Here is a 57,671-nt window from a genome sequence, read left to right as displayed (position 1 = left end):
CCTGGTGCTGCCGGGGGCACTCCAGGCGGGGCTGGACCGGCTGGCGGAACTGGAGGCGAAGGGCGAGCGGGTAGGGGGGCTGGCCTTCCCGTTCCGCAACTGGCCGGACGATGGCCGCTTCTTCGTGGGCAGGACGCTGGGCGGGCGGATGATGGTGAACCATGGCTTCCTCCTGCGCCGTGCCATGGCGGATGTCGGCTGGATCGATGCCGAGGCGTACCGGTTCTACAAGGCCGACAGCGACCTCTGCCTGAAGATGTGGGACAAGGGCTGGACGATCCACGACGTGCCGGACGCCCATGTCGAGCACTATGTCGATCCCGGCGAGGCGCTGAGGGTGCAGAACAACGCGACCATGGCGGCGGACCGGGACGTGTACGTGCAGCGCTGGAAGGAACTGGCGAAGCAGGAGCTGCCCTCCCGGCAGGAATATGACTGGCAGGATCCGGAGAGGACGGCGGACCAGGTGTTCGGGCCGATCCGGCAGCAGAGCCTGGAGGCGAGTGCGTCGTGAGGATCGGGCTGCGCGTCCTGAGCAATCCCCTGTGGACCGGCGGCATCCACTATGTGCTGGCCTGGGCCACCGCCTTGTCCCGCCTGCCCTCTACTGAGCGGCCCGAGGTCGTGCTGCTGGTGGCGGACGAGCGCGGCCAGCCGATCGCGGAGGCCAACCGGCACCTGGCGGCGGCGGTCGAGCCGTTCGACCGGACGGCCTTCCTCGACCTGGACCTGGTCTATCCCGCCACCCAGCTCTTCGAGGCGCCAATCGGGGCACCCTGGGCCGGCTGGATCCCGGACTGGCAGTGCCGCTACCTGCCCGAGCTGTTCGACCAGGCGGAATATGCAAGGCGTGACCTGCATTTTCGGCTGCTCGCGACCCGCACCCCGGCGCTGGCCGTCTCCTCCGCGATGGCGGAGGCGGACACGCGCCGGATCGTCGGCGACGCCATGGTGCCGACCGTGCGCCTGCCCTTCCCGGCCCTGGTCGATCCGGGCGAGGTGGCGGCCATGCCGCGTGCCGAGGAGGCGCCGGAGCGCTACCTGCTGATCTGCAATCAGTGGTGGCGGCACAAGAACCTGGAGCTGCCGGTGGAAGCCCTGGCGCGCTGCCGGGATCGCAGCATCCAGCTCGTGTTCACCGGCGAGACCAAGGACCCGCGCTGGCCGGACAACGAGGCACGCATCCGTGGGCTGATCGAGCACCACGGCCTGACAGAGCGCTGCCACGTGCTGGGCCGCATCCCACGCGTCACCCAGTTGGCCCTGCTGCGCGACTGCACGGCGGTGATCCAGCCGTCGCGGTTCGAGGGCTGGAGCTCGGTGGTGGAGGAGGCGAAGGTCCTCGGCCGCCCGCTGCTGCTGGCGGAGTTCCCGGTCCATCGCGAGCAGGCGCCCGACGCCCGCTTCTTCGGCACGAACGACCCGGATGCGCTGGCCGAAGCGATGGACGATGCCTGGGCCGGTCGGATCGAACCGGTCCCGTTCGATGCCGAGGCCAACGTGCTGGCCTGTGCCCGGCGGCTGGTCGATCTCGCCGGCATCACCCGCCAGCGCTACGACCCGCGCCTTCACGACCCGGGCGTGCTGCTGGCCGGTTTCGAGCAGGAACTGGAGCGGCTCGCCGCCGACCCGGCCATGGCCGAGCTGGTCAAGCGGCAGCAGGGCGCGGTCCACGCCCTGCGCCGGCGGGAGTCGGCCCTGGACGCCGAGCGTGCGATGCGGGTGGAGGCGGCGCCGGCGGCCTCCCTGCTCGGGCGGCTGAAGGGCTGGCTGTCAGGCCGCGGCTGACGCCGGCTCGGCGTCGTGCAGGCCTAGAAGCTCGGCGGGATAGATGAACGGCGACCCGTTCAGGATGCCGTCGCAGATCACGTCCAGGCCCGGATGGTGGCCGGGCATCAGCTCCTCCAGGCTGGTGATGCCCAGGTCGTACATGGCCTTGGACTTGGACGGCACCAGGAAGGGCAGCGGCAGCATCCGCCGGAAGAAGAAGTGGTAGGCGTACATTCGGGCCCGGCGGACTGTCGCCGCGTCCAGCCGGCGGCCGAACGGCAGCCCGCCCAGGATCTCGCGATAATGCTCGACCGAGCGGGCGTCGGTGGTGAGGCCCTTGTTGCGGATCCAGGCCTCGCCGGCGACGATCACCGGGATGCCCAGCGAGGTCAGCTCCACGCCGGTCTTGGTGCCGTACACGATCGCGGAATCGCACAGCAGCATGGCCGCATAGGTGCTGACCTGCTCCTCCGGCCCGATCACGTGGACGTTGGGCGGCAGCACCGGGAAGACCTTGGCGATCTCGTCCACCGCCTTCTGCCGGGCCGGCACCGTGCCCCGGATCTCGGCCGGGTGGACCCGGATCAGGAGCTGCAGCTCCGGGTGGTCGGCGAACCAGCGCACCGTCTCGATCAGCCAGGCGCCCATGTTGGGGAAGGCGTTGGCCGGATAGTGGAGCTGGGCGTCCCAGAACACGTTGGTGAGGCAGCCGATGATCGGCCTGTTCCGGTCGATCTTCCGCTCGTTGATGAGCTTCTCGACGTCCTCGTCAGGCTTCTCATGGAACCAGATCCAGTCGCGCGTGCCCGACCAGCGGCTCTTGAGATAGTCGACGATCAGCTGCTCCTGCGCGTCGTCGAACGGCAGGTTCTCCCACTCGGACACCGGCTCGTCCATGAGCGTATGGTGGTAGGTGTCGTGGTGGCTGAAGATGAAGCAGTTCTTGCGGTACGCCGCGACCCAGTTGGCGACGTGGACGCCCTGCCTGCGGCAGGCCTCGCCGACGATGCCCTGCGGCACGTAGATGCCGTGGTGGAACGCGGCGGCGTCGATCCGCTCCTTGGCGAACAGCGCCTGCATCGCAAACGCAGTGATCAGCGACGCCTCGAAATAGCGGCGCAGCACCGGCTCGCCCAAAGGCTCGTTCTCGAGCGTGCCGCGGGCGAAGAAGCGCAAGGCACCGGCCTTGGCATGGTCGCCCACCGCCATGCCGTCCAGCACATAGGTCGGGATCTGGTCGGCCGGGAGGGTCTCGGCGAGGCGGCGCGCCTCGGCCTTGGCCCGGTCATCGCACAGCGTGCCGAGCGTGTGGTGCTCGATCGGCAGCTGCTCGAACACCATCGAGCCGGTCTTGAAGCAGTGCTTGCACAGCCGCTCGGCCAGGCGCCGGTCGACCAGGTCCTCCGGCCCCTTGAGGTTGGTCCACATCGCCTGCAGGCAACCAGGCAGGGCAGCATCACACAGGAGATGGTGGACTTTCGCGCCACGCAGTGCCAGGGAGACCGCGAGCACGCTCTCCAGCAGGGTCACCAGGGCGTGGCCGCCGGTGTTGGTGGCGATCAGGACCGACTTGCCCTTGTGCGACCGGCGCGTGGCCCGCTCCCACAGGGCGCGGTCCTTCTCGATCAGGCTGGCCCAATCGACCAGGGCACCCTGGGCGGCGGCACGGATAGGGGCCGCCTCGGCCTTGAGCCGGCGGAACAGGCGCTGCAGCAAGGACGGAAACTCCTGGCGCCCGTGACCCGGACGCGCGGGGGGAATTGATGTCCGCCTAGGATCATGCGATAGGCGCGCTGTCAATCGCGCCGGACACGCCCAGGTAGAATTGCCGCTCCGGGTGCCTTGCGGCCGGTGCGCGTGACCTGATCAGAGACCGAGAGTCCCCCGTCCATGGCAGTCATCCAGTCGCCGCGTCAGGACCAGACGCAGCCGACTCTCGTGATCGAGCACAAGAGCGTGGCCGATCTCGCCACGATGTGGCGGGATCTGTGGGCGTACCGGCACCTGATCCGCTACCTGGCCGGGCGCGAGCTCAAGGGCCGCTACCGCGCCTTCACGCTCGGGCGCGCCTGGTTCCTGATCAAGCCGCTCTCGGAGATGCTGGTCTACGTGCTGATCTTCGGGCTGGTCCTGAAGCTGCACCGCGGCAGCCTGCCCTATCCGCTGCACGTCTATACCGGCCTGATCGCTTGGCTGTTCTTCGCCGGTGCCGCCACCCGCGTGTCGTCCAGTTTCACCAGCTATCGCGGGATGATGACCAAGGTCTACTTCCCGCGCCTGGTCCCGCCGATCGTGGCGCTGGTGGTGGAGTTCGCCGACATGGCGGCGGCCTTCGCCTTCGGCGTGCTGATGATGGCGACCTACATCCTGGTGCCGGGCCTGCTGGGTGAGGGCGAGAGCGCCGCGCCGGGCATCGGCCTCGTCACCCTGCCCCTCTGGCTGCTCCTGCTGGTGATCTGGACCGCGGGCGTCGGCCTGTTCGCGGCGTCCCGGAGCGTCAAGCACCGCGACGTCGGCATGATCCTGGCCATCTTCATGCGGGTCTGGATGTACACCGCGCCGGTGATCTACCCGATCAGCTTCATCCCCGAGAACTATCTCTGGCTCTACCGGATGAACCCGATCGCGGTGATCATCGAGGGCTTCCGCGCGTCGCTGACCGGCCAGGCCCTGCCGCCGCTCACGGCGATCCTATGGACCTTCATCACCGGAATGTGCCTCCTGGCCTACGCCCTGTTCCTGTATCGCCGCACCGAACGCGACATCGTCGACCACTTCTGATGACCCTGCCCGCCATCGAGGTCCAGAACCTCGGCAAGAGCTATGTCCTCAACCGCAAGAGCGGCGAGGCTGCCAGCCGCACCGTGTGGGTCCTGGACGACATCTCGTTCAGGGCCGATCCCGGCGACGTGATCGGCATCATCGGCAAGAACGGGGCCGGCAAGTCGACCCTGCTCAAGATCCTGGCCAGGATCACCGAGCCCACCCGCGGCCGGGCGATCATCCGCGGCCGAGTCGCCAGCCTGCTGGAGGTCGGCACCGGCTTCCACGACGAGTTGTCGGGCCGCGAGAACGTGTTCATGAACGGCACGCTGCTCGGCATGACGCCCACCGAGGTGCGCAAGCGCTTCGACGAGATCGTCGCGTTCTCCGGGGTCGAGCGCTACATCGACCAGCCGGTCAAGCACTACAGCTCGGGCATGCGGGTGCGCCTGGCCTTCTCGGTCGCGGCCCATCTCGACCCGGAAGTCATGTTCATCGACGAGGTGCTCTCGGTCGGCGACATGGAGTTCCAGGACCGCTGCCTGAAGCGGATGAACCAGCTCACCACCGAGTTCGGCCGCACCGTCCTGTTCGTCAGCCACAACATGAACGCGGTGGCGACCTTATGCCCCCGCGCCCTGCTCCTGAACCAGGGCAAGTGCGTGGCGCTGGGCCCGACCGGCGAGGTCATCAAGCAGTATCACGGGCTGGTCCACGGCATCAAAGAGAAGCGGGGGCTGGCCGAGCGCGAGGACCGCACCGGTGCCGGCGGCGTGCGCTTCCTGGAGGTCCAGATCCAGGACGGCAGCGGCAAGCCGGTCGAGTTCGCCCGTTCCGGCACGCCGCTGCGCCTGGCGCTGCGCTACCGCTTCGACGCCGATACCCCCTTGAGCGACCGGGTGACGCTCAACGTCGCCTTCAACAATGCCCGCGGCCAGCGGCTGTTCGCGACGCCCTCGGACCTGATGGGCAAGGTGGACGGCAAGGTCGCGCGCGAGGGCTGGTGCTTCGTCGAGATCCCGAAGCTGCCGCTGATGCCGGGCCGCTACGAGATCGACATCGCCTTCCAGATCGACCGGCTGACCCTGGACAAGGTCGCGGGTGCCGCGGTGGTGCCGGTGGTGGAGGGGCCGTTCTACCCGACCAACCGGCTGCCCAACAGCCTCTCGGGCGACCTGCTGGTGGACTATGAGTGGTCCATGTCGACCGGAGCCAGCCTGCCGGCCAAGCTCAAACCGGCCCCAGCCCGTGTGGAGGTCGGCAAGGAGCCGATAGCCGGGCAGCTGATGGCGATGGCGGCACCGGCCAACGCCCTGGAAGGGCGTGCCCGGGAGCTGCTGAACCAGCCAATACCCGATGCGGCGGAGCATGCGGCGCTCAGCAGCGAGGTCGCGACGGGCAGGGCCCGGGTCACCGCACTCCGCTCCCTCCTGCCGCAGGACGACCAGACCAGCGCAGAGGTTGCAGAGCGGCTCGATGCCACGTTCGGCCGCATAGCGCGCCATCTGGCCGAGGCGGAGCTTCCAGCGCTGCTGGGCGTGCCGCTACCGGCGAACGTGCGCGAGCGCGGCCTGCCGGTCGACGACCCGCGGATCCCCCCACGCGACCAACCCGGGCCGGCCATCGCCGAGTTCGCCAGGCCGGTCCTGGGCCTGGCCGGCTTCATCGACCAGGTGCTGAGCGGCTGGCAGGGGCTGGAGCACCAGCGCCAGGCGGTCGAGGTCATCGCCGCTCGTGCCCAGGCCTATCTCGAGCGTACTGATGCCATTCTCGCCGGCGCACCGGAGGATTCGGCGGGGCGCAACACCCACCGGCAGATCGCCGGGCGGCTGCACGAGATCCTGGACGAGGCCGACTTCCTCCGCGGGGCGCCGGCCGGTGCTAGTGCCGAGGAGCTCCGGCGTGCGTGGCTCAAGGCCAAGGCCGAGCGGGCGCAGGTCCTGCGCGGCCCGCACGAGGTGCCGGATCCGGTCGGCCAGCCGGTCCAGACCCGGCTTGCCCGGCTGGCGCCCGCGGTGAATGCCCTGGAGAAGGCGACGGCGGCACTGGTGACCCAGGCGGAGGCGATCGATCCGGCACAGTACCGCCGGCTGCAGGATTGGGCGGCGGGCTTTGCAGCACGGGTCGGCGGCCTGCAGGATGACATCGGCGGCGACGCCCAGGCGAGCCGCATGGCCGGCGAGCTGACCGCTGCACTCGATCGGGCGCGGCAGAATCTCGCCGATGTCGAGCTGGCGATGCTGCTGGGCGTGCCGGTGCCGGATGGCGGCCTGGGCCGCGATCTCGCAGCGGACGATCCGCGCCTTGCCGAACGCGCCACCGCCGACGCCTCGCTCGCCGAGCTGTCCCGCCCGGCCGTGCTGCTGGCGGGCCATGTCGATCATGCGCTGGAGCATTGGCAGGGCAGCGACGCCCAGCGCCAGGCGATGGCGCTGGTGGCAGCGCGGTCGGAGGGCTTCCTGCGCCGGGCCGATGCGCTGCTCGCCAGCGCATCGGGCAATCCCGCCGCCATCGACGTCCACAACCAGGTGACGCTGCGGCTCAAGGACGTGCTCGACTGGGCGGAGTATCTACGGCAGGCACCTGTCGGCGCAGGTGCCGGCGCGGACGCGCTGTTCGCCGCCTGGCAGGCGGCCTCGCGGGTGCGCGAGTTGCACCTCTCGCAGATCTTCCAGGGCATCGAGGCGGTGAGCGTCCCGATCGGCGCCATCAATCAGGAAAGCGCCCACGAGAACCAGGTCGACCTGCTCTATGTCTCGGCGATCGCCAAGGCGATCGGGGCCAGGCGGATGTTCGAGGTCGGCACCTATATGGGCCGGACCACTTGGCATCTGGCGGCGCTCGCCCCCGACGCGCAGGTATGGACCCTGAACCTGCCGCCGGAGGCCGATCCGCGTATCGCGCCGGTGCTGGGCTCCTATTACCGCGGCAGGCCGGAGGCGGCCCGCATCCACGAGCTGTGGACCGACAGCAAGACCTTCGAGCCCGGCGAGCTGGCCGGGACGATGGACTTCGTGTTCGTCGATGCCGATCACAGCTACGACGCGGTCATGGCCGACACGGAGCGGGCCCTGAAGCTGGTGCGGCCCGGGGGCGTGGTGCTCTGGCACGACTATGCCGCGAAGTCGCCGGGCGTGGTGCGCTTCGCCCATGATTTTGCCAGGGAGCGGCCGCTGTTCCGGATCAAGCACACCTGCCTGCTCTGCCTGATCGAGGGCGTGGATGCGGAGAGCTTCCAGCCCAACCCGATGCGCCGCGGCCTGGGCGACTGAGCATGACGACAGCCGGTCTTCCTCGACAGGATCGTCCATGACAGTTGTTCGGGGCCTTCCAGGACGCTACCAGATCGCACCCGCGACGCGCCCAGATTTCGTGCAGACAGGAAGCCGCGACGCGGTTGCGCCGTTCGCCTTGCTTGGAGTGGTCGATGTCTCGTGAGCTCGTCATCGCCGGTCGGCGCATCGCCGATGATACCGATACCTATGTGATTGCCGAGGTGGGGCACAACCACCAGGGCAGCGTCGAGAAGTGCAAGGAAATGATCGACGCCGCGGTCGCATGCGGCTGCGATGCGGTGAAGCTGCAGAAGCGCGAGAACCGCGCGCTGTTCACCAAGTCGATGTACGAGAGCAGCTACAACTCCGAGAACGCCTTCGGCTCGACCTATGGCGAGCATCGCGAGGCGCTGGAGTTCGATGACCGGCAGTATGTCGAGCTGGCGAACTACTGCAAGCAGAAGGGCATCGCCTTCTTCTCGACCGCGTTCGACTTCGAGAGCGCCGACTTCCTCCACGCGCTGGACATGCCGGCCTTCAAGATCGCGTCCGGCGACATCATCAACACGCCGCTGCTCGAATATGTCGCGAAGCTCGGCAAGCCGATGATCGTGTCCACCGGTGGCGCCACCATGGACGACGTGAAGCGCGCCTACGAGACGATCATGCCGATCAACCGGCAGCTCGCGATCCTGCAGTGCACCGCGGGCTACCCGCCGGCCTGGGAAGAGCTGAACCTCCGGGTGATCGAGACCTATCGCAAGGCCTTCCCGGACATCGTGATCGGCTTCTCCAGCCATGATTCCGGCATCGCCATGCCGCTGCTGGGTTACGCCCTGGGCTCGCGGATGGTCGAGAAGCACTTCACCCTCGACCGCACCATGAAGGGCACCGACCATGCCTTCTCGCTGGAGCCGGTCGGCATGCGCAAGCTGGTGCGCGACCTGAAGCGCGCCCGGGTCGCCATGGGCGATGGGGTGAAGAAGCAGTACCCGTCGGAAGAGAAGCCGCTCTTCAAGATGGCGAAGAAGCTGGTCGCCGCCCGCGACCTGCCGGCCGGCCACGTGCTGACCCGCGAGGACATCGCGATCAAGTCGCCGAACGACGGCCTGCCGCCGCACCAGATGAACGTGGTGATCGGCCAGAAGCTGACGGCAGCACTGGCGGCGGACGACAACATCACGCTCGAAGGCCTCGCCCGTGCGTGATCCGCTGTTCGACCTGGTCGGGCGCGTCGTGATCGTCACCGGCGCGCTGGGCCAGCTCGGCAGCGCCTATGCGGCAGCATTGGTGGAGAGGGGGGCGAAGGTCGCCCTCCTCGACCGCCATGACGACATCTCCCGGTTGCCGGCGCCCCTGCAGGAAGCCTGTGCCGATGGCCGCGCCCTGGCGCTGGCGGCCGACGTCACCGACCGGGAGGCACTCCAGGCAGCGCTGCGGCGGATCGAGGCCCGGCTCGGCACGCCGTCCGGCCTGATCGCCAACGCGGCGCTGGACAGCCCCCCGAACGCGCCGGCGTCGGAGAACGGGCCGTTCGAGGACTACCCGGTCGACTCGTTCCGCAAGGTGCTGGACGTCAACGTCACCGGCGTCATGCTGTGCTGCCAGGTGTTCGGCGGCGCCATGGCGAAGGCCGGCCAGGGCTCGATCGTGCTGATCGGCTCGATCTACGGCGTGGTCTCGCCCGACCAGTCGATCTACGAGTACCGGCGCAGCGAGGCCGAGACCTTCTTCAAGCCGGTGGCCTATTCGGCCAGCAAGTCGGCGCTCTACAACCTGACCCGCTATCTCGCGACCTACTGGGCGGGCAGGGGCGTGCGGGTGAACAGCGTGACGCTCGCCGGGGTGTTCGCCAACCAGGACCCGCGTTTTCTCGAGGGCTACCTGAAGAAGATGCCGCTCGGCCGGATGGCGGAGCCCGACGACTATGTCGGGATCATGGTCTATCTGCTCTCCGATGCGTCGCGCTATGCAACCGGCGCCGAGTTCCGCATCGACGGGGGCTGGACCGCCTGGTGACGTGTCGGCCGACTTTGTGCTAGCATTCATGCTAGCAGCGGTCGGAGGTGACTCATGGCGACGATCCTGGTGCGCAATGTCGATGACGCGGTGGTCGAGCGCCTCAAGGCGCAGGCGAAGGAGCACGGCCGGTCGATGGAAGCCGAGGTCCGTGCGCTACTGACTGAGGCGGCAGGTCCACCAGGGGACCTCACTGGTGAGGCACTTTGGGAGTTTCTGCGCAGCGGTCCCAAGGTGACTGAGGACTTCGAACTGGACATCCCTGACGACTACTCGATCCCTCCGAACCCGTTCGAAGACGAATGAACTACATCCTCGACACCAACGTCGTGTCGGAGATGATGCGACCTCAGCCTGACGTCCGTGTGCATAGCTGGGTAACCCGAAAGGTACTCTCACAGCTTTTCATTACGGCGACGACGATCAACGAGATCACCTTCGGCCTTCAACGTCTGCCTGCGGGACGTCGTCGGCAGGAACTTCAGGTCCACCTGAATGATCTGGTCAATCGGCGCTTCGCGGGCAGGATATTGCCGTTCGACAAGGCAGCTGCTGTACGCTGTGGCGAGATCCGCGCTGCAGCAATGATGCGTGGCCGTCCCGCAGGATTTGCCGACGCGGAGATCGCCGCCGTCGCACTTACCCATTCCATGACCGTCGCCACCCGCGACCTGGGCGACTTCGCCGTGTTCGGCGTTCCCCTCGTCGACCCGTTCGATCCGAAGGCAGTAGCATGACGACCATCCCCGGCACCCTGGACAATCATATCGGCGGCCGCGAGGTCCCGGCGCGCAGCGGCGAGCGGATCGAGAAGTTCGACCCGTACACGGGGCAGCTGCAGTCACGGATCGCGCGCTCGTCGGTTGCCGATGTCGACGATGCGGTCCAGGTGGCGAAGGCGGCGCAGCCTGGCTGGGCGGCCGTGCCGGCGGTGCAGCGCGGGCAGATCCTGCACCGGATCGCCAACATCATGGAGGCCAAGGCCGACGAGCTGGGCGCGGTGGTGGCGGCCGAGACCGGCAAGTCGCTGAAGGAAGGCAAGGGCGAGGTCGGTGCGGCCGTGCAGTGCGCGCGGTTCTTCGCGGGTGAGGGGCAGCGCCTGTTCGGACGGACCATTCCCTCGGGCACGGCGGGCAAGCTCAACCTGACGGTGCGCACGCCGGCCGGTGTGGCCGGGCTGATCATCGCGGCCAACACGCCGGCGGCCAACGTCGCCTGGAAGGTCTTCCCGGCCCTGATCTGCGGCAACGGCGTGGTGCTCAAGGCGGCGGAGGACACGCCGTTCACGGCGGGCTGGATCGCCCGGGCGGCGGCCGAAGCCGGCCTGCCGGCGGGTGTGCTCAACGTCGTGCACGGCCTGGGGGCTGAGGCCGGCGAGCCGCTGGTGCTGCATGATGCGGTGGACGTGGTGAGCTTCACCGGCTCGACCCGGGTCGGCCGGCGTCTGGCGGAGCTGGCGGGTGCCCGGCTGAAGAAGATCAGCCTGGAGCTCGGCGGCAAGAACCCCTTCGTGGTGATGGACGACGCCGATCTCGACAAGGCGGTGCGCTGGGCGGTGCTCTCGGCCTTCAGCAATGCCGGCCAGCGCTGTGCTGCCGGCAGCCGGATCATCCTGCACGCGCCGATCTACGACGCGTTCACCGAGAAGTTCGTGACGGCCACCCGGGCGCTCAGGCTCGGCAACGGCGATAGCGACGATCTGGGCCCGGTCATCAACGCACGGCAGCTCGCCAACATGCAGGCAGCCGTGGAGCGGGCCAGGGCGCGGGGGGCCCGGGTGCTGGTCGGTGGCACCCGCGCCGATGCGCCGGAACTCGCGGCGGGCTTCTTCATGATGCCCACCATCCTGGAGGGAGTGGCCGCCGAGGACGAGATTACCCATTCCGAGCTGTTCGGGCCGATCACCTGCCTGTACCGGGCGGACAGTTTCGAGCATGCGCTGGAACTGGCCAACGGGACCGCCTATGGGCTGACGGCCTGCATCCATACCCGCTCCTTCGACCGCGCCTTCCTGTTCTGCGAACGGGTGCGCGCAGGGGTGGCGGTGATCAATGCCGGCACCCACGGCAGCGAGGCCCACATGCCGTTCGGTGGCCGTGGCTTATCCGGAAACGGCACGAGAGAACCCGGGACCGAGGCACTGGATATCTATAGCGAACTCAAGAACATCGCCATCAACACCGATTTTTCCGGAGCCTGATCGGCAGCATCCTGCGCGACACAGGCGGCTGTTCTTGCAGGGGTGCGGTGAATTCGCCTGATTGAAGGCTTCGGGGTAGCCAACTATCGTCCCGGTAGTTTCGGATCAGGGCTGTTCACCCAGCCCAGGGCGCCGGCCAAGCCGTTTGCGGGTTCGGCCGGGCGCGGTCCGTGACCCAGACGCCTGGCCCCCGGAAACCGACAGCATGCTGCGCGGCCGTCTCTTCAACCTGATCTTCCCCCTCGCCGGCCTCTCCTTCCTGGCCGCTGCCCTCCTGCTGCCCGGCATGGAACCGGCCGGGGAGCCGGCCGAGCTGGACGGCGCACCTCCGTCACACCTGTTCTTCTACCTGGCCCTGGGGGCAACCGGGTTGATCGGCGCGCTGCTCATGTTCCACCGCAGCAGCACCACGGCTCCGCCTGCCCCGCCCATGCAGCCGCCACGGCCGGTCACGGTCGGCACTGCATGGGACAACCATGTCGCAACCCTGCCGCTCGCCGTGATCCAGCTCGACTATCGCCATGGCCATCCGGGCCGGATCGCGGGCTGGAACCGGCAGGCCGAGCTGATCTTCGGCTGGCGGGCCGAGGAAGCGAACGGGCGGACCCTGGACGAGCTCGAGCTGATCCACGAGGCGGACCAGAGCCGGCGTCTGGCCATGTACGATGCGATCCGCGATCAGGCGGTGAGCTCCGCCCAGCTCACGCTTCGGGCACGCACCAGGGAGCGCCGGATCCTCCACTGCGCCGCGCATGTCTCGGTCGCGCGCCACCATGACGGATCGCTCGATTCGATCCTCATCATGGTCGACGACATCAGCAGCCAGATCGCCACCCAGGCGGAGATCACCCGGCTTGCCCATCACGACGCGCTCACCGGCCTGCCCAACCGGGCCCTGTTCAGCGACCGGCTGCGCCAGGCCTTGAGCCGGGCGCGCCGGGACGGCGACAAGGTGGCTCTCATGCTGATCGACCTGGACGACTTCAAGCGGGTCAATGACAGCCATGGCCATGCCTGCGGCGACGCCCTGCTCCAGAACGTGGCCAGGACCCTGTCCGGCATGGTGCGCGAGACGGATTCCCCGGCGAGGCTCGGCGGCGACGAGTTCGCGCTGGTGCAGGTCGGGGTGACGGACCTGCAGGCGGTCGAGGCCCTGGCCAGCCGGCTCACCGACAGCCTCGCCCGGCCGTTCCATTGGGAGGGCCGGTGCATCGAGACCTCGTGCAGCCTCGGCGTGGCGATCTTCCCGGACGACGGCACCAGCGACGAGGAGCTGCTGCGGGCGGCCGACGTCGCGCTCTACCAGGGCAAGGCTGCCGGCCGAAACCGGCAGATGCGCTACCGGCGGGAGATGGACGAGGAGCTCAGCCGCCGGCGCAGCATGCAGGCGAGGCTGCAGCAGGCACTCGATCAGGAGCGGCTCCAGCTCGTCTACCAGCCGATCCTGGCGCTGCCCGATCTGGCCCCGGTCGCGGCGGAGGCCTTGTGCCGGTGGCATGATCGCGGCCAGGCCATCCCGCCCTCGACCTTCGTGCCGCTTGCCGAAAGCTGCGGCCTGATCCGGCCGCTCGGCCGCTGGGTGCTGCGCAGTGCCTGCCGACAGGCCGCCCGCTGGGCGGAGCAGGGGCTGCATCTGCGGGTCGCGGTCAATCTCAGCATTCCGGAGCTGCTGCAGCCGGAGCTGGTTCCCATGATCGAGGCGGCGCTGCACGAGAGCCGGCTGCCGCCCTACCTTCTGCAGATCGAGATCAGCGAGGCGGCGGTGGGCGACCCCGGCCGGGAAGCCTTCATCGGCAACCTGCATGACCTCTCGGCCGCGGGCCTGAGCATCGCCATCAACGGGTTCGGGGCGGGCCGCGCACCGCTCGCCCGCTTGGCCGGCTTCCCGTTCGACACGCTCAAGCTGGACGGCTCCCTGGTCGGCCGGATCGCCCAGGATGTGCGCGCACTGGCGATCGCGCGGGCCATTGTCGGCATGGCGCACGAGCTCGGCCGGAGCGTCACTGCGGAGCGGGTGGAAACCGAGGAGCAGCTGGCCCGGCTGGCCGAGATCGGCTGCGACCAGGTCCAGGGGCACCTCCTGTCGCCGCCGCTGGCGGCAGCCGACGTGGCTGGCCGCCGCCTGCCGATCCTCAGACCGGGTCGGCGGTCAGCCCCGTAAGCCCGGCCGCCCGCATCGCCGTATCCTGGCGCCTGGCCAGCGCCGCCTCGTCGAAGTCGTCGATCAGGTCGACGAACAGCCGGTACCAGTTGATGTTGGCCTTGAGGTGCATGAACACCGAGCCCAGGCCGACTGCGGCGCGGTCCATGAACACGAACTCGCGCGGTGGCGTGACCCCGCCCAGCTCACGCAGCCTCTGGTGGACCTTCTGCGCCACCTCGCGGCCATACTGGCCGCTGTTGGTCTGCTGGATCAGGCGCGGCTCGTCCTTCATCAGCGGGCCATACAGGAAGCCCGCCCACTCGTTGAGCACGTCGATCATCTCGTTCGACAGGCCGCGGAAGCCCCAGCGCTCATAGGCAGAGACGGCGAGGTCGCGATCGCCCCTGGCCAGCGCCCAGTAGAGGTCGGTGACCCCCTTGACGAAGGAGGGTGGGAACACCCGGACGCAGCCGAAGTCGAGCAGGTTGACGCCCAGATCGCTCCGCACCGTGTAGTTGCCGGGATGCGGGTCGCCATGGATCACGCCCACCCGGTAGAACGGGATGTACCAGGCGCGGAACATCGCGATCGCGATCTGGTTGCGCGTCTCCTGGTCGGCCGAGCGGAACTCCATCAGGGGCCGGCCGGTCAGCCAGCCCATGGTCAGGAGCCGACGGGTCGAGAGCTCCGGCACCACCTCGGGCACCGAGACCTGCGCCTCGTCGGTCAGGATATGGTCGTAGAGCGCGATGTGGCGCGCTTCCCGCTCATAATCGACCTCCTCGCGCAGCCGCTCCGCGATCTCCTCGTAGATCCGGCTCGTGTCGATGGCCTTGTCCCAGCGCCGGTAGACCGCGAACAGGATCTTGAGCTGGGCGAGGTCGGCATCCACCGCCGATTCGATGTTCGGATACTGCAGCTTGCAGGCGACCAGCTTGCCATCGTGCAGGGTGGCCCGATGCACCTGGCCCAGCGAGGCGGCCGCGGCCGCCTCCAGGTCGAACTCGGCAAAGCGGCTGCGCCAGTCCGGCCCCAGTTCGCTGGCCATCCGCCGGCGCACGAACGGCTTGCCCATCGGCGGGGCCGACGCCTGCAGCTTGGCCAGTTCCTCGGCATATTCCGGGGGCAGGGCATCCGGAATGGTCGCCAGCATCTGCGCGACCTTCATGAGCGGGCCCTTCAGCCCGCCCAGCGCCTGGCGCAGGTCGTTGGCATGGGCTCCCCGGTCCGTCTGCCGGCTGAGGAAGCGGTTGCTGGCGATTCGGGCCGCCTGACCGGCCACCGAGCCGCCCACCTGGGCATAGCGGGCGACCCTGCCGGTCAGGCTGTTCTCGGAACGCGGGGCGGGCTTAAGCGGTCGACTCATCGGCGATACCCGCCTCCTTCAGTTCCACGGCAAGCTGGTCGATCAGCTTCTCCAGCACGCTCAGGCCCTTGCTCCAGAAATCGGGGTCCGTGGCATCAAGACCGAACGGCGCCAGCAGTTCCTTGTGACGCAGCGTCCCACCGGCGGAGAGCAGCTCAAGGTATTTCGGCTCGAAGCCGTCCGGGTTCTGCTGGTAGACCGCGTAGAGCGAGTTCACCATGCAGTCGCCGAACGCATAGGCATAGACATAGAACGGCACGTGGATGAAGTGCGGGATGTAGGACCAGAAGGTCTGGTAGTCCTCGCGGAAGCGGAAGACCGGCCCCAGGCTCTCGACCTGCACCTCCATCCAGATCTTGCACAGCTCCGGCGGCGTCAGCTCGGCCTCGCGTCTCGCATCATGCACGCGGCGCTCGAACTCGACGAAGGCGATCTGCCGGACGACCGTATTGATCATGTCCTCGATCTTGCCGGCCAGCAGCACGCGGCGCTCCGCCGGATCGGTCGTGCCGGCCAGCAGAGCCTGGAAGGTGAGCTGTTCGCCGAACACCGAGGCGGTCTCGGCCAAGGTGAGGGGCGTGCTCGCCATCAGCGGGCCGTGCTTGGCCGCCAGCACCTGATGGACGCCGTGGCCCAGCTCGTGCGCCAGCGTCATCACGTCCCGCGGCCGGCCCTGATAGTTCATCAGGACATAGGGATGCACCGAGGTCGTGGTCGGATGGCAGAAGGCGCCGCTGTCCTTGCCCGGGCGGAGCTGCGCGTCGATCCAGCCCTTCTCGAAGAAGTCGGTCACGATCCCGGCGAGCTTCGGTGAGAAGCGGCGATACGCATCGGTCACCAGCTCCTGTGCCTGCGTCCAGGGCAGCCGCGCATCGGACTCTTCCGGCAGGGGCGCGTTGCGGTCCCAGTATTCCAGATGTTCCAGGCCCAGCCACTTCGCCTTCAGCGCATAGTAGCGGTGCGAGAGCTTGGGATAGCTCGCCCGCACCGCGCCGATCAGCGCATCGACCACCTCGTCCTCGACATGGTTGGCGAGGTTGCGCGAGCTGATCGGGCGCGGGAACTTCCGCCAGCCGTCCTCGATCTGCTTGTCCTTGGCCAGCGTGTTGGTGATCCGGGCAAACAGCTTCTGGTTCTTCGCCAGCACCTGGCCGATCGAGGTTGCCGCCTTCTCCCGCACGTTGCGGTCCTTGGACGACAGCTTGTCGAAGATCTCCTGGCTGGTGAGATCCTGGCCGTCGAAGGGAAAGCGCAAGGCGGCCAGGGTCTCGTCGAACAGGCGCACCCAGGCCGAGCGGCCGGTGACGTGCTTTTCCAGGAGCACCTTCTCGACCGCGTCCTCGAGCTGGTGCTCGCGCCAGGCACGGGTGTCGCGCAGCCAGGGCCGGAAGCGCCCGAGACAGGCGGAACTCTCGAGCTTAGCCTGGAGGTCGGCCTCCTCGATCTTGTTGACCTCCAGGGTCACGAACAGGGTGGTCGACGAGACCGCCGTGATCTGCTCCTGGATGCCCTGGTAGAATCGCCCGATCTCGGCATCGTCACGGTCCGCGGCGAACAGGAGCGACGCGAACGAGGCGAGGCGACCCAACCGGTCGTCCAGCGCCTCGTAGGCCTCCAGCAGCTCCGCCAGCTCGTCGCCGCCGAGCTGTGCGACCTTGCCCTGCCAGCTCGCGGCGATCCGCTCGGCTTCCGCCTTGGCCGCCGCCAGGTCAGCCGCGATCCGGGGATCGGCACGGTCGATATAGAGGTCGGTCAGGTCCCAGGCCGGCCCCTGTTGCTCCCTGGGCAGGCCACCCGCCGCCACCTGCTCGCGATCCGTCAGCCGATCCACCCGAATAGACAGCACACCTGTTCTCCCTTACGCGCGTGAAGGAGATATGGGGATGGACCGGCGCAATGCACGGCCGGAGCCGGACGAGAACGGGAAGGGGGAGGCGCTTGACGGAGCTTGGCCGCAACCTGGTCGAGATGTTCCAGAGGACCGTCCGCCGCAAGGGCGACCGGCCCTTCCTCTGGGCCAAGCGGGAGGGCGTCTATCGGGCCCAGAGCTATGCCGCTGTCGCCGCCGACGTCCGGCATCTTGCGCAGGCACTGGTCCAGCTCGGCCTCGAGCGGGGTGACCGGGTGCTGCTCGTGTCGGAGAACCGCCCCGAATGGTGCATCGCCGACCTGGCGATCATCACCGCGGGCGGCATCACCGTGCCAGCCTACACCACCAACACGATCGACGATCACGCCTATCTGCTGGCGCATAGCGGCGCCCGTCTGGTGATCTGCTCCGGCCGCAGCCTGGCACAGCGACTGCTCCCGGCGATGGCCCAGGCCGAGGGTCAGGCCAGCACCGTCCTGTTCATGGAGCCCCTGGCCGGCGTCGATGCATTGCCGGTCACGGCGATCTCCTGGCAGGATGCGTTGGCGCTGGGCCGGCGCTCGCCGGCGCTGCCCGACGTGCCGGACCTGGACGAGGACGAGGTCGCCTGCCTGATCTACACGAGCGGCACGGGCGGCCGACCCAAGGGCGTCATGCTCACCCACCGCAACATTATGGCCAACGTCACCGGCGCCCACGACCTCCTGGTGCGTATCGGGCTGGGCGACGAGGTGTTCCTGTCCTTCCTGCCGCTCTCGCACAGTTACGAGCATACGGCCGGCCAGTTCCTGCCGATCGCGCTGGCGGCCGAGATCTACTACGCCGAGGGCACGGAAACGATCCGCACCAATCTCCTGGAAGCGCGGCCGACCATCATGACCTGCGTGCCCAGGCTCTACGAGGTCCTGCGCCAGCGGATCAGCATGGAGGTCCAGCGCCAGGGCGGGCTCAAGGCCTGGCTGTTCGGCAAGACCCTGGAGCTCGGCAGTAGGCGCTACCGGGATGGGCGGCTCAATCCGATCGAGCAGGTCCTGGACCGGATCCTCGACCGCCTGGTGCGCGACAAGATCCGCGCCCGGTTCGGCGGCCGGCTCAAGGCACTGGTGAGCGGCGGCGCACCCTTGAACCAGGAAGTCGGCCTGTTCTTCCAGTCGCTGGGCCTGCCGATCCTGCAGGGCTACGGGCAGACCGAGGCCTCGCCGGTGATCTCGGTGAACCCGCCGGGCGCAGTACGCCTGGATACAGTCGGCCCGCCGCTGAAGGGGGTGAATGTCAGGATCGCCGAGGACGGCGAGATCCTGGTCAGCGGCGACATGGTGATGAAGGGCTACTGGAAGGACGAGGAGGCGACCCGGCACGCCTTACGCGACGGCTGGCTGCACACCGGCGACATCGGCCAGCTCGAGCCGGACGGCTATCTCCGCATCACCGACCGCAAGAAGGACATCATCGTCGTTTCCGGCGGCGACAATGTCAGCCCGCAGCGGGTGGAGGGCATCCTCGGCCTGAGCCCGGAAATCGGCCAGGTCGTGATCTATGGCGACGGCAAGCCCTATCTGGTGGCGCTGGTCGTGCCGGACGCGGACTTCATGAAGCGCTTCGCCAAGGAGCACGACCAGAAGCTGGAGCCGGCAGCCCTGGTGCGCGACGACAAGTTCCGGCAGGCCATGGCCGAAGCGATGAAGCAGGCCAATGCCGGCCTGTCGCCCATCGAGCGGATCCGGCGCTGGCAGCTCCTGCACGAGCCGTTCACCACCGAGAACGGGCTGATGACCCCCAGCCTGAAGCTGCGCCGCTCGCTGATCTACGCCCGGTACGAGGCGCAGATCGCCGACCTCTACGACTGAGGCCCGAGCCTCGCACCATAGGTCTCCCACTCGACGAGGCGCGTCGAGCGGGCCAAGCCCAGATGCTGCAGTTCGACGAAGGCCAGCGCGATCCAGGCCTCGGCGCAGATCACGAGGGCACCGGCCAGGTTGGGCGTCAGCATGGCCAGGGCCAGCGGCAGGATGCTGATGAAGGCGAAGGCGGCGTTGCCGCCCATCAGCAGCCAGACCGCGGTCTCCGGGAGGCTGCCACGGCCGGCCAGCCACAGACCGAGCTCCGCCTGGCCCAGCAGGTAGAGGCCGGCAACGCTGATCGTCATGGCGGGAAGACCCAGCCCGTCGCCGAGCATGACGGGCAGCAGGGCAGCGATGCTGCCGGCCAGCAGGTTGCCGGCAGCACCCGCCACGAGAACACGGCGGAGGAAGCAGGACGGCACGATCCGGGTCATGGTGGCACTCCGGTGGATGGCCAGCCGAATCTGCACGCTCCCTGGCACCCGGTCGATTACCTCCGAGGTCATGGCAGCACGTCGCCGGCAGCGCTAGGACAGGACCATGACGAGCACCCAGAGCATCGGCGATCTCCTGCGCAACTGGCGCCAGCGCCGCCGGCTGAGTCAGCTCGAGCTGGCCCTGGAGGCGGAGGTCTCGGCACGGCACCTGAGCTTCCTGGAAACCGGCCGCGCCCAGCCCAGCCGCGAGATGATCCTGCAATTGGCCGAATCGCTGGAAGTACCGCTGCGCGAGCGCAACGTCATGCTGGTGGCGGCCGGCTTCGCCCCGATGTTCCCGGAGCGGCGGCTCGATGATCCGGGGCTGGCGGCGGCGCGCGAGGTGGTGGAGACCATCCTCGCCGGCCATGAGCCCCATCCGGCCCTGGCGGTGGATCGGCACTGGCAGATCCTGGCGCACAACCGGGCGATCCCGCACTTATTGGAGGGCGTCAGCCCGGCCCTGCTGGAGCCGCCGGTGAACGCCCTGCGTCTGGCGCTTCATCCGGAAGGACTGGCCCCGCGAACCGGCAACTTCCTGGAATGGCGCGCCCACCTGCTGTCGCGCCTGCACCGCCAGCTGGAGCTCACCGCCGACCCGGAACTCGGCCGGCTGTTCGAGGAGTTGGCCGCCTATCCCCATCAGGGCAGCGGGCCCCAGCGGGGCACCACCGCCGCCCACGAGCCGGGCATCGCGGTGGCGCTACATCTGGTGACCAGCCACGGCCCGCTCGCCTTCATCAGCACCACCACCGTGTTCGGCACGCCCCTGGACGTGACCCTGGCCGAGCTGGCACTGGAAACGTTCTTTCCGGCGGACGAGGCGACGGCCGCCGTCATGCGGCGGCTCATGGCCGGCTAGGTCGGCCTGGCCTTCAGCCAAAGGAACATCGGCACCCGGGCGGACTGAACGAGGCGCGGTGCCAGCGCGAGGTCGGGCAGCGGCTCGCGCAGGCTGATAATGGCCAGTCCGGCCTGCTCCAGGGCGGCGGCATAGGTCTCCAGCGGCTGCGACCAGCCAGCGAAATGCATCGACTTGCCGTCGCGCTCCTCGATCCCGTCGAAGCGCACCCGGCCGAAATAGCTGCCCTTCAGCACGAAATCCGCCTCCGGCTCCGGCCCGGCAAAGCGGCCGCGATCGCGAAATGGGTGCACGATCGAAGCGACCAGCTGCCCTGATGGCCGCAGCACACGTCGGACCTCGCGCAGCACCGCCGCCATGTCCGCTACGTCCATCAGCACGTTATAGGCCATTACCTGGTCGAAGCTCGCCGCGGCGAACGGCAGGGCAGTAGCATCGGCGACCAGATGGCGCTCCGCGGAGCGGGCGGTCGCCGCGGCCTCGACCATGGCCGGCACCGCATCCGTGGCGGTGACCCGATAGCCCAGCGCCGTCAGCGCACGGGCCACCCGTCCCTCACCACAGCCGATTTCCAGGACCTCGTCCTGTCCAGCACCGACGAAGTCGCGCAGCGCCGGAAGAAAGGCCCAGAAGGCATCATGGCCGGGCGTGCCGGCCCAACTGATCCACTGCTGCGCGACCCGGCGCCAGTGACGGCGGTCCTGGTCGGTCATCGGCAGCCGCAGGCCTCAGCCTTCCTCGCCGCCCACCAGCCCCAGGAACCGGTCGAGCTGGTCCAGGGTCCGCCAGCGCACCACCAGTTCGCCGCCGTCCTTCTTCTGCCGGATCGCGATCGGCAGGCCGAAGCGTCGGGACAGCCGCTCCTCGAACGCCTTCACATCGGCATCCACGGCGGGATGGTCGACAGACTTGGCCGGCTTGGCCGTCTGCTGGCGGCGCACCAGCTCTTCCGTCTGCCGGACATTCAGCCCGTCGCGGACGACGATCTCGGCCAGTGCTGCCGGATCGGCCGCCCCCAACAGCGCCCGTGCATGGCCGGCGCTGATCTTCTCCTGGTCGAGCAGGTGCCGTACCGGTTCGGGCAGGCCCAGCAGGCGGATGGTGTTGGCGACATGGCTGCGGCTGCGGCCGAGCGCGCTGGCAATGTCCTCCTGGGTATGGCCGAACTCGTCGGCCAGCCGCCGGTAGGCATCGGCCTCTTCCAGCGGGGTAAGATCCTTGCGCTGGACGTTCTCGACCAGCGCGATCTCCAGCGTCTCCTGCTCGCCCAGCTCGCGGACCAGCACCGGGACCTCGGCCAGCCCGGCGCGCTGCGCGGCCCGCCAGCGCCGCTCCCCGGCGACGATCTCGAACCCGTCGGTCCGTCCGGCCGGACGCACCAGCAGCGGCTGGAGCAGGCCGTGGCGGCGCATCGAATCCGCCAGCAGTTCCAGCTCGTCCTCGTCGAACCCACGCCGCGGCTGGTGGCGTGACGGCGAGAGCTGCTCGATCGGCACCAGCCTGGCGCCCTTGGGCGCCGGCTTGGCCGCCTGATGCTCGGCATCGAGGATCGTGCCGGCATCTTCGCCGAGCAGGGCGGAGAGCCCCATGCCCAGGCCACGCCGCCTGCCGGGCGTCTGGTCGGAATGCTTCACCGTGCTGCCGCCATCATGCGTCGATCCCGTCTCAGCATCTCACCGGCCAGATGCGCATAGGCCATGGCACCCGCCGAGCGCACATCATAGAGCATCACCGGCTTGCCGTGCGATGGCGCTTCCGAGATCCGCACGTTGCGCGGGATCACGGTGTCGTAGACCCGCTCGCCCATGAAGCTGCGCACGTCCTGGGCCACCTGCTCGGACAAATTGTTGCGCCGGTCGAACATGGTCAGGACGATGCCGTGCATCTGCAGGCGCGGGTTCAGGGTGCGCCGCACCCGCTCGACCGTGCGCAGCAGCATGCTGAGCCCCTCCAGGGCGAAGAACTCGCACTGGAGCGGCACCATCACCGCGTGTGCGGCGACCAGCCCGTTGATCGTCAGCACGCCCAGAGAGGGCGGGCAGTCGATCAGGACATAGTCGAACCGGTCTTCCAGCCGCAGCAGCGCATCGCGCAGCCGATAGCTGCGCTTGCCGTCATCCACCAGCTCCACCTCGGCCGCCGACAGGTCGACGGTCGAGGTGATCAGGGTGAGGCCCGGCACGGCCGTCTCGGTCAGGGCATCGGCCACCGGCGCTTGGCCGGTGATCACGTCATAGGCGGTCACCGTGCGCACCGAGCGATCGACGCCCAGCCCGGTCGAGGCATTGCCCTGCGGGTCGAAGTCGACCACCAGCACGCGCTTGCCGGCCACCGCCAGGGCGGTGCCGAGATTGATGGTGGTCGTGGTCTTGCCGACCCCACCCTTCTGATTGGCAATCGCGAAGATGCGTGCCTTAGGCCCGCTCTTGAACTCGACGACCGTCGACACGTACGACCTCGCTGACGCGCAGGATATTACCTCTCGGATCCGAGAGGCTCGGCAGGACGTCCTGCCTCATATGCCAGTGCCGCGCCGCCTCGGTCAATTCCGACGGCAGCGTCTGGCCCTTGGCGAACAGGGCGACTGTGGCCTCGGCCATGTGCGGTGCGGCCAGACCGAGCAGCCGGTCCAGGGGTGCGAGCGCCCGTGCCGTCACCACGTCGAGCTTGGGCAACCTAGCCTGCTCGATGCGCACCGCGTGGATGGTCACGTCTGTCCCGGTGATCCGGGCCGACTCGCGCAGGAAGGCGACCTTGCGCTGGTCGCTTTCCACCAGATGCATGTCCGGCACGCCCATGATCGCCAGGATCATGCCGGGCACGCCCGGGCCGGTGCCGAGATCTGCCCAGGTCCAAGCCTCCGGTGCCAGTTGCCGCAACTGCCCCCCATCCAGCACATGGCGACGCCACGGATCGGCGAGTGTACTGGCCGCGACCAGGTTGATCCGCTGCTGCCACAGCTCCAGCAATTCCACCCAGCGCCGCAGCCGCTCAAGCGTTTCACGTGAAACACGCAGCAGCCCGGCGCATTCCTCTGGCGACATCGGCCGGCTCATGCCGCGGACGCGCCCGGCCGCTCGACGAACCGCAGCAGCCGCGCGGTGGCAGCCGGGGTCACTCCGGGGATACGTGCTGCAGCACCCAGCGAGCGCGGCCGGGCCCGGCTCAGCACCGCGACCACCTCGGCGCTCAGCCCCGGGATTCCGCGATAATCGAGGTCGACGGGCAGGGCCAGTTCCTCCTGCGCCCGGAAGCGGCGGACCTCCGCCTCCTGCCGGGCGAGATAGGTGGCATAGCGCGCCTCGATCACGAGCTGCTCCTGCACCGCGCCGGGCAGGTCGGCCAGCGCCGGCGCCAGCGGCACCAGCCGGCCCAGGCCGATGTCCGGCAGGCGCAGCAGGTCGAACCCGTCCCGGCGCCTTCCATCCGCCTGCACCGCCATCCCGTGCACCGCCGCCTCGCCCGGTGTCACCGAGATCCGGCGGAGCAGCTCCCGGCCGAGTTCCAGCGCCTGGAGCTTGGCCAGATGCGCCTTGCGCCGCTCCGCACCAACCACGCCCAGGGAGATGCCGCCTTCGGTCAGGCGCAGGTCGGCATTGTCGGCGCGCAGGCTCAGCCGGAACTCGCTGCGGCTGGTGAACATCCGATAGGGCTCGGTCACCCCCCGGCTCACCAGGTCGTCGATCATCACCCCGATCATCGCCTGGCTGCGCTCCAGCATGAAGGGCGGGCGCCCCGCCGCCAGCAGCGCCGCGTTGATCCCGGCGACGATCCCCTGGCCGGCTGCTTCCTCGTAGCCGGTCGTGCCGTTGATCTGCCCGGCGAGGTAGAGGCCCGGCAGGCGGCGCATGGCGAGATCCGGCCCGAGTTCGCGCGGGTCGACATGGTCATACTCGATCGCATAGCCGAACTGGGCGATCTCGGCCCGCTCCAGCCCGGCGATCGAGCGGACCAGGGCGACCTGGACCTCGCGCGGCAGCGCCGTCGAGATCCCGTTCGGATAGACCAGCGGGTCATCCGCTCCTTCCGGCTCCAGAAAGACCTGATGGCGCTCCCGGTCGGCGAAGCGCACCACCTTGTCCTCGATCGACGGGCAGTAGCGCACGCCCCCGGCGGTGATCTGCCCGGAGAAGACCGGCGAGCGGGCCAAGTCGGCGCGGATCAGCGCATGGGTGGCGGGGTTGGTCCAGGTGATCCGGCACTCCACCTGCTTCTGGCCGATCCGGTCGGTCAGGAACGACATCGGCACCGGCGGGTCATCGCCCGGCTGCGCCTGCAGCGCCGCCCAGTCGATACTGTCCCGCCGCAGCCTGGGCGGCGTGCCGGTCTTGAGCCGGCCGAGCGTGATGCCGGCCGCCGCCAGCCGCTCCGGCAGGCGCACCGACGGCCGCTCGCCCAGGCGGCCGGCCGGCCGGCGCTCCTCGCCCAGATGGATCTCGCCGCGCAGGAAGGTGCCGGTGGTCAGCACGACCGCCTCTGCACGCAGCGAGCAGCCCTCCTGGTCGATCACGCCCCGGACGCGGCCCTCCTCCAGGATCAGGTCGACCGCCTCGGCCTCCAGCACCTGCAGGTCCGCCTGCTCGGCGAGCAGTGCCTGCACCGCAGCCTCGTAGGCCCGCCGGTCGGCCTGAATGCGCGGGGCGCGCACCGCCGCCCCCTTGTCCGCGGCAAGCATGCGGAACTGGATGCCGGCCCGGTCGATCGCCCGCGCCATGATCCCGTCCAGCGCATCGACCTCGCGCACCAGCTGACCACGGCCGAGCCCGCCGATCGCGGGGTTGCACGACATCCGCCCGATCGCCCGGCGGTCCTGGGTCAGAAGTGCCGTGCGGGCGCCGAGTCGCGCCGCGGCGGCAGCCGCCTCGACCCCGGCATGGCCGCCGCCGATCACGATCACGTCGAAGATTTGCATGGCAGGTCGCAGCGGTCCCGGATTGAACTAGCGCATTGCCGCGCACGCCGCTTCAAAGGCATGACGCCCCCGGGTGATAGGCGAATCCGGATCGCAGGGAAACATGATGTCCTCCGTCGTGCTCGCCATGCTGGCGCTGGCCGTGCTGCTCGGGATTTCCGCCTTCGTGCCGGCCCTGGCCGATCGCCTGCGCCTGCCGGCCACCACCCTGCTGGCGATCGTCGGCATCGCGATCGGCGGCCTCCTGTTCTTCACCGACACCCACATGTTCCCCGGCTGGTCGCCGGGGCTGGGCGGGCTGATCGGGAACCTCGCCGACCTGCACATCCCGCCGGACATGCTGCTCCTGGTATTCCTGCCGATCCTCCTGTTCGAGAGCTCGATCAGCCTGGATGCCCGGGCGCTGCGCGACGATCTGGTGCCGGTGCTGGCCATGGCGGTGCTGGCCGTGCTGGTAACCACGCTGGTGGTCGGCATCACACTCAACCCGTTCACCGCCGTACCATTGGCCGGCTGCCTGCTGCTGGGTGCGGTGGTCGCCACCACCGACCCGATCGCGGTGATCGGGGTGTTCCGCGAGGTGGGCGCACCGCGCCGCCTGTCCGACCTGGTCGAGGGCGAGAGCCTGCTGAACGATGCCGCGGCGATCGCCCTGTTCAGCGCCTTCGTGGCCGCCCTGCGCGCCGGCAATGACGGTGATCCCACCGCGATCGCCTGGACCTTCCTGTGGGACTTCATCGGCGGCGGGCTGTTCGGCTTGGTGCTGGGCCGGCTCGGCGCGGCCCTGCTCACCCGGCTGGACCGGGCCGGGCCCGCCGAGATCACCCTGTCCGTGTCGCTGGCCTACCTCGCCTACATCATCGGCGAGGACGTGCTGCATATCTCTGGCGTGGTCGCCACCGTCGCCGCGGGCTTGGCATTCGGCTATCTCGGCCGGCGCCGGATGAGCACGGGCTCCTGGGGAGCGATCCATCATGTCTGGCAGCAGCTCGGCTTCTGGGCCGCGTCGCTGGTGTTCATGATGGCGGCCATGCTGATCCCCAAGGTGCTGGTCGAGTTCCGGCTGCACGACTTCTTCCTGCTGGTCGTGCTCATCCTCGCCACCTTCGCGGCCCGCATCTTCGTGCTCTACGCCGTGATCCCGCTGCTCACCGCGCTCAAGCTCGCCGCGCCGATCCGCAGCGCCTATCGGTTGGTGATGCTCTGGGGTGGTCTGCGCGGCGCGGTCACCCTGGCCCTGGCGCTCGCCGTTTCCGAGCTGCCGGGCATCGCGCAGGAGGTGAAGCACCTGGTCGAGGTGGTGGCGGTCTCCTACGTGCTGTTCACCCTGTTCGTCCAGGGCACCACGCTGCGCGCGCTGATCGGCTGGCTCGGGCTGAACCAGCTCGGCCCGCTGGAACGCATGGTGCGCGACCGCGCGCTGGAGCTCAGCCAGACCGACATGCTGGACCGGCTCCGGCTGGAGGCGGTGCGGCTCGGCATCGACCCGGAGACCTCGCCGGAGATCGACCGGCTGAACAAGGCGCGCCTCGCCCTGCCGCGGCGGGTGGCGCCACTCGGCGACGACATGCTGTCCCAGCAGCTCACCGCGGCCCTGCTGACCGTCACGCAGCGCGAGGCCACGCTCTATGTCGAGGAGATCGGCCGCGGCCTCGCCGGCCGGCGCACGGCTGCCCAGCTTCTCGCCAATACCGACCTGCTCCAGGACGCGCTGCAGACCGATGGCGTGCGCGGCTACCGGTCGGCTGCCAAGCGGCTCAGCCGGTTCGACTGGTACATGCGGCTATGCGTCTGGATCCAGCGCACCTTCCGCTGGTCCACCCCGCTGGCCCGCCAGCTTGCCGACCGGTTCGAGGTCATGCTGATCAGCCGGCGGGTCATGAACGAATGTGTCGAGTTCGCCCGGGAGCGGCTGCCCTCCCTGTTCGAGCCGCGGGTCGCCGAGACGGCGCTGCATGTGGTCCGCGACCGCAAGGAGCTGGTCGACCGCAGCTTCGACGCCCTGGAGCTGCAATATCCCGATTATGCCGAGGCGCTGCGCGCCCGCTACCTGGACCGCGCTGCCCTGCGCATGGAGGAGGATGCCTACCGGCAGATGCTGCAGGACCGGCTGATCACCCCGCCGGTCTATCGCAACCTGATGGAGACGACCCGCCTGCGCGCGCACCGGCTGGAGGAGGCGCCGACCCTCGACCTGCACATGGACATCCCGGCGATCCTCCGCGAGCTGCCGCTGTTCAAGGGTCTGGCGCCGGAGCAGATCGAGGCGGTCAGCCGCCTGCTCCGCCCGCGCATGGTGCTGCCGCGCGAACGGATCGTGCGCTCTGGCGCGCTGGGTGACCGGATGTACTTCGTGGCCAGCGGCGCGGTCGAGGTGGTCCTGGACGAGCCGGTCCGGCTCGGCACCGGCGACTTCTTCGGCGAACTCGGCCTGCTCACCCGCGAGCCGCGCCGCGCCGACGTGGTCGCCATGGGCTACTGCCACCTGCTCGAACTGCATGCCGACGTGTTCGACCGGTTCCTGGCCGCCGATCCCCAGGCAGCGGCGGCCATCCGCCGCGTGGCGGCCGAGCGTCTGGGCGTGTGGCAGGAGCCGGCCGAGCCGGCCAGCTGATTGTTCCACGTGAAACATGGAGCGGCTATTTGCCGATGCAGAACCGGGAAAAGATCCGGTCCAGCACGTCCTCGGCGTCGGCACCTGCCCCGGTGATGCGGGCCAATGCCTGGCTCGCCTGGCGCAGCGCCTCCGCCACCAGCACCGGCTCGGGCAGATGAACCGTCGCCAACGCATCGTCCAGGGCGACCAGCGCTTCCCGTAGTGCCGCCTCGGCCCGGGCGCCCACGGGCACGGCCCCGGCCTCCGCCTGGTCCGGCGCCGCCAGGGCTGCGGCCACCCTTGCCAGCAGCCGGTCGATCCCGGCCCCGGTGCGGCACGAGATCGCCAGATGGTCCGCCGGCGCCGATGCCAGGTCGGTCTTGTTCGCCACCACCAGCCGCACCTGGCCTGCCGCGACCGGAACCGCCGGCCGTGCCGGCAGCACCGGTTCGCGCGCATCGACCAGCTCTAGCACGAGATCGGCGGATGCCGCCTTGTCCCTGGCGCGGCGCATCCCTTCCTGTTCGATCGGGTCGTCGCTGTCGCGCAGACCGGCCGTGTCGATCAGCGTCACCGGCAGGCCGTCCAGGTCCAGGGCCACCTCGACCGGATCGCGCGTGGTGCCCGGACGATCCGTCACGATCGCGACCTCACGGCCAGCCAGCAGGTTGACGAGGCTCGACTTGCCGACATTGGGCGCACCCACCACCGTCACGACGAAGCCATGGCGCAACCGCTCCGCCACCGGGGCCCGGGCCAGCGCCTCCGCCAGCTCCGCGCGCAGCCGCATCATGTCCGGCCGGATCCGGCCGAGCGCGCCCGAAGCGACATCGGCCTGGTCCGCGGCGAAATCCAGCTCCGCTTCGACCGCCGCGCGCAGTTCCATGAGCTGCTCGTGCCACTGGCCGACCCGGCGCCCCACCGAGCCTTCCAGCCGCGAGAGTGCCGCGCGCACGCCGCGTGCGGTGGTGGCCTCGATCAGGTCGCCCAGGCCTTCCACTTCCGCCAGATCGAGCTTGCCCGCCAGATAGGCGCGCCGCGTGAACTCGCCGGGCTCCGCCGGGCGCAGGCCGGGCATCCGGCCCAATGCTGCCGCCAGCATCCGGCGCACGCCGATGCCGCCATGGTGCTGCAGCTCGACCAGGTCCTCGCCCGTGAAGCTGGCTGGGGCCACAAAGCGCAATACCACGGCCTGGTCGACCGGTGGCCCATCCGGCCCGTCGCGCAGCCGGGCCAGCACCGCCCGGCGCGGCTCGGGCGGCCGGGCGACGCCCAGGCGCGCCAGTGCCTGCAACGCCGCCGGCCCGGAGATCCGCAGCACCGCGACCGCCGATCGCCCGGGCGGCGTCGCCCAGGCCCAGATCGTGTCGCCCGTCAGCGCTGCTCGTCCTTGGGCGGCGCTGGTGGCCGCATCCCGGTCGCGGTCGCCATCATCTGCCCCCAGATGGTCTGCCACTGCTCCAGCCCCTTGGACAGCGGCAGCCAGGTCTCCATGAGCTGCTTGGTGTCCGTGGCGTTGATCGCGTCCGACAGGCGCTTTTCCAGCGTGTCCATCAGGCTCTTCTGCATGGGCGCCACGTCGGGCAGGCCCAGGAACTGCCTGGCCTCCTCGGGGGTGCAGTCGATGTCGATGCTCACTTTCATGTCCGCCTCGCCGTTTTGATCCCGCCGCTCCACATCCTTAGGACGAAGGCGGCCGACGGCAACCTCCGGCACCGCCACCACCACGAGAAGGGAGCCTGGTCTTGGCCAATCTCTTGCGCGATGCCACCAGCCCCTACCTCCTGCAGCACGCCGACAACCCGGTCCACTGGCGGGAATGGAACCCCGAGGCCCTGGCGCTGGCCAGGGAACTCGACCGGCCGATCCTCCTGTCGGTGGGCTACGCCGCCTGCCACTGGTGCCATGTGATGGCGCATGAGAGCTTCGAGGACCCGGCGGTCGCCCGGCTGATCAATGACGGGTTCGTGCCGATCAAGGTGGACCGCGAGGAACGGCCGGACCTGGACCAGATCTACCTGCACGCGCTGCAGCTCCTGGGCCAGCCGGGCGGCTGGCCGCTCACCATGTTCCTGACCCCGGACGGCGCGCCCTTCTGGGGCGGCACCTATTTCCCGCCCAGCCCACGCCACGGCCTGCCGAGCTTCTCCCAGGTCCTGACCCAATTGGCGAAGCTGTGGCGGGAGGACCGTGAGCGGCTGCTGGCCAATCGCGACCAGATGATGGCGGCGATGGCCGAGCTGGGCAGGCCGGAGCCGGGCGAGGGCGTGCCGGCCGGGCTGGCCTTCGCCACCGCACAGGCCATCGCGCGCGCTTTCGACCCGGAGCATGGCGGGCTGCGCGGCGCGCCCAAGTTCCCGCAGGTGCCGATGCTGGACCTGCTGCGCCGCACCGCGATCGCACGAGGTGACCGGCAGATGGCCGGCACCGTCCTGCACAGCCTCAGGCGGATCTGCCAGGGCGGGATCTACGACCATCTGGGCGGCGGGTTTGCCCGCTACTCGGTCGACGCCTTCTGGCGCGTGCCGCATTTCGAGAAGATGCTCTACGACAACGCCCAGCTGCTGGGCCTGCTGGCCGAGTGCCATCTGCTGGACCCCCAGCCGCAGTTCCGGGCCAGGGCCGAGGAGACGGTCGGCTGGCTGATGCGCGAGATGCGCAGTGCCGGCGCGTTCGCCGCCTCGCTCGATGCCGACAGCGAGGGCGAGGAGGGCCGCTTCTATGTCTGGGACGCGGCCGAGATCGAAGCCGTGCTCGGCGCCGATGCCAGCACATTCGCCAAGCACTACGACGTCCGGCCGGGCGGCAACTGGGAGGGCCGCAACGTCCTGAACCGCCTGCACCAGCCGGGCCTGGCGCCGGCGGAGGACGAGGCGGCGCTGGCGCGGATGCGGGCTGCCCTCCTGGCGGCGCGGGAACGGCGGGTCCCACCGGCCCGAGACGACAAGATCCTGGCCGACTGGAACGGCCTCGCGATCCAGGGCTTGGCTCGGGCCGCCACCGCGTTCGACCGGCCGGACTGGCTGGCCCTGGCGGCGGAAACCTTCGACGCCGTGATGGATCTGCTGGGCACGCCCGATGGCGGGCTGCGTCATGCCTGGCGGGACGGCCGGCGTCTGGAGCTGGGCCTGCTCGACGACCACGCCCAGATGGCCCGTGCCGCCCTGGCCCTTGGCCTGGCCAGTGGCGACGCACGCTGGACAGCCCGTGCCGTAACGATCCTGGAGGCAGTCGAGCGGGCGTTCGCCGATCCGGATGGCGGCTACCGTCTGGCCCCGGCCGATGCCACCGACCTCCTGGTCCGCCCGAAGACCGCCTTCGACGGCCCGAGCCCGGCACCGCTGGCGACCCTGCTGGAATGCCTGGCGCTGATGCATGCCCTGGACGGCCAGGCGCATTGGCGGGAGCGGGCGGAGCTTCTGGTGCGCTCGGTGGCAGGCGAGGTGACCGAGCAGCCGGCCGCCCACTGCGCCTTCCTGGCCGCCTCCCTGGCGCTGGAGATGCCCATCCAGATCGTGCTGGCCGGACCGGCGGCCGAGTGCGCCGTGCTGCGCCATACTGCCCTCACCACGCCGCTGCCGCATCTCGTGGTCCAGCAGGTCGAGGCGGGCGATACCCTGCCGACGGAGCACCCGGCCTTCGGCAAGTCCAGCCGCAACGGGCGGCCCACCGCCTATGTCTGCGTCGCCGCGACCTGCACGGCCCCGGTCACCGATCCCACAGCACTGCGGGACGAGCTGGAGGCCGCCGCCTTGCGCGTGGGCAGGATCGGCGCAAACTGACGGCACGGAGCGAAACGAACCCGAGAAGGATGAAGCGGATGGCGACCCGAGTAGTGGTGCGCAGGACGGGCGGCCCGGAGGTAATGGAAACCGAGAGCTTCGAGCCGACCCGGCCGGGCCCCGGCGAGGTGCTGCTGCGCCAACGCGCGGTCGGCCTGAACTTCATCGACTGCTACTTCCGCACCGGCCTCTATCCTACACCCCTGCCCTTCACGCCGGGCTTCGAGGGCTGCGGCATCATCGAGGCGGTCGGCGAGGGCGTCGACCTGAAGGTCGGCCAGCGGGTCGCCTATGGCACCGGGCCGATCGGCGCCTATACCGATATGCGGGTGATGCCGGCTGCCCCGCTCGTTCCCGTCCCGGATGCGATCCCGGACGAGGTGGCCTGCGCCATGATGCTGAAGGGCATGACCGCCCGCTATCTCCTGCGCCGCACCTTCCGCGTCGAGGCCGGCCAGACCATCCTGATCCATGCCGCGGCCGGCGGGGTGGGCCTGATCGTCTGCCAGTGGGCGAAGCACCTGGGCGCCACCGTGATCGGCACGGTCTCGACCGACGAGAAGGCCGAGCTCGCCAAGGCGCATGGCTGCGACCACCCGATCGTCTACAGCCGCGAGGACTTCGTCGCCCGGGTCAAGGAGCTGACCGACGGCAAGGGCGTGGACGTCGTCTATGATTCGGTCGGCAAGGACACGTTCCTGAAGTCGCTGGACTGCCTGAAGCGCCTCGGCATGATGGTCACCTTCGGCCAGTCGTCCGGCAAGGTGGAGCCGTTCGACACCGGGCTGCTCGCCCAGAAGGGCTCCCTGTTCCTGACCCGGCCGACCCTGTTCTCCTATGTCGCCGAGCGCCAGGACCTGCTCGAGACCGCCAAGGACCTGACCGACGTGGTCGCGAGCGGGGCGGTGAAGATCCAGGTGGAGCAGAAATACCCACTGGCCGACGCGGCCGCGGCCCATCGCGACCTGGAGGCGCGCAAGACCACCGGCGCCACGGTGCTCATTCCCTGACCGTATCCGCCGGCCAGGTCTCCTTCGCGAGCCCGGCCGGCTCCTTGAACCGGTCCTGGAGCCAGCGGTCATAGAAGGCCAGTGCCGCCGCCCGCCCCTCGCTCAGGCACCAGAGCCGCTTGCCGCTGATCGAGCGGTTCTGCCATTCGCGGTCGAACGCGACAGCGGCCGTGATCCTGGCAGCACTGACTCCCTGCTCGTCCAGGCCATCGGCCGCCTTCGCCTCGGCACAGGCAAGCTCGGCCCCGGCGGCCAGTGTGTCGTTCCACAGGCCGCAATAGCGCAGCACTTCCTGGTCATAGGCGCAGCGCCCATAGGGTGGCAGCCTGTCGCGCGGCCCGGCCCGGCCAGGGCAGGTGCCGCGATCAGCAGCAGGAGGCCGGCCAGCCGCAGGGTCACATGAACCCGTCCCAGAGCAGCTTGACCCCGGTCAGCAACACGAAGCCCACGCATAAGGGATAGAACCACCGGTCGCTGACCCGGTGGTGCAGCCACACCCCCGCCAGCATGCCCAGTGCCGCCACCGGTACCATGCAGAGGATGGTGGTGACGATCGACTGGTCGAACAGGCCGATCATGAAGTAGGGCGGCAGCTTGGCGAGGTTGATGGCGGCGAACAGGATGGTCATCGTGCCGACGAACACCGTCTTGTTCAGCCGCAGCGGCACCAGATAGAGGTTGGCGGGCGGTCCGCCGGCATGGGCAATCGTGCTGGTGAAGCCGGCGGCACTGCCCAGCAGCATGCCGGACAGCGGCCGGGGCGGCTTGCCGGTGCCGATCCTGGCCGCCGGGCGCAGGAACCAGTCCAGCGAGAACAGCACCGAAGTGGCGCCCAGGAGGATGCGCACGGCGTCCTCCGACAGCCAGTCGAACGCCAGGGTGCCGAGCACGATTCCGACCAGCGCGCTGGGCAGGAGGGCCGCCACCGCCGCCCGGCTCCAGCTGCGGCGGTACGCCCACACGCCGATCGCGTCCATCAGGCAGAGCAGCGGCAGCATGATCGCCGCGGCATGGGCAGGAGACATCACCCAGCTCATCAGCGGCACCGACACCATACCGAGCCCGCCGCCGAAGCCACCTTTGCTGAGCGCGCTGATCAGGACGCCGGTGATCACCAGCGTCCAGTAGAACAGGTCCTGGTTCAACGAAGTGGGCTCACATCCCGGCGATCTTCTTGAGCACGTCCACTTGCCAGGCCTGGGTCATGTCCTCCAGGATCTGGCCGTTCTCCAGCCCGCGCCCTTCCAACTGCAGCATGATCCGCCCGCCCAGGATCAGCGTGGCCTGGCCGCTGTCGCCGCCCTCCTCGAACTGCACCATCGCATTGTCCCGCCCGACCCGAACCCGCTTGGCGCCGGGATTGGCCGCGATCAGCGCCGGGTTGCTGACCATCGCCGCCAGCCCCTGGATCATCGGGTTGTCCACCGAGATCCGGGCCTCGATCGAGCCGTCGCCGCCCTCCTGCGTGTAGGTGCGGACGACCGACGTGCCGCCGCCGAACATCGCCATGGCGGCGCTGCTGTCCTCCTCGCTGTCCTCAAACGTCCAGCCCGTGGGTGCTGGCGGGAAGCCCGCGCGATATTGCTCGGCGAGCTGCGACCGGATGTCCTGGATCGCGAACTGCAGCTCGTTGATGGCGCCCCCCAGGTCACCTTCTTCGTAGTACTGCTTGCCGAGATCGATCTGATCGGTGACCTGATCGGCGGACGCCGGCAGGGTGGCAGCCAGCAACAGGGCGCAGACAAGGGCAACGAGACGCATGGAACCAACCGCAACTTCCCCGACCGGCCCTGAACCTAGCCTGCCCGTCCCTGCGTCGTCGAGCGTCCGGAAACGCCCGGCTGCGGGAGCTGGCCGATGAGCCGGAATGACCGGGTCGTCGTGGTGGGTGGCGGCCATGCCGGCCTGCTCATGGGCCTGGCGCTCGCAGGCCATGGGATCGATGTCCAGGTGGTCGAGCCGGCGGCGCCGGCGGCGATCCGCAAGGCGCCGCCCGACGGGCGGACCCTGGCACTCCTGGCCGGCAGCATCCTACAGCTCGAGGAGCTGGGCCTGTGGGCGCCGCTGGCCCCCTATGGCGCGCCGATCCGGCGGGTCGAGGTGCTGGACGTCGGCAGTGCAGCCAAGGTCAGCTACCGGGAGGAGGATGCACCGGGCCCGGTCCCGTTCGGCCAGGGCTTCGAGAACCGGGTCCTGCGCCAGGTGCTGCTCGACCTGTTCCTGGAGCAGGCCGGCCGCCGCCACTTGGTCACCGACCGGGTCAGCGCCATCGAGCGCGATGCCGAAGGCATCGCCGTCCGCACCGAAGGGGGCACGCGGCTGCCGGCCGGCCTGGTGATCGGCGCGGACGGCCGCGGCTCCGGCCTGCGCAAGCTGGCCGGGATCGGCCTGCAGCGCTGGAGCTATGGCCATGCAGCCCTGGGCTTCATCGTCCGCCACCCGGTCGACAATGGCGGTGCGGTGCTGGAGCGGATGCGCAAGGGCGGGCCGCTCGCGACGCTGCCGCTGCGCGCCGACCGCACCGGGATCACCTGGGTGGAGACGCCGGAGCGGGCGAAGGCCCTGGCCGAAGGCGAGCCGGCGCAGTTGCTGACCGAGCTGGACGAGGCACTGGACCACGCACTGGGCGAGCCCGAGCTGGACAGCCCGGTGGGCGTCTGGCCGCTCTCCGGCCAGCATGCCGACCGCTACGTGGCCCCCCGCTTGGCCCTGGTCGGCGATGCCGCGCATGGCGTCCATCCCATCCACGCCCAGGGCTTCAACATGGGAATCGCCGACGTGGCGGCCCTGGTGCGGCTGATCGCGGCGCGGCCGGACGAGCCGGGCTCGCCCGACGTCCTGCGCGCCTATGAGCGGCAGCGGCGCGGCCCGAACACGCGCTCGATCTGGCTGACCCACGGCCTCGCCCGGCTGTTCACCAACGAGCTGGTGCCGGTCACGCGCGCCCGCGGGGCGGCCCTCACCCTGCTGGACCGGCTGCGGCCGCTGCGGCGGTTCGCCATCCAGCGCGGCATGCGGGCCTGAGATGTCGGTTCTGCCGATCTATCTCGGCGCTGCCCTGGCCGAGATCGCCGGCTGCTTCGCGTTCTGGGCCTGGCTGCGCCTGGGCCGCTCCGCCCTCTGGCTGGTGCCCGGCATGGCCAGTCTCGCTTTATTCGCCTGGCTCCTGACGCTGAGCCCGGCAGATGCCGCGGGACGCGCCTTTGCGGCCTATGGCGGCATCTACATCCTCGCGAGCCTGTTCTGGCTCTGGGCAGCCGAGGGGGTGCGCCCGGATCGCTGGGATCTGGCCGGCACGCTGGTCTGCCTGCTGGGCGCAGCCTTGATCCTGTTCGGGCCCCGCCCGGCCTGAGCCGAAGCGGGACCCGCCGGATCAGTTCATGGTGTTCCAGAAGTCGTCGTTGGTCTTGGCGTGCTTCATCTTGTCGAGCAGGAACTCGATCGCATCCACCGTGCCCATCGGGCTGAGGATGCGGCGCAGGACCCACATGCGCTGGAGCGTGCCACGATCGACCAGCAGCTCCTCCTTGCGGGTGCCGGACTTCTGCACGTCGAGCGACGGGAACACGCGCTTGTCGGCGATCCGCCGATCCAGCACGATCTCCGAGTTGCCGGTACCCTTGAACTCCTCGAAGATCACCTCGTCCATGCGCGAGCCGGTATCGATCAGCGCGGTGGCGATGATGGTGAGCGAGCCGCCCGTCTCGATGTTGCGCGCCGCACCGAAGAAGCGCTTGGGCCGCTGCAGGGCGTTGGCGTCGACACCGCCGGTCAGCACCTTGCCCGACGACGGCACCACCGTGTTGTAGGCGCGGGCCAGGCGGGTGATGCTGTCCAGCAGGATCACCACGTCCTTGCCCATCTCGACCAGGCGCTTGGCCTTCTCGATCACCATCTCGGCGACCTGGACATGGCGGGTCGCCGGCTCGTCGAAGGTCGAGGAAACCACCTCGCCGCGCACGGTGCGCTGCATGTCGGTGACCTCTTCCGGCCGCTCGTCGATCAGCAGCACGATCAGGAACACCTCGGGGTGGTTCGCCATGATCGCGTGCGCGATGTTCTGCATCAGCACGGTCTTGCCGACCCGGGGCGGCGCCACGATCAGCGCACGCTGACCCTTGCCCAGCGGCGAGGTCATGTCGATGATCCGCGTGCTCATGTCCTTGGCGCCCGTGACCTCGAGCTTGATCTTCTCGGTCGGGTAATAGGGCGTCAGGTTCTCGAAATGGACGCGGTGCCGAGCCTTCTCCGGCTCCTCGAAATTGATCGTGTTGGCGCGCAGCAGGGCAAAGTAGCGCTCGCCCTCCTTGGGTGCGCGCACCAGGCCATGCACCACGTCGCCGGTGCGCAGGCCGAAGCGGCGTATCTGCGAGGGCGACACGTAGACGTCGTCCGGCCCCGCCACGTAGTTCACGTCCGGCGAGCGCAGGAAGCCGAAGCCGTCCTGGAGGATCTCGATCACGCCATCGCCCGTGATCGCGATGTCGGTCTCGGCCAGCCGCTTGAGCACCGCGAAGATCAGGTCGCCCTTCTTCAGGGCGCTCGGCTGCTCGATGCCCAGCTCTTCGGCATAGGTCAGCAGCTCGGCGGGCGAGCGGCGCTTCAGCTCGGTGAGGTTGATGGTCGGCCGGTTGACGTCCGCGGCGATCTCCGCGGCGGCCAGCTCCTCCTCCTCGCGCACCCGCGGCAGCCCGTCATGACGACCACCGCCGCGGCGCTGCTCGAAATGGCGCTGGCGGCCGTCGTCGCGATCGCGGCGGAACTCGCTGCGGTTGCGCTCGAAATTGTTGCGGTTGTCCTGGCGTTCGCGGAACTCGCGCGGCTCGCGGAACTCCCGCTGCCGGTCCTGGCGCGGCCCGCGATCCTGCTGGCGGTCCTGCTGCGGCCGGTCCTGGCCCCGCTCGCGCCGGTCCTGGCGGTCATCCCGCTCCGGCCGCTCCGGCCGCTCGGCCCGGACCGGTGCGGGCGGCGGGGTGACGTCGCCCGGCTCCTCGCCCGGCATCGGCGGAATGGTGATGACCGGCTGCGGCTCGGAAGAAAGATCCCGGCCCGCACCCTGGTCCGCCACCGCCTCGGTCAGCCCGCCAAAGGCATCACCGCCGCCGGGCGCGGGTTCCGCCACCGGACCGGCCTCGTCGGTGCGTGGTGCCGCCTCGGCCTTGGGCCGGCGCCCGCGGGCCGGCCGCTCGCGGGGCGGCTCGTCCACACCGGGATCCAGCCCCAGTGCCCGCTGCAGGCCTGCGTCGTTATCGCCATCGGCTTCCTGGCCACCATCGTCGAGCGGCAGCTCGGCAGCCGCTGCATCCTTGGCCCGCTCGCTCCGGGTGCGCGTGCGCCGGCGCCTGGCACCGGTCGGCTTGACGGGTCCCTCGGTGGTCTCGGGCGAGGTCGTGATGGATTCGGTCGTATCGTCGGACAAGATGGTTCTCGCGGAAAAGAACTCGAGAGATCAGAAGGGCTTGAGGATCACCAGGAGAACGATCCCGACGAACAGCAGGGTCGGAACCTCGTTGATCATCCGGTAGAAGCCGGCCGGCCTGGGCCGCTCGTCCCGCGCCAGCTTCCGGACCTGGCCGGCCAGGAAGCCGTGGCAGCCGGCGAGCAGCAGCACCAGGAGGAGCTTCGCGTGCAGCCAGCCATCGGAGAACTGGTTCTGCACGATCGCGAGCCAGATCCCGAACACGAAGGTGAGAATCATGGCAGGGGTGGCGATCCCCTTCAGGAGCCGCCGCTCCATGATCTTGAAAGTCTCCGACGAATCACCGCCGATGACCTTGTCGACATGGTACACCATCAGGCGCGGCAGATACCACATCGCCGCCATCCAGGCGGCGAATGCCATGATGTGCAGGGATTTCAGCCAGAGCGACCAGTCGCTCAACCGGACCTCGCGTGCGCTTCCGATCGTACGATCCTGTCGGGCTCCATCATGGGAGCCTGGCGAACGTCGATGAAGCGGGAAGTTTTCAGGGGACGGCAAGGGTGCCGCCCCTGATCAATGGCCCATCGCGGCGAGGATTTCAAGTCTGACAGCGATATTAGACGTGCAGCGCGCGCACTGCGTCGGCCAGCCGCTGCACCTCGCCGGGATCGGTCTGCTGCAGCACGCCGTGGCCGAGGTTGAAGATCCAGGGCCGGCCCTGGTTGGCCTTGGCCAGCGCCGCCAGCCGCGCCAGCATGCCCTCGCCGCCGGCCACCAGGTCGACCGGGTCGAGATTGCCCTGGAGGCACAGGTCGCGCGGCAGGAGCCGGACCGCTTCGGCCATCGGCACGCTCGTGTCGAGGCTGAGCCCATTGGCCCTCACCCTGGCCGCCACCTCGGGCAGCGCCAGGCCGACGCCGCGCGGGAAATGGATCACCGGGATGTCGGGGTGCCGGACCTTGAGCTCCGCCACGATCCGCTGCACCGGCCGGACCGCCCATAGCTCGAGCTGGTCGGGCGGCAGGGCGCCGGCCCAGCTGTCGAACAGCTGCAGGACCTCCGCACCGGCCTGCACCTGCCGGTCGAGAAAGGCGATCACCGCGTCGGTCAGCAGCTCGATCAGCCGGCCGAACAGCTCCGGCTCGCAGCGGGCCAGCGTACGCGCGGCCGCAAAGTCCTTCGAGCCGCCGCCTTCGACCACATAGGCCGCGAGCGTCCAGGGCGCGCCGGCAAAGCCGATGAGCGCCGTCTCCGGCGGCAGCTCCTGCCTGAGCCGGCTGAGCGTCGCATAAACCGGAGTCAGGCGCTCGTGCAACTGATCCATGCTGAGCCGCGCCAGGGCCTCAACGGTCCTGACCGGCGTCAGCACCGGCCCCTCTCCCTGGGCGAAGGTGACCGGCACGCCCAATGCGTCCGGCACCACCAGGATGTCGGAGAACAGGATGGCCGCGTCCATGCCGAACCGCCGGATCGGCTGGAGGGTCACCTCCACCGCAAGGTCCGGGTTATAGCATAAGGAGAAAAAGTCCGGCACCTCTTTGCGTATCTCGCGATACTCGGGGAGATAGCGCCCCGCCTGGCGCATCAGCCAGAACGGCGGGCGTGCCGCCGGCTGACCCTTGAGAGACCGGATCAGCAGCTTGTCAGCCGAACGGATCGGCGAGCCGGATTTGTCCACAGGTCAACAGTTCCTAAGAATCTGTTCTTTTGCGAATCGAATGGAGAAGAACAGGTTGCAGTGGTGGTTGTAGGGAGGGCCTGAGCCGGGATTGCCAGACGGTCCCCCGGATCTCCCTGCCGTCTGCCCAGCCTCCAGCCGGGCGCCGCGTCCTGGGTACAAATGCTGGAACATCCGTAAAAAGGCCAGTTTATTCCGCACCTTGCCCGGGGGATAAGGATTCGGTGGAAGTGGGGGATTGTCCGACGCTATCGTCCCTGCGTGCATCGTCGGTCGTCGAAGCTTTCCCCATGGGTGTCGAATATCGGGAGACGGGTGGATGGACAGGCTGAGATGCGGACGGTTCGGCGGCCCGTCCCGCAAGCATGGAATTGTCCACCATTCATCCACAGCTCCGATGGCGTGCCGGGGCCAGCGGACGGGACGATGACCTTGCGGCTGCACCTGCACCTGATCTCGGACAGTACGGGCGAGACGGTCACGACCGTGGCGCGCGCCGCCGTGTCCCAGTTCGAGGACGTGGTCCCGGTCGAGCATGTCTGGTTCTTCGTCCGGACCCGCGCCCAGCTCGAGAAGGTGCTCTCCATCATCGGCATGATGCCCGGGATGGTGATCTTCACCCTGATCTCGCCGGACCTGCGCCAGATCCTGCAGGAGCGCTGCGCCCAGATGGACGTGCCCTGCGTCCCGGTCCTGGACGTGGTGATGAATGCGCTCACCCAGATGGTGGGCTCGTCGGGCATGCCGAAGATCGGCAAGCAGCACGAGATGGACGCGGGCTACTTCTCGCGCATCGCCGCCATGGACTTCGCGATGCGCCACGACGACGGCCAGGCGCCCGAGCGGCTGGACGAGGCCGACGTGGTGCTGGTCGGGGTGTCACGCACCTCCAAGACGCCGACCTGCGTCTATCTCGCCAATCGCGGCATCAAGGCGGCCAATGTCCCGATCGTCCCGGACATGCCGCAGCTGCGCTACCTGGAGAAGCTGAAGCGGCCGCTCATCGTCGGCCTCACCATCAATGCCGAGCACCTGACCTCGATCCGGCGCAACCGGCAAAAGCACATGGGCGTCGGGGACGAGGGGCAGTTCGGCGGCGACTATGCCGAGGCGGACCGGGTCCGCGAGGAGCTGGTGATGGCCAGGCGGATGTTCCGCAAGTTCGGCTGGCCCGAGATCGACGTGACCCGCCGCTCGGTGGAAGAGACCGCCGCCGCGGTGCTGCAGCTCCTGCAGGCTAGGCGCGACCCGGCGCTGGTGACCGGGCCCAGGAGCTCGATCGCCGCTGCCGACTGGCTGCAGGACGATGAGTGAGCAGTGCCACCGGCGAGGCTGCCGGTGAGCAGCCACCGGCTGCGCCGCCGGCCGCAGTGGTTTCGCTGGGTCCTGCTGCCGGGGACGGGGCTCTTGGTCCTGGCCCTGGCCTTCTGGTTCGGCCTGGAGGCGGGCGGCGCCAAGGGTGAGGCGCTGGTGCAGGCACTCGATGCGCGCCTCCTCGAGCTGGACGAACGCAGCCGGCAGGCCGGGCTGCGTCATGCCCAGGCGGAGCAGCGCCAGGCCGATGCCCTGGCCGCCGCCCACCGGACGATCCGGGAACTGGAGGAACGCGTTCCTCGCGGCGAGTTCGGCGCCCTGGTCGACCTGCTGCGCACGCGGGTAGCGGACGGCGTTCCCATCGAGCGGCTGCGCTTCGTCGTCGGCCAGGCCCGGGCCGAGCGGCAATGCCGCGACGGCGTCGAGCGCCGCCGCTTCCTGCCGCGCCTGCCGAGCGACGTCAGCCCGCTGCAGACTGTGGCCTTTCTCGACAACCGCATCACGGTCAGCGCCACCGCATCGCCGGTGACGCAGCCGGACGGCACGCCGGGCGATGGGTTCGACCCGGCCAAGCCCGTGGAGATCCGGCTCCTGCGGATCGGCGGCAACCTGGAACTGGTCAAGGGCGTGCTGCCGCAGGGACATTCGGTGGTCGACGGGAACCGCGAGTACCACTTCACCTTCGCGCTTGGCGCGAAAAGCCCCGGCATCGAGGCGGTGATGCAGGACTGTGCCTATCCCTGAGGAGAATCCGGCCGGGAACGGCCGAACAGGTCGAGCTGGCGGGGATCGGCATCGTCGCCGCCATCGCTGACACCCAAGCCCAGAAGCCGCACCGGGTCTCGCGGCAGCTTGGGTCGTTCCAGCAGCCCGGCCGCGATTTTCCACATATTTTCGACATCCTGGGGAAAAGGTCGTGGCGTGGTGGTGCGGGTCCTGGTGACGAAGTCGGCCGTGCGGATCTTGAGCACGACCGAGCGGCCGCGAAAGCCGGTGCTGGCTAACCTGCGGTTGAGATTCTCGGTGAGTGCACGGAGCTCCGCCAGCAGGGCTGCGGGATCGACCAAGTCGCGCGGGAAGGTCTGCTCCACCGACACCGAGCGCCGCGGCCGGTCGGGCTCCACCGGCCGGTCGTCCAGGCCCTGGGCGATGCGGGCGAGCCAGGCGCCGTGGCGGCCGAACCGGCGCACCAGCCAGGCCTCGGAGGTGGCGCGCAGGTCGGCGCCGGACGCGATCCCCACCGCGCGCAGCTTTTCGGCGGTGCGCGGCCCCACGCCATGGAACTCCTCGACGGCCAGCCTTGCCAGCAAGGGTGCGACGTCGGCCTCGGCGATCACGGTCAGCCCGTCCGGCTTGTTCATGCCGGACGCGGTCTTCGCCAGGAACTTGTTGAACGACACACCGGCCGAGGCGGTGAGCCCGGTTTCCGCCAGGATCAGTTCCTTGATCAGGCGGGCCAGCGCCACCGGGTCGGCCGGCCCGTCCATCGGGCGGGTCACGTCCAGATAGGCCTCGTCCAGCGAGAGCGGCTCGACCAGCAGGGTGAAGCGGCGGAAGATCGTGCGGATCTGCCCGCTCACCTCGCGATACACGTCGAAGCGTGGCCGCACGAAGCGCAGCTCCGGGCAGCGGCGCAGCGCCTCGTGGGCCGGCATGGCCGAGCGCACCCCGAAGGCCCGGGCCTCGTAGCTGGCGGCCGCCACCACGCCGCGCCCCTCGCGCCCGCCCACCGCCACCGGCCGGCCCCGCAGTGCCGGGTCGTCGCGCTGCTCCACCGACGCATAGAACGCGTCCATGTCGACATGGACGATGGCGCGCCTGCTCACCTCCGCCGGCTCCGCATCATGTGGCATTCCCTACACGGCGGCCGAGTGTAGCGGATCGGACATAGTGTCCATGCTTGCCGCGGCCGCGGGTGGCGATCACTCTGGCAAAGTTGTAACGGCGGTCCCAGCAGGATCGCCGCCGATGGGCGCGCGCAACGGGAGATCGGCATGCGGTTGAAGGGTCTTCTTGTCCTCGCCTCGGCGCTGGGGGCCCTCGCCGCAGGTACGGCGCAGGCGCAGACCCTGCAGGAAGCCCTGGCCAATGCGTACCGGACCAACCCGGATCTGGGGGCCGCGCGTGCCCAGTTGCGTGCCACGGACGAGCTGGTTTCCCAGGCGCTGTCCGGCTACCGGCCGCAGGTCGGCGCCACGGCGAGCTACGACATCATCGATCTGGACACCAGCCAGGGCGACGCCACGCTGGATTCCTCCGCGATCGGGCTGAGCGTCACCCAGCCGCTCTACCGGGGTGGCGGGCTGGATGCGAACCTGCGCGCCTCGGAGAACACCGTCCGCGCCAACCGCGCCAACCTGATCGTGGCCGAGCAGCAGGTGCTCTACGACGCGGTCCAGGCCTATGCCGGTGTGTGGCGCGACCGCTCGGTGCTGGATCTGGCGATCAACAACGAGAAGCGGCTCCAGCGCCAGCTCCAGGCGACCCGCGACCGCTTCAACGTGGGCGAGGTCGCCCGCACCGACGTCGCCCAGGCCGAGGCGCGCCTGGCCGCTGCCGAGGCCTCGCGGGTCGAGGCGGAAGGCCTGCTGGCCAACTCGATCGCCACCTTCCGGCGGATCATCGCCCAGGAGCCGGAGAAGGTCGACCAGCCGGGCCGTCCCGCCGCCCTGCCGGCCAACGAGGCGGAAGCGCAGGAGCTGGCTGCGGCCAACCCGAACATCGCCACGGCCCAGTACACGCTGGCCGCGGCCAGGGATGACGTGGATGTCGCGTTCTCCCGGCTGCTGCCGCAGGTCGACCTGCGTGCCAGCGCCTCCTACGCGGACGAGCCTAGCACCAATCTCGCCTGGCAGCGCGATGCCTCGATCGGCGTGCAGGTCACCGTGCCGCTCTACCAGGGCGGTGCGGAATATTCCCAGGTCCGGCAGAACAAGCAGCTGGCGCGGCAGCGCGACGAGCAGCTGGTCGCGACCCAGCGCAGTGTCGCCGAGACCGTGACCACTGCCTGGGAAACGCTGCAGACCAGCACCTCCAACATCCGCTCGCGCCAGGCCCAGGTGCGCGCCAACCAGATCGCCCTGGAAGGCGTGGAGCAGGAAGCGCAGGTCGGCTCGCGGACCGTGCTCGACGTGCTCGATGCCGAGCAGGAACTGTTCGGCTCGCAGGTCGAGCTGGTGCGCGCCCAGGCCAACGAGGCGATCGCGGCCTATGCGCTGCTCGCCTCGATCGGCCAGCTCACCGCCGACCGGCTGGAACTGCCGGTCGAGCGGTACGACGCCGAGGCCTACTACCGCGAGAACCGCTCGCGCCTGTTCGGCCTGGGCGACCTGCTGGACTGACGGCAGCCATCGACGCTCGACCCGGGGGGACAACCCCGGGCGAGGAGGCCGGGCGGAGGGAGGAAAGCCTGCATGCGGGTGTGTCGACTGATCGGGCAGATGCTGCTGCTCCTCCTCCTGGCCGTGCCGGCCTGGGGCCAGGGCATGAGCGTGGGTGGGGCCGGCCTGGATGGCCCGGACCCGCTCGGCATCGATCCGTTCGCCGCGTCGGCCGGCACGTTCGGCATCGACGATCCTGCCGGTGACGGCCCGGCCTTTACCGGCCGGGACGTGCTCGCCGTGCTGGATCAGGCGGAACTGGGGCGCGGCCCGCCCGAAGGTGCGACGCCCGGCCGGGCCAGCTTCGAGCCGGCTGCCGCGTTCGACCGCCCCCTGGGCGGGATCGGGGAGGCCAGGCTCGAGCTCCGCTTCGGCGAGGGCGAGGAAGCGGCCGCGATCTGGCGGGCCTTCGAGGAGCCGGGCGATGCCGTGGGTGCGCTGCCGCGGCTGGGCGGCAGGCTGGCTGCGGAACTTCGTACCGACCGGGTCGGTGTCACCCATTCTGAGCGCGACGGGGAAGGGTTCACCTGCGCCCTGGCCAGGCCGGCGCCGGATCTGGTCTGGGCGGTGTGCGGGCTTTCGGTGAGCCTGGACCCGCTGCAGGTGCTGGGTATGGTGCGAGCGGCCGTGCCGCCCGAGGGCGATGCCGGGCCGCTGATCCAGCAGGCCATGACGGTCGCCGTCTGGGCGCGCGACCGCTGGCTCGCTATCGAGAACGAGCGGCGCAGCGGCTGATCGCGCCGCCAGCCAGGGAGGAGGCCGCCATGGCCGAGCACTACATCGAGCGTGCGCACCATCATTTCGGCTGGGACAACAGCCGGCGGCCCGTGCTGACGGTCCGGCCCGGCGACACGATCGAGTTCGAGACGATCGACGCATCCGGCGGGCAGTTGAACCCGTCCTCGACCACGGCCGATGTCGGCAGTCTCGATTTCGGCGGGGTCAACCCGGCGACCGGCCCGGTCTACGTGGAAGGCGCCGAGCCCGGGGACGCGCTGGTCGTGCATGTGCGCGACATGAAGCCGTCGGGCTGGGGCTGGACCGCCAACATCCCGGGCTTCGGCCTGCTGGCGCACCGGTTCAAGGACCCGGCGATCGTCCACTGGCACTATGCGACGGACCTGAAGACCCCGGCCCCGTTCAAGGCCGGTGCCTCGGTGCCGATCAAGCCCTTCATCGGCGTGATCGGCCAGGCCCTGGCGGAAGGCGGGTCGCACAGCGTGGTCCCGCCGCGCCGGGTCGGCGGCAACATGGACACCGCCGACATCTGCGTCGGCAGCACCGTCACCTTCCCGGTCGAGGTCGAGGGCAGCCTGTTCTCGCTGGGCGACACCCATGCCGCCCAGGGCGACGGCGAGGTCTGCGGCACCGCGATCGAGAGCGCCATGAACGTCGTGGTCCAGCTCGAGCTGGTCAAAGGGCGGGCGCCGAAGTTCCCGGTGATCGACAACCCGACCCCGCGCGGCCGGCACATCGACGGCAAGGGCTATCTGGTCACCACCGGCATCGGCCCGGACCTGATGCAGAACGCGATCGACGCGCTCGACCAGATGGTCGACCTGATCGCCGAGCGCCTGAAGATCGAGCCGGTCGAGGCCTACATGCTCTGCTCCGCCTGCGCCGACCTGAAGATCACCGAGATCGTCGACCAGCCCAACTGGATCGTCGGCTGCCACTTCCCGAAGATCGTGCTGCCATGAACAGCGTAACTGGCGGGTAACTTGGAACTGTAATTAATCTAATGTTACCGATTGCAGGATTTCATGGCGTTGTTGTCGGAAATCATGTTGCGAAACGTTGACCGCATGTAATCGTGCTCGATACACGCCCCCATACGGGATCCGCGCCGAGTGGGGGACAACAATGAAGCACAACGTCGAGGTCGACTGGCCGGTCATGCCGGCTGCGTTCGCCGTGGTCGGCATGGTCGGCGTGGCCGCTCTGGCGGCGGGGGGAACCCCTGGCGAGGCGCTGGCGCAGGAAGGCGGCACGGACGATGCCGCCGGCGCCAGCGGTGCGGTGGCATTGCCGCCGGTGCTGGTGGAAGGCGAGCAGCCGGCCAACCCGCTGCGCGCCACCACCGGGATCGGCCGCCTGCCCGGCACCATCCAGGACACGCCGCAGTCGGTCCAGGTGATCAACGAGGAGATGCTGCGCCAGCAGGGCGTGACCAGCCTCGACCAGGCGCTGCGCAACGTGCCGAGCGTCACCGTGGCGGTGGGCGAGGGCAATGGCGGCCTGAACGGCGATCAGTTCCGCATCCGCGGCTTCGACGCCAAGGGCGACATCTACCTGGACGGGCTGCGCGACTTCGGCCTCTATGTTCGCGACAGCTTCAACTATGAATCGGTCGAGGTGTTCAAGGGCCCGTCCTCGGAGACCTTCGGCTTCGGCTCGACCGGCGGCGTCATCAACACCCAGACCAAGACCGCGCGCCTGGGCAACAGCCACTCGATCGACGGCTCGGTCGGCACCGGGCCGCTCTATCGCGTGGTGGGCGACGTCAACCAGCAGATCAACGAGACCACTGCCGTGCGCGTCGTCGGCATGGTCCACGACCAGGACGTCGAGGACCGCGATCATGTCCAGTCGGATCGCTGGGGCCTGGCCGGCTCGCTCGCGTTCGGCCTCGGCACCGACCTGAACTGGTCGCTCAACTACATGCACCAGCACGGCGACCGGACCCCGGACTACGGCGTGCCGTCGGTCACCCCGCCCGGCAGCGAGATCGCCCGGCCGGTCACCGAGTTCGGCGTGTCCCGCGACAGCTTCTACGGCAAGAAGCAGGACGAGGATAAGTCGGACATCGACATGCTGACCTCGCGCGCCTCCTGGCAGGTCGCCGAGGGCATCTCGCTCAACAACGACACGCGCCTTGCCTATTACACCCGCGAGTTCGCCGCGAGCGTGCCCGGCTGCAATGCCGACTGCTCCGAGGAGTTCTTCGGCGGCGGCAACCCGACCATCACCTATGGCGGCGGCAATCCTTCCTACAACCAGAATTCCTGGGGCTTCCAGAACGTCACGTCCGGCGTGTTCGACTTCCAGGTCGCGGGCTTCCGCAACCAGGTCGTGGCCGGCCTCGACATCTTCTACCAGAACGACCATCGCGCCGGCCGCAGCGTCGACGGCGACAAGACCCCGCCGACCATCCGCAACCCGGGCGACTTCTTCGGGAGCGACAGCTACACGCTGCCGGTCAACCCGAACAATGTCCGCAAGAGCTACGGCACCGACATCGGCGTGTTCGTCAGCGACCGGCTCTGGCTCACCGACCAGTTCTCGGTCCTGGGCGGCGTGCGCTGGGACGACTACAGCTCGACCTACAAGGTCTGGAACAATGACGGCTACAACAAGTACGAGGCCGACAACGACTTCTGGAGCCCCAAGGGCAGCCTGATCTGGGAGCCCACCGAGAACCAGACCTACTACTTCTCCTACGCGACCTCCTCGACCGTGCCGGGCCAGTTCGTCGCCCTGGCGCCGAACCCGATCAATGGCGCCCAGCCGAACCTGGAGCCCGAGGAGAACGAGAGCTTCGAGCTCGGCGGCAAGATCAGCGTGCTCGACCAGCGCCTGGGCATCAGCGCCTCGATCTTCCAGATCAACAAGGACAACGCGACCTACACCGACCCCGAAACCGGGCTGTCGACCGCCACCGGCGAGAAGCAGCGGGTGCGCGGCTTCGAGATCGGGATCGGCGGCTACCTCACCGAGGCCTGGTCGGCCTCGGCTGCCTATACCTATCTCGACACCGAGATCCGCAGCTCCACCGCGGCGGACCCCGCCGACTCGACGGTAGGCAACGAGGTCCCGAACGCCCCCAAGAACTCGTTCGCGCTCTGGACCACCTACAATGTCCTCTCGCACTTCGAGCAGGTGCCGGGCGCGCTGCTGCTGGGCGGCGGCGTGACCTATCGTGACGAGATCTTCGGCAACAGCGCGAATACCGCCGAGCTGCCGGAGAACTTCTCGCTCGATGCGGTGGTCTCCTACAGCTACGAGAACTACCGGGTGGCACTCAACGGCTACAACCTGACCGACGAGCTCAACTACGCCGCCAACCAGAACGCCCGGGCCATCCCGACCTCGGGCCGGACCTTCCTGCTGACGGTGGGCGCCACCTTCTGATCGATTCGTCGCGACCTTCGACCTCGATCGCTCCGGAGCGGAAGCCCCAAAGGGCCTTTCGCTCTTTTTCCATTCCACGGGAAAGCCCGATCATGCTGGTTCAGATCAAGGACGTACTGACACAGGAAGAAGTCCGTCACGTCCGCAAGGTGCTGGAAGAGGCCGCCTGGATCGACGGCAAGGCGACCGCCGGCGAGCAGGCCGCGAAGAGCAAGTTCAACCTGCAGATCCCGGAAGGCTCGCCGGCCGCGCGGGAATGCGGCGAGATCATCCTGCGGGCCCTGGCCCGCAACCCGATCTTCAACTCGGCGGCCATGCCGCTGCGCGTGCTGCCGCCGATGTTCAACCGCTACGACACCGGCATGAAGTTCGGCGCCCATGTGGACGGCGCCATCCGCGCCATCCCGGGTGCCGGCGGCATGCGGATGCGGGCCGATGTCTCCTCCACCCTCTTCCTCACCCCGCCCGGGGAGTATGACGGCGGCGAGCTGATCATCCACGACACCTATGGCAGCAAGGCGGTGAAGCTCGAGGCCGGCAGCATGGTGGTCTATCCCGCCACCAGCCTGCACAGCGTCACCGAGGTCACCCGCGGCAGCCGCTGGTCCTCGTTCTTCTGGACCCAGTCCATGCTCAAGAACGACGGCGAGCGCGCCCTGCTCTACGACCTGGACATGGCGATCATCGAGACCCGCCGCCGGCTGCCCGACGACAGCCCGGCCGTGCTGGGGCTCACCAACGTCTACCACAACCTCCTGCGCCGCTGGGCCGAGCTGTGATCGGGGCGGACGAGGTCCGCCAGATCCAGAGTGCGGCCCGGTTCGGCTCGACCCGCGCCCAGGTCCTGCTTGGCCAGATCTGCGTGGACGGCAACGGCGTCCCGCAAAGCCGCACCGAGGGCCGGCGCTGGTTCCAGAAGGCGGCGGATGCCGGCAGCGCCGAGGGCATCAACATGGTCGGGCGCTGCCACGAGTTCGGCTGGGGCGGCCCGGTGGACCTCGCCGCCGCGGCCGCCTGCTACCGCATGGCGGCGGAGCGGGGCTTCGCCTGGGCGCAGTTCAACCTCGCGAGCCTGCTCCATGACGGCAAGGGCGTTCCCCGGGACCGCCGGGAGGCCTGCTTCTGGTTCGTGCGCGCCGCGCGCCAGGGCCACGCCAAGGCCGCCAACATGCTGGGCCATTATCGCGAGGAAGGTTGGCTGCACCCACGCTCTCCAGCCAAGGCCTGGCGCTGGTACGGGCGTGCCGCCAAGGGCGGCGACTTTCGCGGCCAGTTCAACCTCGCCCGCTTCCTGTTCGCCGCCGGCCAGCGCGAGCCGGCCCTGATCTGGCTGGACCGGGCGGTGGAAGGCGGCATCCCCGACTTCTGGCGGGAGATCGCCCCCCTCCTGGCCGGCCATCCCGACCCGGCCCTGCGCCGCTACGGCGAGCGCGCGCGCACGCTCGCCAGCAGCGGCTCGGCCGGCGCCTCGTCCCAGCCGCCGCCCAACGCACGATAAAGGCTGACGCTCGCCGTGAAGCGGGCGAGATCGGCCTGGGTGAGCGTGTCGGCTGCCGAGATGGCGGTCTGCTGCGCCTGCAGCACCGAGAGGAAATCGGCGGCACCGGTCCGCCAGCGCAGCTCGGCGATCCGGTAGGCCTCGCTCGCCGCCCGGTAGGCCGCCTGGCGCAGGGCGAAGGTCCGCTCGGCCGTAGCCACCAGGACCAGCGAATCCTCCACGTCCTGCAAGGCGGTCAGGATCGCCTGGGAATAGCCGGCGGCCAGCTCCTGGAAACGCGCCACCGCCTGGTCCTCGCCGGCTTCCAGCCTTCCGGCATCGAACACCGGGGCGACCGCGGCACCCGCCAGCGACCAGACCGCGTCGTCCAGCTTCAACAGGTCGCCGAGCTCGCCGCTCTGCAGCCCGCCCGACGCGGTGAGCGCCACCACCGGGAAGCGGGCCGCCCGCGCCGCCTGCGCGTCGAAGCCCGCCGCCGCCAGCTCCGCCTCGGCCTGGACCAGGTCCGGGCGACGGCGCAGCAGCTCGGACGGCAGGCCCGCGATCACCGGCGGCAGGGCCAGCTCGCGCAGCCCCCTCGTCGCGACCGCGAGATGGCCCGCCGGCCGGCCCAGCAGGGTGGCGAGCGCGTTGGCCTGGCGGCGCGCATCGCCCTCGAACTCCGCCACCGCGGCTTCCTGGCTGCTCACCGCCGAGAGCTGCTGCTGCACCTCCAGGTCGGACGCCTGGCCGGCCGCCGCCCGTACCCGCACGATGCCCAGCACCCTCCTTGCCGCCTCCAGCGTGTCCTGCGCCAGCGCCAGCCGGTCGCGCAGGGCCAGCAGGGTGAAGTAGGCATCCGCAGTGTCGGCCGTGAGCGTCAGCGCCAGCGTGTCCTGTGCGAACGCGCTGCCGAGCAGCCGCAGCCGGCTGGCCTCGGCCACGTCACGCAGCTCCCCGGCCAGGTCCAGCTCGTACGACGCGGACAGCGAGCCGCTGTAGCTGGTGCGGGTCCGGCTCCGGCTCCCGTTATTGGTGGAGGAAGAACGGCCGTGGCTGACCCCGAGATCCGCGTCGACGCTGGGGAACAGGGCCGCGCGGGTGATCCGGGTCTGCGCCTCGGCCTGGGCCACCCGCTGCGCTGCCGCCTGCAGGTCGCGGTTGCCGGCAGCGGCCTCGGCGATCAGCCCGTCCAGCTCCGAACTCCCGAATGCCCGCCACCAGCCGGGATCCGGCCAGCGCTGCTGGGCCTCGGCCGGCAGGGCGGCGAAGCGCTGGCCGGGCTCGGTGGGCATCGTGCCGAGGCGGTGGCTGACGTCGCAGGCAGCGAGCCCTGCCAGCAGGATCGGCACCAGGAGAATGCGCATGCGGCGTCAGTCCGAGGATAGGGCGGCGACCGGATCCAGCCGGGCTGCCTTGCTGGCCGGCAGGTAGCCGAAGACCAGCCCGGTCGCGACCGCGCAGCCGAACGCCAGGATGATCGGCTCCGGGCTCAGGAGGACGGCGCGGCCGAACGCCCCCAGCGCCAGCGCGGTACCCACGCCCAGGGCGATGCCCACCACCCCGCCCACCAGGCAGACCGCCAGCGCCTCGGCATTGAACTGCAGGAGGATGTCGCGCGGCCTGGCCCCGGTCGCCATGCGCACCCCGATCTCGCGGGTGCGCTCGGTGACGCTCACCAGCATGATGTTCATCACCCCGATCCCGCCCACCAGCAGGGAGATCAGGGCGATGGCGCCCAGCAGCACGGTCAGCGTGTTCTGCGATTCGGTCGCCATCTCCAGGATCGCCGCCGTGTTGCGCACCTGGAAGTCCATCGCCCCGTGGCGCGCCTCCAGCACCGCCATGACCTCGGCCTCGGTCTGGTCCATCCGGCTGGTATCGGCGACCTGCACGGTGATCGAGCGCACGAACGGCTTGCCGTGCAGGCGCAACTGCCCGGTGGTCAGCGGCACGAACACCACGTCGTCCTGGTCCGAGCCGAACGGGGTGGCCCCCTTGGCCGCCATCACCCCAATCACCTGGAAGGGGATGCTGTTCAGGAGCACGTACTGGCCGACCGCGTCCGTGCCGGGAAACAGATTGTCGGCCACCGTCCGGCCGAGCACGGCCACCGCCGCGAACTCGACCAGGTCGTCGGCGGTGAAGAAGCTGCCGGATTCGACCGGCCAGGCGCGCACGTCGGGGAAGGACGGTACGGTCGAGTTGCTCTGGGTGACCAGGTCCCCGCCGCCGGCCTTGGCGGTGACGCTGAACGTGTATTCGGAGATCACGCCCTTGATGTTGTCGACCTGCTCCAGGGCCAGCCGGTCCGCGTCCACCAGCGTCGCGACCGTGCCATCCGCGGTGCGCACGTTGCGCGCGCCCGGCCGGATCAGCATGAGGTCGGGGCCCATGGCGCTGATCCGGTCCAGCACCTCCTTTTTGGCACCGTTGCCGATCGCCAGCATCGCGACCACCGAGGCCACCCCGATCACCACGCCCAGCAGCGTGAGTGCGGTGCGGAACAGGTTGGCCGACAACGCCCGCCCGGCGGTCTTCAGGATCTCGCCGGCAATCGGCAGGCTCGACGTGCCGGCCGGCGCCGGCTCGGTGACCTGCCGGCTGCGCGGCGGCGGCAGGACCGGGCCGCTGTCGGCGATGATCCGCCCATCCCGCACCTCCACCAGCCGGTCGGCCTGCTGCGCCACCTGCCGGTCGTGGGTGATCAGGATCACGGTGTGCCCGAGCCCATGCAGCTCGCGGAGCAGGCGCATCACGTCCTGCCCACTCTGGCTGTCCAGGGCACCGGTGGGCTCGTCGGCCAGGATCACCTCGCCGCCATTCATCAGCGCGCGTGCGATCGAGACCCGCTGCTGCTGGCCGCCCGAGAGCTGGGCCGGCTTGTGGTCCAGCCGCTCGCCCAAGCCCAGCATGGTGAGCAGCTCGGCCGCCCGTTCGCTGCGCTCGTGCTTGGGCCGCCCGGCATAGACCGCCGGCACCTCGACATTCTCCAGTGCCGTCTCGGTGGCCAGGAGATTGTACTGCTGGAACACGAAGCCGAACCGGTCGCGGCGCAGCTCGGCACGCTCGGCTGGCTCCAGGTCGCCGACCTCCGCCGGCCCGAACCGGTAGCTGCCGCCGCTCGGCCGGTCGAGCAGGCCCAGAATGTTCATGAGCGTGGTCTTGCCGGAGCCCGACTGGCCCATGATCGCGACGAACTCGCCGCGCCAGATGTCGAGATCGACCCCGCGCAGGGCCGGCACCTCGGTCTCGCCGCGCAGGAAGGTGCGGGTGATCCCGCGCAGGCTGATCAGTGGCGGCGGTGCCGCGGCCGGGACCTCCGCACCGGCGGGCGGCCGGGTCTGGACCAGGAGGCTCACAGGCGCGGCCCCATGGGCGGCCGCCCGCCACCCTCGCCGCGCGCCGAGGCGATGCTCCGCAACACGACCTTCTCGCCGGGTTCCAGGCCGCTCACCACCTCCGCATTGACCCGGTCGGTGACCCCGATCCGGATCCGCCGGGTCTCGACCTCCCCAGAGGGGCGCTGGACCCGCACCTCGCGCTCGTCGCCGGCACCGCCGGGTGCCGGCGAAAGGGCGGTCAGCGGCACCAGCGGCACGTCGTTGGCCTCGGCCCGGATGAAGAAGGCCTGCACGCTCATCTGCGGCAGGAGCTGGCCGTCCGGGTTCGCCACGTCGAACAGGGCGGTATAGAGGGTGACGTTGTTCACCACCTCAGGGGTGGGGTAGATCTGGCGCAGTTCCGCCTCGAGCTGCTGGTCCGGCCGGCCCAGCGTATTGAAGCGCACCTTCATGCCGAGCTCCAGCTTCGGCTGGTCGGCCTCGGAGACCTGCACCTCCACGGTCATGGTGGCGAGATCGGCGATCCGCAGCAGGATCGGTGCCGACTGGTTGGCGTTCAGCGTCTGCCCCTGCACGGCGGTCATCGAGACCACCGTCCCGGTCATGGGTGCCGCGATCTTGGTGAAGGAAAGGTTCGCCCGATCAGCGGCGAGCGTCGCCTCCTGGCCGGAGATCTGCGCCCTGGTCTGCTGGATCTGCGCGTCCAGCACCCGGACCTGGGCTTCGGCGATGTCGAGCTCGTCCCGGCTGGTGGCGTTGCCCCGGAACATCGCCTGCTGCCGCTCGGCCTGGGCCTGGGCCAGCGCGCGCTGCGCCTCCTGCTGCGCCAGCACGCCCTCCAGCCGGTCGCGCTCGGCGATGTCGGTGGCCAGGCGCGACTGCAGCACCCGCGAATCGATCTCTCCCAGGAGCTGCCCTTCCTGTACCTGGTCGCCGATCGCCGCGTTCAGCTTGGTGAGCTGGCCCGAGACCTGGGCACCCACGTCCACATAGGATGCGGGCTCCACCGTGCCGAGCGCGCTGACCAGGTCGGCCACCTCGCCCCGGACGATCTCCGCGGTCCTGAACGATTCCTGCGCCGCCTGGCCCTGCCCTCGCCACCAGGCATAGCCGCCGGCTGCCGCGGCCAGCAGCAGCACGACCAGGAGCCCGACCAGCCAGCCGGGCCGGTGCCGGCCCTTGGGGCGCCTGACGCCGGCCGGCCGGTTGATGGTCGCAATGGAAGGCGCCAGTTCGCTCATCATTCTCCGCGACAGTCCAGGCGATGCGCCCTTCACCCCGGCAGCAGGACTGCCGGAGCGATAGATCCCGGACGCGTCACCAGTATGTGCAGTCTTGTAACAGCCGGTTACAAGGGGCGCATCGTCCTGGCAGGTCTGCCCGTGGCTTTTGGAAGAGCTCCAGAAGTTCCGGCAGTGGCCGCCGCCAGGCCGGCATCTCCCCAAAGCCGGCCGCCTCATGCCATGCTGCGCGGCTGCGGCCGCACCGCGCGTCTCCCCGGACATGGCAGCGACCAGAAAAGGCGTTTTTGCGAAACGAACCCGAGAGTTCCGCCCCGATCAGGCACTTGAATACTTCCGACACCATTCGGGCACCGGCGTCGCTGCCTCTCCTGGCAGGCTGACGGAAGATCAGGTCGTTCCCAGGCGATCATTTCCCGGCCGGTCCGTGCTCATTGCTAGCCTCGACAGAGGCGGCTAGAGGCGGCCCGGAAAGGGAGACGTGGCGGACATGGCGAGCGACATCGAGATTGCCCGGGCAGCGAAGATGCTGCCGATCCAGGAGGTCGCGACCAAGGTCGGGATCGGGCCGGACGAGCTGCACCCCTATGGCCGGGCCATTGCCAAGGTCGACCATGCGGTGATCGAGCGCCTCGAGGGCCGCCCGGACGGCAAGCTGGTCCTGGTCACCGCGATCAACCCGACGCCGGCCGGCGAGGGCAAGACCACCACCACGGTGGGCTTAGGGGATGGGCTGAACCGGATCGGCAGGAAGGCGATGATCTGCCTGCGCGAGCCGTCGCTGGGGCCCTGCTTCGGCATGAAGGGCGGGGCCGCCGGTGGCGGCTATGCCCAGATCGTGCCGATGGAGCAGATCAACCTCCACTTCACCGGCGACTTCCACGCGATCAGCAGCGCCCACAACCTGCTGGCCGCCATGGTCGACAACCACATCTACTGGGGCAACGAGCTGGGCCTGGACGAGCGCCGCATCGCCTGGCGCCGGGTGCTCGACATGAACGACCGGGCGCTGCGCCACATCACCAGCTCGCTGGGCGGCGTCGCCAACGGCTTCCCGCGCGAGGACGGCTTCGACATCACCGTGGCTTCCGAGGTGATGGCAGTGTTCTGCCTGTCCACCAGCCTGGAGGACCTGGAGAACCGGCTGGGCCGGATGATCGTCGGCTACACCCGCGACCGGAAGCCGGTACTGGCCAAGGACATCAAGGCGCCGGGTGCCATGGCGGTCCTGCTCAAGGACGCCTTCATGCCGAACCTGGTCCAGACGCTGGAGAACAACCCGGCCTTCGTCCATGGCGGCCCGTTCGCCAACATTGCCCATGGCTGCAACTCGGCGATCGCGACCCGCACCGCGCTGAAGCTCGCCGACTATGTGGTGACCGAGGCCGGCTTCGGCGCCGACTTAGGCGCAGAGAAGTTCTTCGACATCAAGTGCCGCAAGGCCGGGCTCACCCCGGATGCGGTCGTGATCGTCGCCACGATCCGGGCACTCAAGAGCAATGGCGGGGTAGCCAAGGAGGATCTCGGCAAGGAGGACCTGGACGCACTGAAGAAGGGCATCGTCAACCTCGCCCGCCATGTCCGCAACGTGCGCAAGTTCGGCGTGCCCTCGGTGGTCGCGATCAACCACTTCGTGACCGACACACAGGCCGAGCACGACTTCGTCCAGAAATACTGCCGCCAGGAACTGGGCGTCGAGGCGTTCGTCTGCGCGCACTGGGCGGAAGGCTCGGCCGGGATCACCAGCCTGTCCGAGCACGTCGTCCGGCTGTGCGACGAGGGCCATCCCCTGGACGGCCGCGGCTTCACCCACCTCTACCCCGACGAGATGCCGCTCTGGGACAAGGTGAAGACCATCGCCACCGAGATCTATGGTGCCGAGGACATCATCGCCGACAAGAAGATCCGCGACCAGTTCAGGGAGCTGCAGGCGGCCGGCTACGGCCATTTCCCGATCTGCGTGGCCAAGACCCAGTACAGCTTCTCCACCGACCCGAACCTCAAGGGCGCGCCCTCGCACCACATGGTGCCGATCCGCGAGGTCCGCGTGTCCGGCGGTGCGGAGTTCCTGGTGGTGATCTGCGGCGAGATCATGACCATGCCGGGCCTGCCGCGCAAACCGGCCGCCGAAACGATCCGCATCGACGAGAACGGGCATATCGAGGGCCTGTTCTGACGCCAGGGTCGGCCCGGCAGCGCCGCACCCGGAGGTGCGGCGCCTGTCGCGGCACCTTCGGCCAGTCCCACAAGCTGGCCCAACCGGCGGGCGCCGCGCCTGCCCCAAGCGCCCTGTTGGCTCCGGGTGCTGCCGCCTGCTCCTGGATCCGCCAGACTGGTCGGCAATCGGGATCATACGGTGACGTCGCTCGACCGAGGACATGTCGGGGCATCCCGTCCCGCAAGTACGGCCTGGATCCAGGCGATCACCCTGGCGCTGCTCCCGACTCGATCCGGCAGCGCTTAACCTCGCCTTAACTGCCCGGACCCTAGGTGTACGGTCCCGGGATGTGGTGTGACGGGTCGAGCCTGAACCGATCGGGCTCTTTGGCCCAGGTCTGGCAGATGAACTCGTAGGGCGTGAGGCCACGCAGGGTCTTGAGCCGGCGGGCGTGGTTGTAGGCATCGACGAACAGCTGCAGGTGGTTTCGGAGCTGCTCGTGGTTTTCGTAGTGGAAGCGCTTGACCGTCGCGTCCTTGATCGTGCGGTTCATGCGCTCGACCTGCCCGTTGGTCCAAGGATGGTTCACCTTGGTCAGCCGGTGGTCGATGGCGTTCTCGTCGCACACGCGGTCGAAGATG

The 57,671-nt window shown here is 69.4% G+C and carries 48 protein-coding genes (1 of these 48 running past the window's edge); 26 read left to right on the top strand and 22 right to left on the bottom strand.

The genetic code is table 11. The features are described from left to right. Positions 1-514, top strand: the 3' portion of a protein-coding gene (locus tag HLA95_RS11295) for a glycosyltransferase family 2 protein (RefSeq protein ID WP_191059191.1). Its footprint begins 398 nt before the window's first position; 514 of the gene's 912 nt are visible here — the last part of the coding sequence; the start codon falls outside the window, past its left edge; its stop codon occupies positions 512-514. After that, positions 511-1,788: a glycosyltransferase gene (locus HLA95_RS28185; protein WP_222183360.1), complete on the top strand. Its 1,278-nt coding sequence runs from the start codon at positions 511-513 to the stop codon at positions 1,786-1,788. The genes HLA95_RS11295 and HLA95_RS28185 overlap by 4 nt, the downstream gene beginning before the upstream one ends. Here the strand turns inward: HLA95_RS28185 and HLA95_RS11285 are convergent. Beyond that, positions 1,774-3,486: a capsule biosynthesis protein gene (locus HLA95_RS11285; RefSeq protein WP_255591833.1), complete on the bottom strand. Its 1,713-nt coding sequence runs from the start codon at positions 3,484-3,486 to the stop codon at positions 1,774-1,776. The two genes, HLA95_RS28185 and HLA95_RS11285, sit on opposite strands and share 15 nt — an antisense overlap. Before the next feature lie 174 nt (positions 3,487-3,660). On the opposite strand from HLA95_RS11285, the gene HLA95_RS11280 reads away from it, so the two are divergent. From HLA95_RS11280 to HLA95_RS11245, 8 genes are all read left to right on the top strand, one after another. After that, entirely contained in the window at positions 3,661-4,551 is an 891-nt protein-coding gene (locus HLA95_RS11280) for an ABC transporter permease (RefSeq protein WP_191060698.1), read from the top strand. Then, the gene (locus HLA95_RS11275; protein ID WP_255591832.1) at positions 4,551-7,805 is read left to right on the top strand and encodes an ATP-binding cassette domain-containing protein; all 3,255 of its coding nucleotides are present in this window, start codon (positions 4,551-4,553) and stop codon (positions 7,803-7,805) included. Before HLA95_RS11280 ends, HLA95_RS11275 begins: the two co-directional genes overlap by 1 nt. A 155-nt stretch (positions 7,806-7,960) precedes the next feature. Then, on the top strand, positions 7,961-9,016 hold the full coding sequence (locus HLA95_RS11270; protein ID WP_191058380.1) for an N-acetylneuraminate synthase family protein: 1,056 nt from the start codon (positions 7,961-7,963) through the stop codon (positions 9,014-9,016). Beyond that, on the top strand, positions 9,009-9,827 hold the full coding sequence (locus HLA95_RS11265) for an SDR family oxidoreductase (protein ID WP_191058379.1): 819 nt from the start codon (positions 9,009-9,011) through the stop codon (positions 9,825-9,827). The genes HLA95_RS11270 and HLA95_RS11265 overlap by 8 nt, the downstream gene beginning before the upstream one ends. A 54-nt stretch (positions 9,828-9,881) precedes the next feature. Beyond that, on the top strand, positions 9,882-10,133 hold the full coding sequence (locus HLA95_RS11260) for a FitA-like ribbon-helix-helix domain-containing protein (protein ID WP_191058378.1): 252 nt from the start codon (positions 9,882-9,884) through the stop codon (positions 10,131-10,133). Next, positions 10,130-10,564, top strand: a complete 435-nt coding sequence (locus HLA95_RS11255) for a type II toxin-antitoxin system VapC family toxin (RefSeq protein WP_191058377.1) — start codon at positions 10,130-10,132, stop codon at positions 10,562-10,564. Before HLA95_RS11260 ends, HLA95_RS11255 begins: the two co-directional genes overlap by 4 nt. Further along, positions 10,561-12,027, top strand: a complete 1,467-nt coding sequence (locus HLA95_RS11250) for an aldehyde dehydrogenase family protein (RefSeq protein WP_191058376.1) — start codon at positions 10,561-10,563, stop codon at positions 12,025-12,027. The genes HLA95_RS11255 and HLA95_RS11250 overlap by 4 nt, the downstream gene beginning before the upstream one ends. A 205-nt stretch (positions 12,028-12,232) precedes the next feature. Then, positions 12,233-14,188, top strand: coding sequence for a putative bifunctional diguanylate cyclase/phosphodiesterase (locus tag HLA95_RS11245; protein WP_191058375.1), 1,956 nt, complete (start codon positions 12,233-12,235; stop codon positions 14,186-14,188). Here the strand turns inward: HLA95_RS11245 and HLA95_RS11240 are convergent. Together HLA95_RS11240 and HLA95_RS11235 are read right to left on the bottom strand one after the other, a co-directional pair. Beyond that, on the bottom strand, positions 14,160-15,536 hold the full coding sequence (locus HLA95_RS11240; RefSeq protein WP_191058374.1) for an ABC1 kinase family protein: 1,377 nt from the start codon (positions 15,534-15,536) through the stop codon (positions 14,160-14,162). The two genes, HLA95_RS11245 and HLA95_RS11240, sit on opposite strands and share 29 nt — an antisense overlap. Beyond that, positions 15,520-17,358, bottom strand: coding sequence for a M3 family oligoendopeptidase (locus HLA95_RS11235; RefSeq protein ID WP_370467484.1), 1,839 nt, complete (start codon positions 17,356-17,358; stop codon positions 15,520-15,522). The genes HLA95_RS11240 and HLA95_RS11235 overlap by 17 nt, the downstream gene beginning before the upstream one ends. 116 nt (positions 17,359-17,474) lie before the next feature. On the opposite strand from HLA95_RS11235, the gene HLA95_RS11230 reads away from it, so the two are divergent. Continuing rightward, complete coding sequence (locus HLA95_RS11230) at positions 17,475-19,253, top strand: AMP-dependent synthetase/ligase (protein ID WP_223861401.1); 1,779 nt, start codon at positions 17,475-17,477, stop codon at positions 19,251-19,253. Here the strand turns inward: HLA95_RS11230 and HLA95_RS11225 are convergent. Further along, complete coding sequence (locus tag HLA95_RS11225; protein ID WP_191058373.1) at positions 19,244-19,753, bottom strand: hypothetical protein; 510 nt, start codon at positions 19,751-19,753, stop codon at positions 19,244-19,246. The two genes, HLA95_RS11230 and HLA95_RS11225, sit on opposite strands and share 10 nt — an antisense overlap. 34 nt (positions 19,754-19,787) lie before the next feature. Between HLA95_RS11225 and HLA95_RS11220 the strand changes: the two genes are divergently transcribed. Next, positions 19,788-20,585: a helix-turn-helix domain-containing protein gene (locus HLA95_RS11220; RefSeq protein WP_222183355.1), complete on the top strand. Its 798-nt coding sequence runs from the start codon at positions 19,788-19,790 to the stop codon at positions 20,583-20,585. Here the strand turns inward: HLA95_RS11220 and HLA95_RS11215 are convergent. Genes HLA95_RS11215 through mnmG form a run of 5 tightly spaced genes read right to left on the bottom strand, consistent with a single transcriptional unit; the run spans position 20,582 to position 25,497 of the window. Beyond that, on the bottom strand, positions 20,582-21,298 hold the full coding sequence (locus HLA95_RS11215) for a class I SAM-dependent methyltransferase (protein WP_191060770.1): 717 nt from the start codon (positions 21,296-21,298) through the stop codon (positions 20,582-20,584). The two genes, HLA95_RS11220 and HLA95_RS11215, sit on opposite strands and share 4 nt — an antisense overlap. A 15-nt stretch (positions 21,299-21,313) precedes the next feature. Then, on the bottom strand, positions 21,314-22,219 hold the full coding sequence (locus HLA95_RS11210) for a ParB/RepB/Spo0J family partition protein (protein WP_223861619.1): 906 nt from the start codon (positions 22,217-22,219) through the stop codon (positions 21,314-21,316). Beyond that, complete coding sequence (locus HLA95_RS11205; RefSeq protein ID WP_191060769.1) at positions 22,216-23,034, bottom strand: ParA family protein; 819 nt, start codon at positions 23,032-23,034, stop codon at positions 22,216-22,218. The genes HLA95_RS11210 and HLA95_RS11205 overlap by 4 nt, the downstream gene beginning before the upstream one ends. After that, a complete protein-coding gene (rsmG, locus tag HLA95_RS11200; RefSeq protein ID WP_191060768.1) occupies positions 23,000-23,629 on the bottom strand; it encodes a 16S rRNA (guanine(527)-N(7))-methyltransferase RsmG in 630 nt (209 codons plus the stop codon). The genes HLA95_RS11205 and rsmG overlap by 35 nt, the downstream gene beginning before the upstream one ends. Before the next feature lie 8 nt (positions 23,630-23,637). After that, positions 23,638-25,497, bottom strand: coding sequence for a tRNA uridine-5-carboxymethylaminomethyl(34) synthesis enzyme MnmG (gene mnmG / locus HLA95_RS11195; protein ID WP_222183353.1), 1,860 nt, complete (start codon positions 25,495-25,497; stop codon positions 23,638-23,640). A 103-nt stretch (positions 25,498-25,600) separates the two neighbouring features. Between mnmG and HLA95_RS11190 the strand changes: the two genes are divergently transcribed. Then, complete coding sequence (locus tag HLA95_RS11190) at positions 25,601-28,111, top strand: cation:proton antiporter (protein WP_222183351.1); 2,511 nt, start codon at positions 25,601-25,603, stop codon at positions 28,109-28,111. A 25-nt stretch (positions 28,112-28,136) separates the two neighbouring features. Here the strand turns inward: HLA95_RS11190 and mnmE are convergent, their stop codons facing one another. Together mnmE and HLA95_RS11180 are read right to left on the bottom strand one after the other, a co-directional pair. Next, complete coding sequence (gene mnmE, locus HLA95_RS11185) at positions 28,137-29,549, bottom strand: tRNA uridine-5-carboxymethylaminomethyl(34) synthesis GTPase MnmE (RefSeq protein WP_322100126.1); 1,413 nt, start codon at positions 29,547-29,549, stop codon at positions 28,137-28,139. Further along, positions 29,468-29,737 (bottom strand): DUF6489 family protein, encoded by a 270-nt coding sequence (locus tag HLA95_RS11180; RefSeq protein WP_191062279.1) that lies wholly within the window; start codon positions 29,735-29,737, stop codon positions 29,468-29,470. The genes mnmE and HLA95_RS11180 overlap by 82 nt, the downstream gene beginning before the upstream one ends. A gap of 101 nt (positions 29,738-29,838) precedes the next feature. Here HLA95_RS11180 and HLA95_RS11175 point away from each other — a divergent pair, with 101 nt between their 5' ends. Continuing rightward, positions 29,839-31,875 carry a thioredoxin domain-containing protein gene (locus HLA95_RS11175; RefSeq protein WP_255591831.1) on the top strand — a complete coding sequence of 679 codons (2,037 nt, stop codon included), beginning with the start codon at positions 29,839-29,841 and terminating at the stop codon, positions 31,873-31,875. 38 nt (positions 31,876-31,913) lie between these two features. After that, entirely contained in the window at positions 31,914-32,885 is a 972-nt protein-coding gene (locus HLA95_RS11170) for a quinone oxidoreductase family protein (protein WP_222183349.1), read from the top strand. On the opposite strand, the gene HLA95_RS11165 is transcribed toward HLA95_RS11170, so the two are convergent. The 3 genes from HLA95_RS11165 to HLA95_RS11155 form a co-directional block, all read right to left on the bottom strand. Then, on the bottom strand, positions 32,875-33,174 hold the full coding sequence (locus HLA95_RS11165) for a hypothetical protein (protein ID WP_191060814.1): 300 nt from the start codon (positions 33,172-33,174) through the stop codon (positions 32,875-32,877). The genes HLA95_RS11170 and HLA95_RS11165 overlap by 11 nt on opposite strands. 106 nt (positions 33,175-33,280) lie before the next feature. Further along, positions 33,281-34,030, bottom strand: coding sequence for a sulfite exporter TauE/SafE family protein (locus tag HLA95_RS11160; RefSeq protein WP_191060813.1), 750 nt, complete (start codon positions 34,028-34,030; stop codon positions 33,281-33,283). A gap of 10 nt (positions 34,031-34,040) precedes the next feature. Beyond that, on the bottom strand, positions 34,041-34,646 hold the full coding sequence (locus HLA95_RS11155) for a hypothetical protein (RefSeq protein WP_191060812.1): 606 nt from the start codon (positions 34,644-34,646) through the stop codon (positions 34,041-34,043). A 96-nt stretch (positions 34,647-34,742) separates the two neighbouring features. On the opposite strand from HLA95_RS11155, the gene HLA95_RS11150 reads away from it, so the two are divergent. Both HLA95_RS11150 and HLA95_RS11145 read left to right on the top strand, forming a co-directional pair. After that, positions 34,743-35,909, top strand: a complete 1,167-nt coding sequence (locus HLA95_RS11150) for an FAD-dependent monooxygenase (RefSeq protein ID WP_222183347.1) — start codon at positions 34,743-34,745, stop codon at positions 35,907-35,909. A 1-nt stretch (position 35,910) separates the two neighbouring features. After that, positions 35,911-36,237: a YnfA family protein gene (locus HLA95_RS11145; protein WP_191062133.1), complete on the top strand. Its 327-nt coding sequence runs from the start codon at positions 35,911-35,913 to the stop codon at positions 36,235-36,237. A gap of 21 nt (positions 36,238-36,258) precedes the next feature. On the opposite strand, the gene rho is transcribed toward HLA95_RS11145, so the two are convergent. From rho to hemE, 3 genes are all read right to left on the bottom strand, one after another. Next, a complete protein-coding gene (rho, locus tag HLA95_RS11140; protein WP_222183443.1) occupies positions 36,259-37,506 on the bottom strand; it encodes a transcription termination factor Rho in 1,248 nt (415 codons plus the stop codon). Positions 37,507-38,334: 828 nt separating this feature from the next. After that, complete coding sequence (gene hemJ / locus HLA95_RS11135) at positions 38,335-38,766, bottom strand: protoporphyrinogen oxidase HemJ (RefSeq protein ID WP_223861649.1); 432 nt, start codon at positions 38,764-38,766, stop codon at positions 38,335-38,337. Between the two features lie 157 nt (positions 38,767-38,923). Next, entirely contained in the window at positions 38,924-39,985 is a 1,062-nt protein-coding gene (gene hemE / locus HLA95_RS11130) for a uroporphyrinogen decarboxylase (protein ID WP_223861650.1), read from the bottom strand. 426 nt (positions 39,986-40,411) lie between these two features. On the opposite strand from hemE, the gene HLA95_RS11125 reads away from it, so the two are divergent. Next, positions 40,412-41,299: a pyruvate, water dikinase regulatory protein gene (locus HLA95_RS11125; protein ID WP_191061074.1), complete on the top strand. Its 888-nt coding sequence runs from the start codon at positions 40,412-40,414 to the stop codon at positions 41,297-41,299. Between the two features lie 24 nt (positions 41,300-41,323). Further along, a complete protein-coding gene (locus HLA95_RS11120; protein ID WP_191061075.1) occupies positions 41,324-42,043 on the top strand; it encodes a PilN family protein in 720 nt (239 codons plus the stop codon). Here HLA95_RS11120 and dinB read toward each other — a convergent pair. Continuing rightward, positions 42,034-43,125 carry a DNA polymerase IV gene (dinB, locus tag HLA95_RS11115; protein ID WP_322100125.1) on the bottom strand — a complete coding sequence of 364 codons (1,092 nt, stop codon included), beginning with the start codon at positions 43,123-43,125 and terminating at the stop codon, positions 42,034-42,036. The genes HLA95_RS11120 and dinB overlap by 10 nt on opposite strands. 168 nt (positions 43,126-43,293) lie before the next feature. Between dinB and HLA95_RS11110 the strand changes: the two genes are divergently transcribed. The 6 genes from HLA95_RS11110 (at position 43,294) to HLA95_RS11085 (ending at position 50,308) form a co-directional block, all read left to right on the top strand. Beyond that, entirely contained in the window at positions 43,294-44,640 is a 1,347-nt protein-coding gene (locus tag HLA95_RS11110; RefSeq protein ID WP_191062189.1) for a TolC family outer membrane protein, read from the top strand. 72 nt (positions 44,641-44,712) lie between these two features. Beyond that, positions 44,713-45,414 (top strand): hypothetical protein, encoded by a 702-nt coding sequence (locus HLA95_RS11105; RefSeq protein ID WP_222183343.1) that lies wholly within the window; start codon positions 44,713-44,715, stop codon positions 45,412-45,414. Between the two features lie 29 nt (positions 45,415-45,443). Then, positions 45,444-46,379, top strand: a complete 936-nt coding sequence (locus HLA95_RS11100) for an acetamidase/formamidase family protein (RefSeq protein WP_191060613.1) — start codon at positions 45,444-45,446, stop codon at positions 46,377-46,379. Between the two features lie 163 nt (positions 46,380-46,542). Then, complete coding sequence (locus HLA95_RS11095) at positions 46,543-48,810, top strand: TonB-dependent receptor (RefSeq protein WP_191060612.1); 2,268 nt, start codon at positions 46,543-46,545, stop codon at positions 48,808-48,810. A gap of 92 nt (positions 48,811-48,902) precedes the next feature. Next, on the top strand, positions 48,903-49,589 hold the full coding sequence (locus HLA95_RS11090; RefSeq protein WP_191060611.1) for a Fe2+-dependent dioxygenase: 687 nt from the start codon (positions 48,903-48,905) through the stop codon (positions 49,587-49,589). Beyond that, on the top strand, positions 49,586-50,308 hold the full coding sequence (locus HLA95_RS11085) for a tetratricopeptide repeat protein (RefSeq protein ID WP_222183341.1): 723 nt from the start codon (positions 49,586-49,588) through the stop codon (positions 50,306-50,308). Before HLA95_RS11090 ends, HLA95_RS11085 begins: the two co-directional genes overlap by 4 nt. On the opposite strand, the gene HLA95_RS11080 is transcribed toward HLA95_RS11085, so the two are convergent. Genes HLA95_RS11080 through HLA95_RS11070 form a run of 3 tightly spaced genes read right to left on the bottom strand, consistent with a single transcriptional unit; the run spans position 50,230 to position 54,872 of the window. Next, positions 50,230-51,654 carry an efflux transporter outer membrane subunit gene (locus tag HLA95_RS11080; RefSeq protein ID WP_222183340.1) on the bottom strand — a complete coding sequence of 475 codons (1,425 nt, stop codon included), beginning with the start codon at positions 51,652-51,654 and terminating at the stop codon, positions 50,230-50,232. The two genes, HLA95_RS11085 and HLA95_RS11080, sit on opposite strands and share 79 nt — an antisense overlap. Positions 51,655-51,660: 6 nt before the next feature. Next, positions 51,661-53,649 carry a MacB family efflux pump subunit gene (locus HLA95_RS11075; protein WP_370467483.1) on the bottom strand — a complete coding sequence of 663 codons (1,989 nt, stop codon included), beginning with the start codon at positions 53,647-53,649 and terminating at the stop codon, positions 51,661-51,663. Continuing rightward, complete coding sequence (locus HLA95_RS11070) at positions 53,646-54,872, bottom strand: efflux RND transporter periplasmic adaptor subunit (RefSeq protein ID WP_222183338.1); 1,227 nt, start codon at positions 54,870-54,872, stop codon at positions 53,646-53,648. The genes HLA95_RS11075 and HLA95_RS11070 overlap by 4 nt, the downstream gene beginning before the upstream one ends. Positions 54,873-55,362: 490 nt before the next feature. Here HLA95_RS11070 and HLA95_RS11065 point away from each other — a divergent pair, with 490 nt between their 5' ends. Then, complete coding sequence (locus HLA95_RS11065; protein ID WP_191061294.1) at positions 55,363-57,048, top strand: formate--tetrahydrofolate ligase; 1,686 nt, start codon at positions 55,363-55,365, stop codon at positions 57,046-57,048. 310 nt (positions 57,049-57,358) lie between these two features. Here HLA95_RS11065 and HLA95_RS11060 read toward each other — a convergent pair. Next, on the bottom strand, positions 57,359-57,671 hold a 313-nt coding region (locus HLA95_RS11060; RefSeq protein WP_222183336.1), incomplete at its 5' end, for an integrase core domain-containing protein.

The sequence above is a fragment of the Geminicoccus harenae genome, assembly GCF_019800005.1.
Classification (GTDB): Bacteria; Pseudomonadota; Alphaproteobacteria; order Geminicoccales; family Geminicoccaceae; genus Geminicoccus; species Geminicoccus harenae.
This window is presented reverse-complemented; position numbering and strand designations above follow the sequence as displayed.

Bases quoted from the DNA above. Each gene is read 5' to 3' on its own strand.
- HLA95_RS11240 (WP_191058374.1), bottom strand. From the start codon at position 15,536: ATGAGTCGACCGCTTAAGCCCGCCCCGCGTTCCGAGAACAGCCTGACC.
- HLA95_RS11180 (WP_191062279.1), bottom strand. From the start codon at position 29,737: ATGAAAGTGAGCATCGACATCGACTGCACCCCCGAGGAGGCCAGGCAG.
- HLA95_RS11150 (WP_222183347.1), top strand. From the start codon at position 34,743: ATGAGCCGGAATGACCGGGTCGTCGTGGTGGGTGGCGGCCATGCCGGC.
- HLA95_RS11215 (WP_191060770.1), bottom strand. From the start codon at position 21,298: ATGACCGACCAGGACCGCCGTCACTGGCGCCGGGTCGCGCAGCAGTGG.
- HLA95_RS11275 (WP_255591832.1), top strand. From the start codon at position 4,551: ATGACCCTGCCCGCCATCGAGGTCCAGAACCTCGGCAAGAGCTATGTC.
- HLA95_RS11155 (WP_191060812.1), bottom strand. From the start codon at position 34,646: ATGCGTCTCGTTGCCCTTGTCTGCGCCCTGTTGCTGGCTGCCACCCTG.
- rsmG (WP_191060768.1), bottom strand. From the start codon at position 23,629: ATGTCGCCAGAGGAATGCGCCGGGCTGCTGCGTGTTTCACGTGAAACG.
- mnmG (WP_222183353.1), bottom strand. From the start codon at position 25,497: ATGCAAATCTTCGACGTGATCGTGATCGGCGGCGGCCATGCCGGGGTC.
- HLA95_RS11170 (WP_222183349.1), top strand. From the start codon at position 31,914: ATGGCGACCCGAGTAGTGGTGCGCAGGACGGGCGGCCCGGAGGTAATG.
- HLA95_RS11110 (WP_191062189.1), top strand. From the start codon at position 43,294: ATGCGGTTGAAGGGTCTTCTTGTCCTCGCCTCGGCGCTGGGGGCCCTC.
- HLA95_RS11270 (WP_191058380.1), top strand. From the start codon at position 7,961: ATGTCTCGTGAGCTCGTCATCGCCGGTCGGCGCATCGCCGATGATACC.
- HLA95_RS11090 (WP_191060611.1), top strand. From the start codon at position 48,903: ATGCTGGTTCAGATCAAGGACGTACTGACACAGGAAGAAGTCCGTCAC.
- HLA95_RS11220 (WP_222183355.1), top strand. From the start codon at position 19,788: ATGACGAGCACCCAGAGCATCGGCGATCTCCTGCGCAACTGGCGCCAG.
- HLA95_RS11125 (WP_191061074.1), top strand. From the start codon at position 40,412: ATGACCTTGCGGCTGCACCTGCACCTGATCTCGGACAGTACGGGCGAG.
- HLA95_RS11070 (WP_222183338.1), bottom strand. From the start codon at position 54,872: ATGAGCGAACTGGCGCCTTCCATTGCGACCATCAACCGGCCGGCCGGC.
- HLA95_RS11225 (WP_191058373.1), bottom strand. From the start codon at position 19,753: ATGACCTCGGAGGTAATCGACCGGGTGCCAGGGAGCGTGCAGATTCGG.
- HLA95_RS11105 (WP_222183343.1), top strand. From the start codon at position 44,713: ATGCGGGTGTGTCGACTGATCGGGCAGATGCTGCTGCTCCTCCTCCTG.
- HLA95_RS11245 (WP_191058375.1), top strand. From the start codon at position 12,233: ATGCTGCGCGGCCGTCTCTTCAACCTGATCTTCCCCCTCGCCGGCCTC.
- HLA95_RS11280 (WP_191060698.1), top strand. From the start codon at position 3,661: ATGGCAGTCATCCAGTCGCCGCGTCAGGACCAGACGCAGCCGACTCTC.
- HLA95_RS11260 (WP_191058378.1), top strand. From the start codon at position 9,882: ATGGCGACGATCCTGGTGCGCAATGTCGATGACGCGGTGGTCGAGCGC.
- HLA95_RS11145 (WP_191062133.1), top strand. From the start codon at position 35,911: ATGTCGGTTCTGCCGATCTATCTCGGCGCTGCCCTGGCCGAGATCGCC.
- HLA95_RS11100 (WP_191060613.1), top strand. From the start codon at position 45,444: ATGGCCGAGCACTACATCGAGCGTGCGCACCATCATTTCGGCTGGGAC.
- HLA95_RS11250 (WP_191058376.1), top strand. From the start codon at position 10,561: ATGACGACCATCCCCGGCACCCTGGACAATCATATCGGCGGCCGCGAG.
- HLA95_RS11190 (WP_222183351.1), top strand. From the start codon at position 25,601: ATGATGTCCTCCGTCGTGCTCGCCATGCTGGCGCTGGCCGTGCTGCTC.
- HLA95_RS11065 (WP_191061294.1), top strand. From the start codon at position 55,363: ATGGCGAGCGACATCGAGATTGCCCGGGCAGCGAAGATGCTGCCGATC.
- HLA95_RS11255 (WP_191058377.1), top strand. From the start codon at position 10,130: ATGAACTACATCCTCGACACCAACGTCGTGTCGGAGATGATGCGACCT.
- HLA95_RS11080 (WP_222183340.1), bottom strand. From the start codon at position 51,654: ATGCGCATTCTCCTGGTGCCGATCCTGCTGGCAGGGCTCGCTGCCTGC.
- HLA95_RS11095 (WP_191060612.1), top strand. From the start codon at position 46,543: ATGAAGCACAACGTCGAGGTCGACTGGCCGGTCATGCCGGCTGCGTTC.